47 protein-coding genes and 2 pseudogenes are annotated in these 57,078 nt (G+C 59.0%); 23 read left to right on the top strand and 26 right to left on the bottom strand.

Annotated features, from left to right (window positions below; genetic code table 11):
- Together PTE30175_RS28890 and PTE30175_RS25580 are read left to right on the top strand one after the other, a co-directional pair.
- Positions 1-192 (top strand): hypothetical protein (locus PTE30175_RS28890; RefSeq protein WP_420819680.1); only part of this gene is annotated, 192 nt, incomplete at its 5' end.
- A 556-nt stretch (positions 193-748) separates the two neighbouring features.
- On the top strand, positions 749-1,714 hold the full coding sequence (locus PTE30175_RS25580; protein ID WP_150699882.1) for a LysR family transcriptional regulator: 966 nt from the start codon (positions 749-751) through the stop codon (positions 1,712-1,714).
- 49 nt (positions 1,715-1,763) lie between these two features.
- Here PTE30175_RS25580 and PTE30175_RS25575 read toward each other — a convergent pair whose 3' ends face one another.
- The 5 genes from PTE30175_RS25575 to PTE30175_RS25555 form a co-directional block, all read right to left on the bottom strand.
- Positions 1,764-2,615: a 3-hydroxybutyryl-CoA dehydrogenase gene (locus PTE30175_RS25575; protein WP_150699881.1), complete on the bottom strand. Its 852-nt coding sequence runs from the start codon at positions 2,613-2,615 to the stop codon at positions 1,764-1,766.
- Between the two features lie 5 nt (positions 2,616-2,620).
- Complete coding sequence (locus tag PTE30175_RS25570; RefSeq protein WP_150699880.1) at positions 2,621-3,799, bottom strand: acetyl-CoA C-acyltransferase family protein; 1,179 nt, start codon at positions 3,797-3,799, stop codon at positions 2,621-2,623.
- A gap of 199 nt (positions 3,800-3,998) precedes the next feature.
- Positions 3,999-5,264, bottom strand: coding sequence for a Zn-dependent hydrolase (locus PTE30175_RS25565; protein WP_150699879.1), 1,266 nt, complete (start codon positions 5,262-5,264; stop codon positions 3,999-4,001).
- A 14-nt stretch (positions 5,265-5,278) separates the two neighbouring features.
- Positions 5,279-6,829: a class I adenylate-forming enzyme family protein gene (locus PTE30175_RS25560; protein ID WP_150699878.1), complete on the bottom strand. Its 1,551-nt coding sequence runs from the start codon at positions 6,827-6,829 to the stop codon at positions 5,279-5,281.
- Between the two features lie 11 nt (positions 6,830-6,840).
- Positions 6,841-7,644, bottom strand: a complete 804-nt coding sequence (locus tag PTE30175_RS25555) for an enoyl-CoA hydratase/isomerase family protein (RefSeq protein WP_150699877.1) — start codon at positions 7,642-7,644, stop codon at positions 6,841-6,843.
- Between the two features lie 490 nt (positions 7,645-8,134).
- On the opposite strand from PTE30175_RS25555, the gene PTE30175_RS25550 reads away from it, so the two are divergent.
- Together PTE30175_RS25550 and PTE30175_RS25545 are read left to right on the top strand one after the other, a co-directional pair.
- Positions 8,135-9,406: an aspartate aminotransferase family protein gene (locus PTE30175_RS25550; protein ID WP_224788972.1), complete on the top strand. Its 1,272-nt coding sequence runs from the start codon at positions 8,135-8,137 to the stop codon at positions 9,404-9,406.
- 233 nt (positions 9,407-9,639) lie between these two features.
- Positions 9,640-11,430 carry an acyl-CoA dehydrogenase gene (locus PTE30175_RS25545; protein ID WP_150699876.1) on the top strand — a complete coding sequence of 597 codons (1,791 nt, stop codon included), beginning with the start codon at positions 9,640-9,642 and terminating at the stop codon, positions 11,428-11,430.
- A 126-nt stretch (positions 11,431-11,556) separates the two neighbouring features.
- Here the strand turns inward: PTE30175_RS25545 and PTE30175_RS25540 are convergent, their stop codons facing one another.
- Together PTE30175_RS25540 and PTE30175_RS25535 are read right to left on the bottom strand one after the other, a co-directional pair.
- Complete coding sequence (locus PTE30175_RS25540) at positions 11,557-12,366, bottom strand: enoyl-CoA hydratase-related protein (protein ID WP_191629218.1); 810 nt, start codon at positions 12,364-12,366, stop codon at positions 11,557-11,559.
- Positions 12,367-13,545: 1,179 nt separating this feature from the next.
- Complete coding sequence (locus PTE30175_RS25535) at positions 13,546-14,511, bottom strand: agmatinase (RefSeq protein WP_150699874.1); 966 nt, start codon at positions 14,509-14,511, stop codon at positions 13,546-13,548.
- Between the two features lie 871 nt (positions 14,512-15,382).
- Here PTE30175_RS25535 and PTE30175_RS25525 point away from each other — a divergent pair.
- Positions 15,383-16,306, top strand: coding sequence for a DMT family transporter (locus tag PTE30175_RS25525; RefSeq protein WP_150699872.1), 924 nt, complete (start codon positions 15,383-15,385; stop codon positions 16,304-16,306).
- Between the two features lie 304 nt (positions 16,307-16,610).
- Here PTE30175_RS25525 and PTE30175_RS25520 read toward each other — a convergent pair whose 3' ends face one another.
- The 5 genes and pseudogenes from PTE30175_RS25520 to PTE30175_RS25485 all read right to left on the bottom strand — a co-directional run bounded on the left by PTE30175_RS25520 (position 16,611) and on the right by PTE30175_RS25485 (position 22,556).
- The gene (locus PTE30175_RS25520; RefSeq protein WP_150699871.1) at positions 16,611-17,438 is read right to left on the bottom strand and encodes an IclR family transcriptional regulator; all 828 of its coding nucleotides are present in this window, start codon (positions 17,436-17,438) and stop codon (positions 16,611-16,613) included.
- 589 nt (positions 17,439-18,027) lie between these two features.
- Positions 18,028-18,906: a PhzF family phenazine biosynthesis protein gene (locus PTE30175_RS25510; protein ID WP_150699870.1), complete on the bottom strand. Its 879-nt coding sequence runs from the start codon at positions 18,904-18,906 to the stop codon at positions 18,028-18,030.
- Positions 18,907-19,296: 390 nt separating this feature from the next.
- A complete protein-coding gene (locus PTE30175_RS25505) occupies positions 19,297-20,442 on the bottom strand; it encodes a branched-chain amino acid ABC transporter substrate-binding protein (RefSeq protein ID WP_150699869.1) in 1,146 nt (381 codons plus the stop codon).
- 643 nt (positions 20,443-21,085) lie between these two features.
- Positions 21,086-21,299: pseudogene (locus PTE30175_RS25500) on the bottom strand (IS6 family transposase); the annotation flags it as partial.
- Between the two features lie 783 nt (positions 21,300-22,082).
- The gene (locus tag PTE30175_RS25485; protein WP_150699868.1) at positions 22,083-22,556 is read right to left on the bottom strand and encodes an Lrp/AsnC family transcriptional regulator; all 474 of its coding nucleotides are present in this window, start codon (positions 22,554-22,556) and stop codon (positions 22,083-22,085) included.
- 129 nt (positions 22,557-22,685) lie between these two features.
- Between PTE30175_RS25485 and PTE30175_RS25480 the strand changes: the two genes are divergently transcribed.
- The 5 genes and pseudogenes from PTE30175_RS25480 to PTE30175_RS25460 all read left to right on the top strand — a co-directional run bounded on the left by PTE30175_RS25480 (position 22,686) and on the right by PTE30175_RS25460 (position 29,973).
- On the top strand, positions 22,686-24,080 hold the full coding sequence (locus PTE30175_RS25480; protein WP_150699867.1) for an amino acid permease: 1,395 nt from the start codon (positions 22,686-22,688) through the stop codon (positions 24,078-24,080).
- 50 nt (positions 24,081-24,130) lie between these two features.
- Positions 24,131-25,336: an amino acid aminotransferase gene (locus tag PTE30175_RS25475; protein ID WP_150699866.1), complete on the top strand. Its 1,206-nt coding sequence runs from the start codon at positions 24,131-24,133 to the stop codon at positions 25,334-25,336.
- A 61-nt stretch (positions 25,337-25,397) separates the two neighbouring features.
- Positions 25,398-26,162, top strand: a complete 765-nt coding sequence (locus PTE30175_RS25470; RefSeq protein ID WP_150699865.1) for an HpcH/HpaI aldolase family protein — start codon at positions 25,398-25,400, stop codon at positions 26,160-26,162.
- A pseudogene (locus PTE30175_RS25465) lies at positions 26,138-26,530 on the top strand (IS4 family transposase); the annotation flags it as partial. The gene PTE30175_RS25470 and the pseudogene PTE30175_RS25465, both read left to right, overlap by 25 nt.
- Positions 26,531-26,574: 44 nt before the next feature.
- Positions 26,575-29,973 carry an SIR2 family protein gene (locus PTE30175_RS25460; RefSeq protein ID WP_191629217.1) on the top strand — a complete coding sequence of 1,133 codons (3,399 nt, stop codon included), beginning with the start codon at positions 26,575-26,577 and terminating at the stop codon, positions 29,971-29,973.
- Positions 29,974-30,425: 452 nt separating this feature from the next.
- Here the strand turns inward: PTE30175_RS25460 and PTE30175_RS25455 are convergent, their stop codons facing one another.
- The 3 genes from PTE30175_RS25455 to PTE30175_RS25445 are packed head-to-tail and all read right to left on the bottom strand — an operon-like array spanning position 30,426 to position 32,175.
- On the bottom strand, positions 30,426-31,091 hold the full coding sequence (locus tag PTE30175_RS25455; protein ID WP_150699863.1) for a DUF799 domain-containing protein: 666 nt from the start codon (positions 31,089-31,091) through the stop codon (positions 30,426-30,428).
- On the bottom strand, positions 31,091-31,459 hold the full coding sequence (locus PTE30175_RS25450) for a DUF4810 domain-containing protein (protein WP_150699862.1): 369 nt from the start codon (positions 31,457-31,459) through the stop codon (positions 31,091-31,093). The genes PTE30175_RS25455 and PTE30175_RS25450 overlap by 1 nt, the downstream gene beginning before the upstream one ends.
- Before the next feature lie 32 nt (positions 31,460-31,491).
- Positions 31,492-32,175 (bottom strand): CsgG/HfaB family protein, encoded by a 684-nt coding sequence (locus tag PTE30175_RS25445; RefSeq protein ID WP_150699861.1) that lies wholly within the window; start codon positions 32,173-32,175, stop codon positions 31,492-31,494.
- A 673-nt stretch (positions 32,176-32,848) separates the two neighbouring features.
- Between PTE30175_RS25445 and PTE30175_RS28370 the strand changes: the two genes are divergently transcribed.
- Entirely contained in the window at positions 32,849-33,022 is a 174-nt protein-coding gene (locus PTE30175_RS28370) for a hypothetical protein (RefSeq protein WP_191629216.1), read from the top strand.
- A 78-nt stretch (positions 33,023-33,100) separates the two neighbouring features.
- On the opposite strand, the gene PTE30175_RS25440 is transcribed toward PTE30175_RS28370, so the two are convergent.
- The 3 genes from PTE30175_RS25440 to PTE30175_RS25430 form a co-directional block, all read right to left on the bottom strand.
- Positions 33,101-33,736: a flagellar biosynthesis sigma factor gene (locus PTE30175_RS25440; protein WP_224788971.1), complete on the bottom strand. Its 636-nt coding sequence runs from the start codon at positions 33,734-33,736 to the stop codon at positions 33,101-33,103.
- Positions 33,733-34,731, bottom strand: a complete 999-nt coding sequence (locus PTE30175_RS25435) for a DUF2515 family protein (protein ID WP_150699860.1) — start codon at positions 34,729-34,731, stop codon at positions 33,733-33,735. Before PTE30175_RS25435 ends, PTE30175_RS25440 begins: the two co-directional genes overlap by 4 nt.
- Before the next feature lie 130 nt (positions 34,732-34,861).
- Positions 34,862-35,521, bottom strand: coding sequence for a DUF1345 domain-containing protein (locus tag PTE30175_RS25430; RefSeq protein ID WP_150699883.1), 660 nt, complete (start codon positions 35,519-35,521; stop codon positions 34,862-34,864).
- Between the two features lie 192 nt (positions 35,522-35,713).
- Here PTE30175_RS25430 and PTE30175_RS25425 point away from each other — a divergent pair, with 192 nt between their 5' ends.
- From PTE30175_RS25425 to pepE, 6 genes are all read left to right on the top strand, one after another.
- A complete protein-coding gene (locus tag PTE30175_RS25425; protein WP_150699859.1) occupies positions 35,714-36,535 on the top strand; it encodes a tetratricopeptide repeat protein in 822 nt (273 codons plus the stop codon).
- A gap of 265 nt (positions 36,536-36,800) precedes the next feature.
- A complete protein-coding gene (locus PTE30175_RS25420) occupies positions 36,801-37,577 on the top strand; it encodes an IclR family transcriptional regulator (RefSeq protein WP_150699858.1) in 777 nt (258 codons plus the stop codon).
- A 25-nt stretch (positions 37,578-37,602) separates the two neighbouring features.
- A complete protein-coding gene (locus tag PTE30175_RS25415) occupies positions 37,603-39,243 on the top strand; it encodes an OPT/YSL family transporter (RefSeq protein WP_150699857.1) in 1,641 nt (546 codons plus the stop codon).
- Between the two features lie 44 nt (positions 39,244-39,287).
- Positions 39,288-40,229: a DUF1177 domain-containing protein gene (locus PTE30175_RS25410; RefSeq protein WP_150699856.1), complete on the top strand. Its 942-nt coding sequence runs from the start codon at positions 39,288-39,290 to the stop codon at positions 40,227-40,229.
- 16 nt (positions 40,230-40,245) lie between these two features.
- A complete protein-coding gene (locus tag PTE30175_RS25405; protein ID WP_150699855.1) occupies positions 40,246-40,920 on the top strand; it encodes an AroM family protein in 675 nt (224 codons plus the stop codon).
- 58 nt (positions 40,921-40,978) lie between these two features.
- Positions 40,979-41,677, top strand: coding sequence for a dipeptidase PepE (pepE, locus tag PTE30175_RS25400; RefSeq protein WP_150699854.1), 699 nt, complete (start codon positions 40,979-40,981; stop codon positions 41,675-41,677).
- 30 nt (positions 41,678-41,707) lie between these two features.
- Here pepE and PTE30175_RS25395 read toward each other — a convergent pair whose 3' ends face one another.
- The 6 genes from PTE30175_RS25395 to PTE30175_RS25370 form a co-directional block, all read right to left on the bottom strand.
- Positions 41,708-42,730, bottom strand: coding sequence for a D-cysteine desulfhydrase (locus PTE30175_RS25395; protein ID WP_150699853.1), 1,023 nt, complete (start codon positions 42,728-42,730; stop codon positions 41,708-41,710).
- A 26-nt stretch (positions 42,731-42,756) separates the two neighbouring features.
- Entirely contained in the window at positions 42,757-43,482 is a 726-nt protein-coding gene (locus PTE30175_RS25390; protein ID WP_150699852.1) for an amino acid ABC transporter ATP-binding protein, read from the bottom strand.
- Positions 43,483-43,533: 51 nt separating this feature from the next.
- Positions 43,534-44,193 carry an amino acid ABC transporter permease gene (locus PTE30175_RS25385; RefSeq protein ID WP_150699851.1) on the bottom strand — a complete coding sequence of 220 codons (660 nt, stop codon included), beginning with the start codon at positions 44,191-44,193 and terminating at the stop codon, positions 43,534-43,536.
- A 67-nt stretch (positions 44,194-44,260) separates the two neighbouring features.
- The gene (locus tag PTE30175_RS25380; protein WP_150699850.1) at positions 44,261-45,061 is read right to left on the bottom strand and encodes a transporter substrate-binding domain-containing protein; all 801 of its coding nucleotides are present in this window, start codon (positions 45,059-45,061) and stop codon (positions 44,261-44,263) included.
- 42 nt (positions 45,062-45,103) lie between these two features.
- Entirely contained in the window at positions 45,104-46,282 is a 1,179-nt protein-coding gene (gene metC / locus PTE30175_RS25375) for a cystathionine beta-lyase (protein ID WP_150699849.1), read from the bottom strand.
- Positions 46,283-46,319: 37 nt separating this feature from the next.
- Positions 46,320-46,553, bottom strand: coding sequence for a DUF6356 family protein (locus tag PTE30175_RS25370; protein WP_150699848.1), 234 nt, complete (start codon positions 46,551-46,553; stop codon positions 46,320-46,322).
- A gap of 164 nt (positions 46,554-46,717) precedes the next feature.
- Between PTE30175_RS25370 and PTE30175_RS25365 the strand changes: the two genes are divergently transcribed.
- Positions 46,718-47,185, top strand: coding sequence for an Lrp/AsnC family transcriptional regulator (locus PTE30175_RS25365; protein ID WP_150699847.1), 468 nt, complete (start codon positions 46,718-46,720; stop codon positions 47,183-47,185).
- Positions 47,186-47,266: 81 nt separating this feature from the next.
- Here PTE30175_RS25365 and PTE30175_RS25360 read toward each other — a convergent pair whose 3' ends face one another.
- The gene (locus tag PTE30175_RS25360; protein ID WP_150699846.1) at positions 47,267-48,568 is read right to left on the bottom strand and encodes a cystathionine gamma-synthase family protein; all 1,302 of its coding nucleotides are present in this window, start codon (positions 48,566-48,568) and stop codon (positions 47,267-47,269) included.
- A 553-nt stretch (positions 48,569-49,121) separates the two neighbouring features.
- On the opposite strand from PTE30175_RS25360, the gene PTE30175_RS25355 reads away from it, so the two are divergent.
- From PTE30175_RS25355 to PTE30175_RS25340, 4 genes are all read left to right on the top strand, one after another.
- Positions 49,122-51,149: a hypothetical protein gene (locus PTE30175_RS25355; RefSeq protein WP_150699845.1), complete on the top strand. Its 2,028-nt coding sequence runs from the start codon at positions 49,122-49,124 to the stop codon at positions 51,147-51,149.
- Between the two features lie 294 nt (positions 51,150-51,443).
- Positions 51,444-51,845 (top strand): YgiW/YdeI family stress tolerance OB fold protein, encoded by a 402-nt coding sequence (locus PTE30175_RS25350; RefSeq protein WP_191629214.1) that lies wholly within the window; start codon positions 51,444-51,446, stop codon positions 51,843-51,845.
- 154 nt (positions 51,846-51,999) lie between these two features.
- On the top strand, positions 52,000-52,995 hold the full coding sequence (locus PTE30175_RS25345; protein WP_191629213.1) for a winged helix-turn-helix domain-containing protein: 996 nt from the start codon (positions 52,000-52,002) through the stop codon (positions 52,993-52,995).
- Positions 52,992-53,492, top strand: coding sequence for a hypothetical protein (locus PTE30175_RS25340; protein WP_150699842.1), 501 nt, complete (start codon positions 52,992-52,994; stop codon positions 53,490-53,492). The genes PTE30175_RS25345 and PTE30175_RS25340 overlap by 4 nt, the downstream gene beginning before the upstream one ends.
- A 91-nt stretch (positions 53,493-53,583) precedes the next feature.
- On the opposite strand, the gene PTE30175_RS25335 is transcribed toward PTE30175_RS25340, so the two are convergent.
- Positions 53,584-55,881: an autotransporter outer membrane beta-barrel domain-containing protein gene (locus PTE30175_RS25335; protein ID WP_191629212.1), complete on the bottom strand. Its 2,298-nt coding sequence runs from the start codon at positions 55,879-55,881 to the stop codon at positions 53,584-53,586.
- An 803-nt stretch (positions 55,882-56,684) separates the two neighbouring features.
- On the opposite strand from PTE30175_RS25335, the gene PTE30175_RS25330 reads away from it, so the two are divergent.
- On the top strand, positions 56,685-57,078 hold a 394-nt coding region (locus tag PTE30175_RS25330), incomplete at its 3' end, for a hypothetical protein (RefSeq protein WP_150699840.1).

Genomic DNA, 57,078 nt, shown 5'->3' with positions numbered 1-57,078 from the left:
ACCAAGTACCGGCACCTGCCTGATCTAGCCACAGCCCACCGGCCAACTCTCTGCGGTGTGCGTAAATTCGCGCTTACACTTGTTCTCCTCTCCATAATCTTGATGGCTTTGGTTTTCGGGATCGTTTACGCGTCAATTCTGAAGAAGCGCAAGCCGACCGTATTCGCCGCGATCGGGAGGAAGGTGGTCTAACTCATCTCCAGCGCGCAGAGACGGCCTGAGAATGAGGCGTGGCGTCGCCGCACGGCGAAGTGCAAATACAAGCGACGCCTTGCGAGCAGGCGTCGCTTGCCCGCTTGGATCCTGCACCAATCTGATCTTTTCCCGACGCCAATAGTGAGCGCGATCGATGCGATGTGCACCAAGGCCACAACTGCTCGGACATTCGGATTCCCCCGAGGATTGGAGAACTTGACTCTACAGCAAGGTGATTACACAATAAATATGCATCTTTGCGGTAGCTGTCACTGTCCGGGATCAGGGGCGCCGTGTATAGGTATGACAAGGCATATGTTTCCATTGGAACCGGGGATGACTATCTCCTCGTCCACTGTGTAGCCGGCGTTTCCATATTTGTCGAATCTGCTCATGCACCGGCACCGTCCCGCCCTCTGATTCTCCCGGGTCAGGAGGGCTTACCCTCTCGACCGCATCCGGTTGAGACGCCACATTTTTTGCAAAATTTGTTGGTCGCCAGGCGTGCATCGTCAAAGCAACCGCGTATCCACTTCCACAAAATGGCTCGACCATGTCCAAGCTCAATCAGGTCACGGACCTTGATCTGCGATTGCTGCGCAGCTTCTCAGAGATCGTTGATCGCGGCGGATTCGCTGCAGCCCAGGCTACGCTCAACATCTCCCAATCGGTTCTGAGTGAACATCTCAAAACACTCGAGATCCGACTAGGCTATGTCCTCTGCAAACGTGGGCCCGGCGGATTCAAATTGATGCCGGAAGGGGAACAGGTCTACAAGGCGGCCAAGCAGCTCTTTTCAGCCATTGATGAATTCAAGGCTGACATCGGGGGGATCGGTGACGAGATGACTGGCGAGCTGGTCATCGTTGTCGAGGACGAGATCATCACCAATCCGGCCTGCCATTTGCCCGAGGGCTTGAAAATGTTCAGCGCGCGCGTGGGCCGCAGGGTGCGCCTACGGGTCGAGACGATGGTGGGCTACAAGGCGATTAGCTATGTAGCGGACGGCTCGGCCCATCTTGGGATATGCGTATCCGACGCTAAGGCGCGGGATGTCCAGGAGCAGCATGTCTTCGACGAAGTGGACGAGTTATATTGCAGCAAGGGACATCCGCTGTTTGATCGCCCGGACCACGAAATCACGGAAAGTGATTTGATTGCTCACCCTTACTCCAGCCGCGGCCACCTGGAATTCAAAGACGTATCGTTCCTGTCGCGTACATTCACGGGCAGCGACACAGGCCTTGGCGCTCAAGCGCAACTGGCGCTCATACTTTCCGGTCGGGACATGGGCTACGTTCCGTTACACGTCGCGACGCCCTTTGTCGCCCAAGGCAAGTTGCGCGCCGTGCGACCGGATCTCACGCGACGGACCATGCCGGTCCGCGTTGTTTCTCGCGACACAGGACCACGCGCAAAGCTTGTGGCGATGCTGCGCTCCTGCGTCATCATGGCGCATTCGTCCGATCAGGTATTCCTCACGACTGCGGTGAGCCAAGCAACGCTGCCCACCAGGTAGGCAGCGCGGATGGAGCGCGGGCATTACCCTCGCTCCGATACGGCCGTGGTCAACTGTACTGGTAAAAGCCGCGGCCGCTCTTGCGCCCAAGTCGCCCCGCCGCCACCATCTCCACCAGCAAAGGTGCGGGGCGATATTTCGGATCCTTGAATCCGTCGTAGAACACCTGAATGACGGACAGGAGTGTGTCGAGTCCGATCATATCGGCCAGTGCCAGCGGCCCGATCGGATGATTGCACCCCATCATCATCCCTTCATCAATATCCTCGGGGGTGGCCAGTCCTTCGTGCAGCGCAAAAATCGCTTCATTGAGCATCGGCACGAGAATTCGGTTCACCGCGAAGCCCGGACTGTTACGGACATCAATCGCTGTTTTGCCAATCCTGTCAACCAACGCCTTGGCTCGCGAAAACGATTCTTCCGACGTTTGCATGCCGCGGATGAGTTCCACCAGCGCCATCACGGGAACCGGATTGAAAAAGTGCATGCCAATACACCGATCCGGTCTCTCCAGCACCGCGGCCAGTTGGGTAATCGAGATCGACGAGGTGTTGGTGGCGATCAACGCACCGTGCCCCACAATTTGTTCGATTTGCCGGAGGATACGCAGTTTCAGTTCAAGATTTTCGGTTGCGGCCTCGATGACTACATCGACGGACTTCAACGCCTCGTAGTGCGTCGTGCCATGCACGCGGGCTACGATTGCGTCGAGTTCGTCCGCGCCAATGGTGCCCCTTTTGACTTGGCGGCCGAGATTTGCCGCGATCATCGCCAGACCACGTTCGACAGCATTGCCTGAAACATCGACCATCGTGACTTGAAGTCCGGCGGCTGCACAGACCTGAGCGATTCCATTACCCATCGTTCCGGCGCCAACGACGCCTACGCTTTGAATGTCCATGTCTTTTACACCCGTTCGAAGATCGCAGCGATCCCCTGACCGCCGCCAATACACATCGTTGCAAGCGCGTAACGGCCGCCAGTTCGGTGCAACTCGTAGATCGCCTTGGTGGCGATGATGGCGCCGGTGGCGCCGACCGGGTGGCCAAGCGAAATCCCCGAGCCGTTCGGATTCACCTTCGCCGGATCGAGACCCAGCGCCTTGGTAACGGCACACGCCTGTGCCGCGAAGGCCTCATTCGACTCGATGACATCCAGGTCGCCTGCCTTGAGGCCTGCGCGTTCCAAGGCAATGGTGGACGCCGGTACGGGACCGAGGCCCATCACAAGGGGATCGACACCCGCATGGCCGTAACTCACGAGCCGCGCGAGCGGTTTCAGGCCATAGCTACGAACTGCGTCGCCCGATGCAAGCACCAAAGCGCCGGCACCATCGTTGATGCCGGATGAGTTCCCGGCCGTCACGGTGCCATCCTTCTTGAATACCGGGCGCATGTCGGCAAGTTGCGCCAGGCTCAGATCGGCACGCACGTTTTCATCCGTGTCGAAAACGACAGTCTTCTTGTGCATCTTGACTTCCAACGGCACGATTTGAGACGCAAATCGTCCCTCGGCGATCGCCTGCGCCGCACGTCGTTGGCTCTCGAGAGCGAATGCGTCCTGCATCTCGCGAGTAATACCCTCACGGTCCGCGACGTTCTCTGCAGTGACCCCCATGTGTATGCGGTGGAACGGGTCGTGCAAAATGCCCAGCATGTAATCGACTGCGGCTGCATCCCCCATACGTGTTCCCCAACGAGCCCCTCCGAGGAAATAGGGGCTGCGGCTCATCGATTCGGCGCCACCGCCGATCGCGATCTCGGCGTCCCCGGCCACCACCGACTGTGCCGCCAAAAGCACTGCCTGCAGTCCGGAGCCGCATTGCCGGTTGACGTTGAAGGACGCTGCCTCCTGGGGGACTCCCGCGTCGATTGCCGAGACGCGAGCGATATATGCGTCTCGTGGCTCAGTCGGAATGACGTTGCCCATCACCACTTGCCCGACGCGTTCGGGATCGATTCCCGCGCGCTCGATGGCCGCACGCACTACAGCGGCGCCAAGCTGGGTTGGAGGAAGGTCCTTCAGGGTGCCGCCGAACGCCCCGATTGCGGTGCGCACCGCGGAAACAATGTAAATATCTTGCATCGCAGCCTCTAAGAAACGTTGAAAATTTCTGGCCCAAACGCCAACGCAGTGAAACGCGGTAGCCAGTATCGGAAGTTGTCCAGTTTGCCAAGCAACGTGTTTCAGCAAATCATTTGAATCGCGCCGATTGGTTCATCGCGGACAGCCCATGTAAAGCCGGACGTGACCCAATGGGCCTGCTGAACAAAACGGTTCGCGATCACCGCTCCCGCACTGCGGCATCGGTCACCGCGTGAAGAAGTACGTTGGCGCCGGCTTCCGCCCACTCCGGCAGGATGTCCTCTGCCTCGTTATGCGAGATCCCGTCTACGCAAGGACACATGACCATCGCGGTCGGGGCCACTCTGGATATCCAATAGGCGTCGTGGCCTGCACCCGAAATAATGTCGCGGTGTGAGTAGCCGAGTGCCTTGGCGAAGTCCCGGACGCTATTGACACAGTGCTCGTCAAAGGCCACGGGGGCCGCATGTTGTAGAAGCGTTGTCTCCGCGCTCAGCCCCAATTCGGTTGCAATGGTCTTGACGCCCGATCGAATGCTGGCTTCCATCGCGATCAAAATCGCCGCGTCCGGCGACCGAATGTCGATGGCAAGTTCGGCAGCCCCCGGAACACTGTTGGTCGCATTCGGGCGGATGTCCACGCGCCCCACGGTCCCCACCGCATTCGGTTGGTGCGTCATCGTGACTTGGTGTACCAGCTCGATGACACGCGCGGCGCCCAGTCCCGCATTGCGACGCCTGTCCATCGGGGTGGTCCCTGCATGCGCCGACCGGCCTTGCAGGTTCACCTGCAACCAGGTCAGCCCTTGACCGCCCTTGACGACACCAATGTCGACGCGTTCGGCCTCGAGAATCGGCCCCTGCTCGATATGCAACTCCAGGTAGGCTTTCATCTTCAGCGCGCCCATCGGCAGCGTACCCTTCCAGCCGATGCGCTCGAGCTCCTCGCCAAAGCTCACGCCAGATCTGTCTTGGCGTGCATAGGCCCACTCCAGCGAATGAACGCCGGCGAAGACACCGGACGCCATCATGACGGGGGAAAAGCGACATCCCTCCTCATTGGTCCAGTTGGCGACTACCACCGGATGCCGAGTTTCGATGGCCGCATCGTTCATCGCCCGGACGATCTCCACCCCCCCGAGCACGCCCAGAATGCCGTCGAAGCGCCCGCCCGCCGGCTGCGTATCGAGGTGACTGCCGACACACACCGCGGGGGCTGTCGGGTCGGTTCCCGCCCGTGTCGCGAAAATGTTTCCCATCTGGTCGACAGAAACTTGCATGCCGGCGTCCTCACACCAACGCCGGAAAAGCGCCCGTGCCTGCCCATCTTCATCGGTGAGAGCCTGCCGGTTATTTCCGCCGGCCACACCCGGACCGACCTTGGCCATCTCCCGCAGTGATTCCCAGAGTCGGCTTCCATTGACCCGCAGATTTGCGTCGAGCGGCGGACTTTTGTCGTCATTCATCGTCTGTTCTCCCCCTAAATTGTCCGACTCATCCCTTGCCAATACCGAGCCTTGATGTCCTTCTTCAGAACCTTGCCGTACGCGTTCTTGGGCAGCTCCGTCACGAAATCAACCGACTTCGGCTTCTTGTACGTGGCCAACCGGGTGCGGCAGAACTCGATGACTTCATCCTCCGTCAAAGAGACGCCCGGACGCAGCACAACCACGGCTTTGACGGACTCTCCCCACACCACGTCAGGAACGCCAACCGCACACGCTTCGGCAATCGCTTCGTGCTGCAGCAGTACCTCTTCCACTTCGCGAGGATAGATGTTCGATCCTCCGGAAATGATCATGTCCTTCACGCGATCCGTAATGAAGATGTAACCATCCTCATCTCGGTAGCCCACGTCTCCCGTATGCAGCCATCCGCCTTTGAGCACTTCATTCGTTGCTTCCGGACGGTTCCAGTATCCCGGCGTCACCACATCACCTCTGACCGTGATCTCTCCAGCGGTATTGCAATCGACTTCATTACCTTCCTCATCAATGATGCGAAGGTAGGCGCCAGGGACCTCGTGCCCAACGGACGAGACTCGTTTGATGCCTTTTTCCGTAGTCAGGTCGTACATGCTCTTGTGCATGGCGGCCTGCGCCGGGGCTTCGCTTTGCCCAAAGCCCTGACTGAAGACGGGGCCGAACACGTCGATGGCCTGCCGCAGTACTTCGGCGTACATCGGTGCGCCACCACAGACGATGTTTTTGACACTCCTCAGGTCATATCGCGCGATCTCGGGGTACTGCAGAAGCATCTGCACCATCGTCGGCGCCATGAACGATCCAGTCGCGCCAAAGCGCTGAATGGCATCGAAAACCTGCGGCGGATCGAAGCGGGTCAACCCCGGGAAAACCTGAGCAGCGCCTACAGAGATGTAGGCCAATCCAATGCTCGTAGTGGCGTGCGCGATCGGCGCAAAATGAATCATGCGATCGAACTCGTTGATGTCCCTGAGCAAACCCAGTCGATGTGACTGCACCATCGCAATCAGATTGCGGTGCGTCTCCATCACACCTTTGGGTTTACCCGTAGTGCCAGAGGTGTAAAACAGCCAAGCCACATCGTCGGGCTCGATCTGCGGCGTCGGGACGGAGTCGCCAGCATTCGTCAGGAAGTCGCCGTAGTAGCTGAACTCCGGCAACGGCTCCATGCAGATCCACTGTCCGACGGTCGGGTGCCGTCGGCGAAGCTCGCTCGCCACGTCGGCGAACTCAGGCGAAAACACAAAGAACGAGGCGCCGGAATCAGCAATCATGAAGCTGATTTCGTCGATATGGAGCTTGGGGTTGAGCGGCGTTGCAGCCATTCCGGCGGTGAGTGCGGCGAAATAGCACTCAAGCGCTTCGAACCGGTTCGACGAAACAATCGCGACGCGATCACGCTGCTTCCCGTGCTGCAGGAAACTGCTTGCCAGTCGATTGATCCGCTGCGCCCCTTCCCGATATGAAATCGAGAGATTGGGGGCGAGCCACAATGGGCGGTCCGGATAATTTCTTGCCGATCGATGTAGAAAATGAGCGAGATGCATTTGATTTGATATCAACTATCCAAAGTACTGGGGAATACGGGCGGGCGCTTTTCCAGGAAGGCGTCGAGGCCTTCTTTGGCATCGGGCTCCATGAAATTCAGCCCTTCGTACGCGACAGAAAGGTCAAAAATCGGCGCTGCCTGGCGTACCCAGTGATTCAAGCAGCGTTTTGTCCATCGAAGCGCTCGCTGTGGTTTGCGCCCCAATGCATCGGCCATTTGCAGCGCGGATTTCAAGACTTCGTCAGCGGGCTTGCACATCGAGACGAGGCCGATGCGTTCAGCCTCCCGGCCATCAATCAAATCGGCCGTCAGCAAATAGAGCTTGGCTTTTGGCACACCGCAGTACAGCGGCCAAAGCAACGCGGCGTGATCCCCTGAAGCTACGCCGATGTTCATGTGCGCGTCGGTGAGCTTCGCTGTCTCTGAGATGATCGAGACGTCTGCGGTGAGCGCGACTGCAAGGCCCGCTCCAGCGGCCGGGCCATTGATCGCGGAGACGATCGGCTTATCGAGGTGGACCATGTTGTAGACAATTTGCAGGGCAACTTCGCCAGACCGAATAGCCGGTTCGATCTTCCCCAACGTCTGGACACCTTCAGCAAGATCTCCGCCAACGGAAAAAGCTCGCCCCGCACCGGTGATGACGGGAACACGCACGTTGGGGTCGTTTTTCACCGTTAGCCACACCTCAGCCAGTTCTTCGTGGAGTCTGGCATTCGCGGCGTTCAGGTGTTCGGGGCGATTAATAACGATGAGCAAAACACCGTTCGGCAAGTGCTCAAACGTCAAGTGGCGATAGTCTGTGTAATTCATCACATCTCCTGTAAACCTAACTACTTAGCCACGTAAAGCTCGAAAGAACGCACGCTGCGCCCCTACTTTGGGGCGCAACCCGTAGCTAGCCCAAGCTGGACGCGAGCTCAGGATTGACGCTGGAGCGTCGCCCAGGTCTGGTCGCCGTCACCAAGCGCATCCGGCCAGTATCGGGCGCTCTCCAGACTCAACAACTGGCCCAGATCGTCGGCGGCATCTTTTGGCAAATGCGCCCTGTAAGGTGCCCCACCTTTTCTCGTGGTTTCTCGAAACAACCTGTGATGTCTTGCTCGAACCTGTCATCATTGTGGCGTCACCCGAATTTCATCCACCATCACCATTTGGCGAACCTAGGATTGGAAAACGACTGGGGCAGATTGCGAAGGCTCCGGAAATACCGAAGCAAAGCTTCGGCATTCCGTGTTGTTACAAGAGGTGGCGCGTGACAGAGTAGACATCGATATCCCTAACTGCCACGAAAATGATCGATATGAAATCACTGATCGCTACCGCTCGCCGGGTGATGCCGGGCGGCGCATTTACCACGTATGTTCTTGATGAGTCTGTCGATGTGGTTATCAAAACCGGAAAGGGTTCAAAAGTATATGACGTCGACGGTCGCGAATATATCGATTGCGTCGCGGGGTCCGGGCCGATGCTTCTCGGTCACGCTCACCCGGAAGTTGTGAGTGCGTTACGCGAAGCAGTCGAGTGCCCATCCAATTTCTACGTGCTGAATGAGAAGGGAATCGAGCTCGCCGAACTTCTCGTCGAATCCATTCCGTGCGCGCAACAGGTGAAGTACGGGGTCACCGGATCCGATGCCACCCTGTATGCCATGCGATTGGCCAGGGCGTTTACGGGGCGCTCGAAGATTCTAAAATTCGAAGGTGGCTTCCTCGGCGGCAACGACTACGCGCTCATGAGCATGGGCCCCTCGAGCCCAATGCCGGACTTCCCGACGCCGAGGCCGGACAGCGCCGGAATTCCACGCGTGCTGGAAAGCGAGGTGTTGATCGCGCCCTTCAACGATCTCGAAACTGTCCAGCGCATCGTTGAGGCGGCACGGAACGACATCGCCGCCATCATCGTCGAGCCGCAGCAGCGATGTATTGATCCGCTGCCGGGATTCCTGGAAGGGCTGCGCGCGCTGTGCGACGCGAACGGAATTCTTCTCATTTTTGACGAAATGGTAACCGGCTACCGATTGGCGTGGGGTGGCGCACAGGAGCGTTACGGCGTCATTCCAGACCTGGGAACGTATGGCAAGGTGATTGGCGGCGGATTGCCGTTGTCAGTGGTCGGCGGCCGTGAAGACGTGATGCGTCTTGCCAACCCTCGCAGCGGACCGGATCCCCGCAAATGCTTCACCGGAAGCACGACCTGCGGGAATTCGGTAGCGGCTACGGCCGGTCTCGCGACCCTGCGAGTATTGCAGCGTCCCGGGACCTACGAGCGGCTCAATGAGATCGGCGAACATTTCCGCAAAGGTGCCAGCGAGATATTCTCGCGACATGGCGTTCCCGGGAAAACGCTCGGCTCGGGCGCCCTCACGCAAATCGCAATTACAAAAAGCGATGTCCTGGACTACAGAACGAGCGTCTCCGGTGACCTCGCACTCCAGCGCAAGCTGAGCACCGAGATGGTTCGTCGCGGCGTGCTGACGGTTGGGAAGTTTTACTTCACGCTCGCGCTGTCCAACGAAGATGTGGACACAATTCTCTCCGTTCTGGACGACTCGCTGGCTGCGGTCCTCAACTGAGCTGCCGTTATTCCAAAGCAGTCGACCGACGATCAGACCGTGCGCCCCAGTCGCCCCGACAGGGATTGCTCATGCCTGCGCTCGGTCGACAGATTTCCGACTACGCCCCTTCAAATCGAATCCAGCCGGGATACCGGATGATGGCGCCAACCGTCATCGGAGCCCGGTGGCCTCTCTGGCGAAATTCTCATCGCGCCGCCACTTTTAAGACACGCGCTCTGGACAAGTAAATCATGAACCAATACGTTGCCCCCCTGCAGGAAATGCGCTTCGTACTGCGCGAACTGGCCGACCTGAAGTCGCTGCTCGAGGGTCATCCTCTTGGCATTACAACGGACGTGGTGGATGCCGTTCTGGACGAGGCAGCAAAGTTCGCCTCCGGGGTACTCTCCGATACCGATCAGGCCGGCCATCGGGAAGGTTCACGCCTCACGCCGCAAGGCGTCGTAACACCGACCGGCTATCGCGACGCATACAGCAAATTCGTGGCTGCTGGATGGCATGCGCTTCCCTGCCCTCCCGACCACGGTGGTCAAGGATTTCCTCGAACCGTATCATCGCTCGTTGATGAGATGTGGCGCGCATCCAGCCTGACGTTGACGGGCTGCGTAGCACTCACTCGTGGCGCCATTGAGGCGCTCTCACTGCGTGCGTCGCCGGAAATTCGCGACAAATACTTGCCAGCACTTGTCGAAGGGCGATGGACAGGGACAATGAACCTGACCGAGCCGCAAGCGGGCTCCGATCTCTCCGGGATCCGCACGAAGGCGGTCCCAGCGGGCGATAGCACCTGGCGCGTTTTCGGGCAGAAGATCTTCATCAGTTGGGGCGAACACGACATGTCCGAGAACATCGTACACCTCGTTCTCGCACGAACGCCGGATGCACCGCCCGGAATCAAGGGCATATCGATGTTCCTGGTACCGAAATTCCTCGTCGGCGCCGATGGCAGTCTGGCTGAACGCAACCGAGTTACCTGCCTGGCGATCGAGTCTAAGGCCGGTCAGCACGGAAGTCCCACAGCGACACTCCTGTATGGCGGCGACGATCCGGACACCGGTGCTATCGGCTATCTCGTAGGCGACCTTCACCGCGGGCTCGATACGATGTTCGTGATGATGAACGAGGCGCGATTTGCCGTTGGCCTCGAGGGATTGGCTATCTCCGAACGGGCCTATCAGACAGCAACGGACTACGCGCGGGAGCGTATTCAGGGCGCCGACCCAAGCGGTCGCTCACAAGAACGCGTTCCCATCATTCGCCATCCGGATGTCCGACGCATGCTTATGCGTATGCGCGCATACACCGAAGCGATGAGAGCATTGACCGTCAGGGTCGCCACACAGATCGACGTAGTCCACCATTGCGACGAGCGAGACTCGGCGGCTCGAGCCCGTCTGGATCTATTGACCCCGATCATGAAAGGCTGGAATACGGAAGCCGCACAGGTCGTTACCTCGCTCGGCGTGCAAATACACGGGGGGCTCGGCTTCATGGACGAGTGCCGAGCGAGCCAGCACTGGCGCGACGCGCGCCTCCTGCCGATCTACGAAGGCACGACTGGAATACAAGCCAATGATCTGGTGACTCGAAAAATCGCGCGCGACAAGGGGGACGCCTGCCTGAGCTTGCTCAACGATATCCAGACCACCGGGCAACAACTCCTCGACTCCGAGGTCGCGGATCTCAAATCGATTGGCGAGGCCATCCTGCGCGCTCAGGATTCAGTTCAGCGTTGCGTCGCATACATTGTCTCGAACTTCGACGTGAATTCGCAATCCGTGCTGGCAGGCGCTGTACCGTTGCTCCAGCTCATGGGCTTGACGGTAGCGGGTTGGCAGCTTGGACGTTCGGCGCTGGCAGCTCAACGCACCGTCGGGAAAGGAGACGACCGCTTCGAGTCGGCGAAAATAGCGACCGCGCTCTTCTTTGCCGAGCACGAAATGTCCGCAATTCCATCGTTGGAGAAGATTGTTACGACTGGAGGTGACTCCGTGTTGCGGCTGCCGGTCGACCAATTCTAAGGGCGCTGCTGAAAAGCAAGCCCCGCTCAGATGGTATCGACCAGAGTCGGGATGCCGCGGGTGAAGCCCGCGGCAGTCGTCATGTGAGCCGAAACCGCTTCCGTATGGATCCGGTGGCTCCAAGTGTTACGTCAAGGTCTTTCTGAATCGCGGCGCCCGTTTTTCTTGAAACGCAGAAAGCCCTTCGCAAAAAGCTTCGTTATCCAGCAGTTCGCGCTGACGCAACCGCTCGTACTCCATTTGCGCTGCCAGGTCATTTTGCTGTGCCACCTCGTAGGCGCGGCGCAATTCCCGACATACGCCACTCGGCGATTCCGCCAAGCGAGCGGCTAACGTCAGCGCCGTCGAGTTCAGATCGGCATCGGGGACGACGCGCCAGACCATCCCCCACTGCGCCGCCTCCTCCGCGCTGATTCGTTCGCCCAACATCGTGACTGCCAACGCGCGTCCCCAGCCGATTAGACGGGGCACCTTCCAGCTCGCGCCCAGGTCCGGTACAAGACCGAGTTTCGGGGCAAATGTCAGCACAAAAGAAGCCGATTCGGCCGCGACAACAATGTCAGCGGCCAGTGCGATGCTTACGCCCGCGCCAGCACTTACACCATTGACTGCCGCGATCGTCGGGACAGGAAGATCGTGTAGGACTTGAATAACCGGATTGAAGTATTCAGCCATCAGATGAGCCTGGCGCACGCCAAGCGATTCATCCGGCAGGCCGGGCACGCCGTTCTCGTCCAGCTGCCATCCCGCGCAGAAGCCCCGACCGCTCCCGGAGATTACCAGGGCACGCAACTCATCCTGTGTGCTCAACGCGCGCAGCCGATCCAGCAACGCCTTAATAGTATCGAGACTGAGGCTATTGAGCGATTCGGGCCTATTCAGCGTTAGAAAGCCAACGCCATTCACAAGCTCAAACAGAATCTGATTCTCAACCATTTTTTTCTCCATGTTTCGCGATTTGGTTAATCCGAAAGTAACCTTAGGACGCAAATTTTTCTCACAAATTAGAAGCCGCGTATTTCTTGTGGCTTGACACCAGCAAGCTGAAGCCCTTCATCCTCGATATACTGAGCGCGGCGCAGGTCCCCAGAATCAATGAACAGACGGTGACAACACATCAGTGAAACTCCTGACGATCACCGGAACAATAAGCATGCGACGCGTCATTCTCAGCTTGCGCCTGTGCACGCGAACGAATCCCGGCATCGTGACCGAAGCTGGGGTTGAAGTCATACCGACCTGGCTCATAGTGGATTTCTACGCTTGGCACACGGCACAGCAGAAACTCATAAACTTGATTACTTGGATTGCCAGGCCACGAAACGTTGATTCACAGCGGAGAAATTCTTCGCCCACCAGCCCATATCCTGGTCAATTGCCGTTGCTTTTACATCCTGCGCAGTTGGCAGGAAGTTGGAAAGGAGCGCATCAACTTTCGGATGCGATTTGTCGTCAGGTGTTGTCCTTTCAGATCGGGGGCCTGTTGAGCCATCGCAGACACACTGCACGTTGCGAGAACGGCGGCAATTTGGCAGAGTCGCAATGCTTTGTTATTCAACATCTCGTTTCCCATTAGATGATCGAAGCACGAATCCTTGGCCAGTTCTCGCCACGCTTGCTTGCTGCGACGATCAGATGGATCCGAATCTGATCCTGACAATTGATCGTATAGGGGCATATTTTTTTGCTCTATCGACACTTGTAGAACCTAGGTTTGGCGCGACCCATTTGCGCATCTACAGATGCCCCGGCGCGTCGTATTTGGCGCCATAGCCAGGGTTTGCACCGTCAGTGGCTCATGGGAGGGACGGAAAGCGGACGAGGCGTGGTTGGAAGCCGGTCGTCGCGATGGATTCCTGGCAAGCAGCAAGGCGTAGACACTCACCCCGGCCAGCGTGGAATCGGTGGCGACAGCTCGAACAGAAACACAGATGCGCGCAGCCAGTTGCTACTGCATCGGTGTCGGTAATCGCCGCTCGAAAAGCCAGCCAGGGGTACAACGCTTGCCCATAGCGCACCGACATGACGCTTGCGCTATGGGTTTCAGCTGAAGAAAATCGCGGACACACAGGGAGAACTGCGGCCGATACGGCCTGAGCTCGTACAGCCGTTCTCTTAATTGCCTGCTTTTGCTTTGCCCTTTGCAACAGCATCTGCGACCAGGCACAGGATTTCGAATGCCAGGTTGGCGCCGTTCAGTGCCGTGTGGTTGGTAATATCCAAGGGGGGGGAAATCTCACAAACGTCCCCGGCGACAATATTCAGGCCGCGGAACCCACGAATGATCATCTGCGCGTCGCGCATGCTCAGTCCGCCCGGCTCCGGCGCCCCTGTCCCCACACAGTATGCGGGATCAAGAACATCGATATCAAACGTCAGATACGTGGGCTCATTTCCGATCACTTCCCTGATGATCTCGATCGTACGGGCGCGTCCGATCTCTTCGAATTCATCATAGGAAATCAACCGCATCCCCGTCTCGCGGTGATAATCTCGGTCATCCAGGCAGAAACGCGTGCCACGGATGCCTACAGACACACTGCGTTTGGGATCGATCAGACCCTCTTCAACGAGACGACGAAGCAACGTCCCATGGTTGTAGCGGTCCCCCCAGGCGTCTGGATAAGTGTCGGGATGCGCATCGAAATGGACGATCCCCAACGGTTGTTTCCACCCCAACCCTTTGATGACTGGATACGTCACGCCGTGGTCACCGCCAACACACACTGTCGTGGCACCCGACGCGGCAATCCGTTCGATATGTTTGACGATGCTCGCCACGCTGCGCGTAATATCGACCGGAATCACAGGCACATCGCCGAGATCCGCGATCCGACATTGATCAAATGGTGAAGCGCCACCGTCCGAGTTGAATCGCCTGATCAGCCGAGACATCTCGCGTACTTCGGCTGGTCCGTGGCGTGTGCCTGCACGGTTGCTGGAAAAATCAAACGGCACCCCCAAAAGCGCGATATCAAAGGCGCTTCCGTCACGAAGCCACGGCGTTCTAAAGAAGGTTGCCGGGTCCGAAAAACGGGGGGATACAAGCGAGTCGATTGGGTCGAGCGAGGATTCTGACATATTCACCTCTCATGTTGAGAAGCCCATCATAGACGTGTAAGTGCGAAGACAGGATCAGGAAGGCACGAACCTTGGTTCATACATTTCGATTTGCGGGAGGTCTAGAGTTAGTCACGCTAATGCATGCCGCGAGGGACCTTCCCACGGTAACGCCGGAGCATTCGCATGCCCGAACCAGAATCCGCGGTCACGCGGGCGACCGTCACATATTGACGCTGCGTGCAGCAGTGCTGCGGTGGACTCACAGCGTGATGCAAGGGGGGCCGGCGGGGAGCGAGCGCCGTATCGGGCGCCCCCTGCTGCGTTTAGATGCGGGCATGACAACAGGGCCCACAGTCTCTCGACTCATTGAAACGGGAGATGCTTCAGTGCTGGTCGATATGCGCACGGCCCGAATGTCATGCGATACAACGAACGGATGTCCCATCCTGGCCGTTCTGTGCCCTCGAGATCAACGATCAATCCACGCGGCGACTGCTGGTCCGCACAAGCAGAAACCAACAACAGAATCCGAATACCAGAAAAATCTCAACTTGGACCTCGAGTTCCGAGAACGGGTCGAGCAGTACTTCGCTGCACAACTGGTGCAGGCGCAGCTCATGGCGCAACGCCTTGAGCGGATGTTCGTAAGCGCGAATTTATCAGCACGTATCCTCGGGCCTGAGGGCGTGGCAAGATGTGTCCACTGATTAATGAATAGCACACGCCGCGCTGTACCGAGCAACGGGCCGAGCCTGCTGCCAGTCAGCATCACGTGCTTGCCCCAACGCCGAAACTTGGTTTTAGATCTGACGATGGATTACTCCCCCTTCACTTCATACACTGAGGACTCTCTTTCCAACACCTCTCATCAATCTAGGAATCTTCTCAGGTGAAGAACCCGTCAACGAAGACGTTGGGGGCAAACGGGAGCCTTGTGATCGGACAATCGAGCGAGTTGCTGTTTGTTATGGCAATCTGGGGATTGACGAGTCCCGCATTGAAGTTCTTAACCGGCGACTTCGATGCAGTGATTCTTTCCGCTCTGCGCCTCGCCTCGGGCTTCGCGGTAATCTTTTTCTGCTTATACGCGCGGGTTCAACTCCGCATGATTACCGGTCAAACAATAGCGCTCATTTGTCTCTCCGCGACTTTCACGGTCTACCTATTTCAGATCCTAACCACGCAAGGTATCCATATGAGCACCGCGACAAACGGTGCCTTAATCACCGCTTTTCAACCATTGCTAGCGTCGGTTACAGCGATGGCCTTCTTGGGAGAGAGAATAGATCGACAACGTTGGGTGGGACTGTCGATGGGACTCTGCGGGGCCTTCGCAATTTTCCTTGCCACCTTTGTGGACGCGGCAAAAGCAACGGGAACGGGTGACACACTGATCTTTGGTGGGGTGCTCGCTTACTGCGTCGGAACGTCCATCGCCCAATACGCCCTCCGCCGAATCGATGCAATTACGCTGACTGTCTGTACACAAGCCCTCGGTTCATGCATGCTCTTTTTTCATGCGGCTGGAGCGGCTTGGTGGAAGCACGAGCCGCCTCGTTTAAGCTGCTCTTTTTGGCTTTGGGTCCTAGTTTTTCTATCTGGAGCGTTGTCGACTGGGTTAGGCGGAATGCTATGGTATCGAGCGATCGCAAAGGTCGGCGCTGCGCGCGCATCGCTCTGGCTATATTGGGTTCCCGTTTTTGGTGTAGCCGGCTCAGTTGTCTTCCTGAAGGAAACGTTGAGCCCTTGGCACATCGTAGGCCTCGTGCTAGTGCTGACTGGAACCTACATATCGACGCGGAGAAAATTTTAGACCGATCGGTGTTAATTCAATACGTGTTGCGGGTGCCACTGCGCCATCTGATCGCTTTCATTTAGCGTCTTCCTCGCCTTGAATCTCGGGTAACGCTCGAGCAACAGAAAGGCGACGCTCGCGTTACGCGGACCTGCACGCCCACAAGTTTTACGTTGCCCAAAGGAGCTGGCACATGGCCGCCCAAAGCATTAGATGCTGCGTTTTCGCTCGTTCTACAACCCCATTCGCCGGCACGGTTTCGCTGGCGACCTATCACCTGTAGAGTTTGAGCGGCGTTACGCGCCAAACGGCTCGTGAGTGTCTATGAAACTCTGGCCGGTCCATCCTTCTCTGACGACCAACCCATTCTTTTCTCAATTCTTCTCGCAGCGTTTTTAACAGCGCGAATGTAACCTTGCATGTCCTCAACAGCTTTAGATTCCGGAAGGACGATCGAAATAGTTATCACGCATTCCCCGATCTCATTTAGAACAGGTGCCGCAATGCACGCAACTGAAGAGAACGTCTCACCGATCTGTATCGAAAACCCTTCCGCCCATGCTCTTGCCGACGACTGCGAAAGAATTCGTGCATCTGTCTCAGCTCTTCCTGTCGGCGACGGCCTGGAATGCAGTGCGAAGTATGCCTCTCGGTCCTTCGCAGAAAAATGTCCGACAAGGAGGCGGCCTGACGCAGTCCAGTTGATGGGAATGCGTGCACCAATTCGCGATGACACACGGAAAAAACCATCTCCCTCAGCCATCTGCAAAACGACCAATTCCCCTCCGTCTCTTCCACAAACCTGAACAGTCTCACCTACATCGCCGGACAGGATCTTTGCTTCCTCTGCCGACACGTCGAGGTATTCCAATCGATTTGCGTATGACAACCCATAGGTGAACAGCCGCTTTCCCAGCCAGACTCGCCCACCCTCGCTACGCTCCAAGACACTCCTTTCCAACAGATCTTCAATAATGGAATAGGTGGTGGAGACGGGCGCGCCGGTTACGCGCGCAATTTCGTTGGGAGTACGCGGAGTGCCTACTGTCTGCAAGCAGTCGAGCACTTGCAGCGCGCGATCCAGCGCCCCTACTCGGCCCTTTACTACAACACTCAAGGCCTCGTCTTTACTGTCGTATATCGTGGTCATGACCTCTCCTCTACTGGCAGCCACTCCCAAGCTCCCACATCAACATTCGAAGCGTAGCACATGATAAATTTCCACAAAAAACATTGCTTACACAGCTATGTAATTTATATCTTCCCATTCTTGTTGAAGAGCGTCGCGATCGTCGACGACTCGACCGCTTACGATCAGGATCTCGCCAACGAATTCGAAAAGACTGCGAGGTAGCCGGGGCTCTGTCGCGCTCGGGCGATCATATGGGATACGGCAACCGAAATTGAGACGATCATGATGGGCCTGACGGGGAAGACAGCGCGCTGGCCGACATTCTTGAATCGTGGTTCGTCGCAATCCGGAATCAGCCACGAGCCTCGCGAGCCGATGAGTTGCGTCGGCAGGCGGGCCTCGTGTTTGTGACCGACGTGCAGACGTGGCTTTACAAGAGCCGGATTTCAGAGGATCGCCGGCGAACCATCGAGGCGCGGCTGCACAGGCTTCCGACCTTGTATCGCCGGGATTCTTGTCCCAAAGCACCGCCGAACCTAATCAAACGTGTGTATATTGGAGCGTTCTGCACACACTTGTTGAGACCGCGTTCAGATCGGGATACCTGTCATGGCTTAATCAGTACACCGTCAATACATGTGATGGACTGGCCTCCTATGCGAATTTCGCCATTCGATCCGAACTCGACTTGGATGCGCCCCTGCCGACCGACACACGTTCCTTGTCCGGATTGAAAATTCGATCCGAGAGTCTCGACTTGCCCTGATTCGCGAACGTACACAGCGACTGCGCCATTACCGCTACCGCAAACCGGATCCTCCGAAACCCCAACCGAGGGCGCGAAAGTCCGCACCTCTAACGCCACAGCATGGCCGATTGGATGTTTGCCAAAAACGGTGACGCCTGTAGACCCAACGTGCTGGTCCAACTCCGTCATACGCTGCAGGTCAGGCCTCAACGCTAGGACAGATGCAGCGTCAGGTAGCTGCGCAACGATCCACTTTGGACCGACGTCGATCAATCGAGCCGGCGGATCTCGCAAAATATTTCCTCCCAGCAAACTTTCCAAAGCGTCGGTTTGATCGTCACTCAGCACGGTGACTTTCGGCTGCGGGAGCTCGAAGGCAATGTGTTGCCCTTGTTCGATTTGCTTCACTCTCAATCGCACTAGCCCCGCGCCGCATTCTTGGACGAGCTCTCCGTTTTTAGCCTTCACCAGACCGGATTCTAGCAAGGCATGCGCTGTACCAAGCGTCGGATGTCCTGCGAATGGCAGCTCGTTACGTTGCGTGAAAATGCGAACGCGGTAATCAGCGTCATGGGTAGTTGCCGGAAGCACGAACGTCGTTTCCGACAAATTCGTCCAGTTCGCGATCTGCTGCATCTGTTCCGTGTCCAGACCTGTTCCGTCAAGAATTACTGCGACAGGGTTGCCGCCATAGCGACGATCGGTAAAAACATCAACCTGTTTAAATTTAATATCCATGATTTTCCCTAGCTAAACGATGTTGACACAACCGCATTGATTGCATTCACCGCTCGCTTTATTAATAACAATCCGAATTATTTACCATATCCAATGAATGCGCGATGACGAATACGAGTCCCCTCTAGGGTTGCAACTTGGTTGCAATTTTGCCATCTCATCCTACGTCAGAAGCCAACAGTTGACGACGATCATGCTGATGAGCTGGCGAGCACCAGCGACAGTGGCCCCGTCCTATTAAAGAAAGGAATATAGTGTCGCCCGCAAGATTCAATTGACAGGGAAGACGACACTGCTTCCCGAAAATTCAACCTTGCCAGAGATCTTTACCCCCGACGAGGACCAAATCCGGTTTAGGCTCGTTCACGCTTCACCGCCCATGTCGATGCGCTACATCGTTACCTGATCAAGAAATTTTCGCTTTCCGCCTACGTAATCGTAGAGCGAGATTGTGCCATGGAGCAGATCACCCCTCGAATCAAAAGAAATTGCCCCTGTTACGCCTGAGTACTGCGTGCCAGGCATGGCTGCGAGTATATTTGCTGGATCTGTCGATCCTGCGCGCTTCATCGCATCGACAATCACCATCACGCTGTCGTACGCGTAATGCGCGTAACTTTGTACCGGGTGCCCGAACCGTGCCTTGAATGCGGTATCGAAGGCTTGGCCGCCTGGCATTTTCTCCAATGCTGCACTAGCTTCAGAGCACACTACGTTCTCAACAGCTGGCCCCGCCAATTCCACCATTTTTTCAGTGCAAAGGCCATCTCCTCCAAGGATCTTCGCCCGCAGACCCAATTGCCGGGCTTGCTTCGCCAGAGTACCGCCCCCTGCATCGGCGCCGCCATACATGATGGCGTCAGGGTTCTCACCCTTGATTTTTGTCAGGACCGCGCGGAAGTCAATCGTTTTGTCGTTAGCCGCCTCGTGCGAAACGACGCGGATACCTGCACTCTTCGCGCTACGTTCGAATTCCTGCGCGAGGCCTTGTCCGTAAGCAGTCGAGTCGTCGATGATCGCGACACTCTTCAGCTTCAACTTCTTGGCGGCGTAACTTGCCAGCACCGGACCTTGCGTAGCATCGGTCGCCACGACGCGATAGGTTGTCTTCAGACCTTGTTGCGTATATGCGGGGTTCGTTGCAGATGGCGAAATCTGCACGATCCCCGCATCACTATAGACTTTAGACGCTGGGATCGATGTACCTGAGTTCGTGTGGCCAACAACGGCGACAACCTTGTCATCAACCAACTTTTGTGCAACCTGCGTCGCAGTACGAGGATCACCAGCGTCGTCTTGCGACTCGAGGCGCAGCGTGATCTTTTGGCCACCGATAGTCAATCCGGCGGCATTGACTCTCTCAACGGCAAGAAGTGCACCGTTCTCCGAGTCTTTGCCATAACCAGCGTAAGCGCCCGTTAGTGGCCCCACAGTGCCTATCGACACGGTCTGGTCGGCCCAAGCCAGAGAAACCAAGCCGCACAAAGCGGTAGTTCCCGCGAGAATTTGTCCAACCGCACAAGCTCGAATCTTCATCACTGTCTCCCACGCCATCATTGAGTTGAAAATAGCGGTCAAAACTCCGTGTCAACATAATTGAGCATTGCGACACTTCTATTGCTCAGGATGTCTACCTTACCTCCACGCTCCCACTCGACTACACGATCTGCTACAAAAATTCGCCCCTCCCCGCGGTCGCCAACCCTCTCCTACCAAAATTGCTGCAATATCACGTCGTCGTACCCCGCTGTGCCTCAAATCACTACAAGCTTTTCGCCCCCCCCCCCCCGCATTGGAAAAGCGATTGTCGTTCGCGTAGCAACCGTTGACGCCCAGCGTGCCATCCATCGACGCGAGCAATTGGCCCAAACAAATATCCACAATAATGGAATTATTCTTGCCGAATACATGCATCCTTCATGGCCATCTGCCTTCAAGTTCTCCATAAATAGGGCAATCATGGCGACAACATCAAGATCCAAAACACGCAAGATACTTAACTACCGGCCTCATTTTTCCATTACTGTGGAATTGATTCTTTATTTTGTTCCCATCATAGCGGATATTTGGACCGGTCAAAAAAATACGGCTGCGACGTCAACAAGATGTCGCCCCCAAGAAGTACGGTAGTGTCGCGATAAGGTTGACAGCGCCAAAATTCCTTATATAGTTCGTATTACTACATTATTAGAAAGTGGAATTTTTCGGCGGCTGTTCGCGAGTTGCCGCCGTCCTTCATCTGACCTTTGCGGATCATGTGCATCGTCTCAATGCGTGAGAGGATGATGCGAGCACACCGGAAATCCTTGAATCCCATCATGGGCCTGGAGGGCGGCCCGATTGACCCCGCTTTTGTCCGTTGTCACGGTCTCAGGCGCGCCGCTGCGATCGATGACCGGATTCACTTTTACAACTATCGACGCCCGCATCAAGCGTTGAAGATGACGCCCCCGGCTGAGGTATTCGCTTTAGCCGCTTAACTTGACCAGGTTCTGCTGGGCCATTGCACTTGACGGTACGTGCCACTCGACGCACCTCGCCACTGTCGCCCCGAACCGAAGCGAGGAAGTCGGTGTCCTGTGCAATGTTGCGATTAATGTCCTGCTGGGTCTTGAAGCATCGCCATCGCATCGCACTCCTTAAAACCGTCGAAAGGCGGCAGTATGGCGAGGGCGCGCGCAATGTCAGCCACCGGATCGGGCACGACACGTGGCGCTATCCGTGCGAAGCGCGTACGTCGATTGGCTCAGTTCCTGGAAGACTATCGTGGCAGAGCACTACCGACACGGGCTGGACCTGTCCGCAACGGGCGCAAGCCACAGTACATGCAACCTGTGTCGAGGTACAGGATTTGTGCGGTGTCGTTCCTGCGGGGGATACGGGAATGTGAAAGCGCCGCGCGTTTGCACTGCCGCATCGAACCGCGCCGCCGTGGACGCTACAGCGCCGACCGCGCCCGATGAGCGGCAAGCGGGCGGCGACAGACAGCCCATTACGATATGAATTATGGTTTCCGACACATCGGTACGCTACTCGTAGTCGCATACCAGACAGCGACGGAGAACCATCCATCCAAAGATGCGCTCGACCACCCAGCGGCGGGCCAATACGGCAAAGGGCTTCCGGCAACCGCGACAATGGCGTTGGTCATTTCCATAGCTTGCGCTCGCCGCGAGTCACAACTCAATGGGGATTTCAGCCACCCTGCCTTTGATTTCCCGTAGCGAGAAGTACGTCTGCAATCGGGCAAGGCCCGGCAATCGATGCAGTTTGTCGTGCAGCAAGTCAGAGAATGCCTCCAAATCCTTCGCGAGCACGACCAGGATGAAGTCCTCCGAACCTGAAATCGAATGGAACATCACCACCTCCGGAATCTTCACGACTGCGTCCTGAAACTCCTGTAGCCGGTCCGCCGACTGGTAGTCAATCGATATCATCACGAAGACCATCGCGCCCAAGCCAACCACCCGGCGATTCACCTCGGCATGGTACCCGCGTATCACCCCCTCCGACTCCAGTTTGTTGACGCGCCGCCAGCAAGGCGATTGTGAGAGATTCACGCGCTGCGCCAGCTCAGCTGTCGTCAACCTCCCGTTTGCCTGCAGTTCATTCAATATCGCGAGGTCCGTCGAATCCAGCCCTTCTGACATAAATATACCTCCATAAGATAATTATAAGGTTGAAATATGCAATTTTTTGCTGTGTAGGGTATATACCATCCCGCGCGACCTTTGTCGACTATAGAATCCGCCATCATCATCAGCAGAAGGAGGCGACATATGAACGACGAGATTTCAAAACGCGAAGCGGGGTTGCAACGGGGGCTGACAGCCGGCCAGATGGGCATGATTGCCATTGGTGGCGCGATTGGGACGGGCCTGTTTCTCGGCAGCGGCTACGCCACCAATATTGCTGGGCCGAGCGTACTCGTCAGCTTTGCAATCGGCGCTGTCATTTCGATTTTGCTGATTGGCTGCCTTGCCGAAATGACAGTCGCGCATCCGACGGCGGGTTCGTTCGGCGCAAGCGCTGAGCGGTATATCGGTCCTTGGGCGGGCTTCCTCGTTCGTTACACCTATTGGGCTGGCATGGTGCTCGCAATCGGGCCCGAAATCAGTGCCGTGGACGTCTACATGCGCTACTGGATGCCGAACTCGCATCCAGGCCTCTGGGCCGGAATCATCGCCGTCGCCCTCATCATCGCAAATGCCCTTAACGTGAAGGTGTTTGGCGCAATCGAATATATCTTCTCGTCCTTCAAGGTTGCTGCCATCATCGCGTTCATCCTGATTGCCAGCTATGTCTTGTTCTTCATGAACCATCCGGGCATTGGATTCGGCAACTATCTTTCGAATGGCGGCTTCATGCCGCACGGGTTCGTCGGCACGTGGAACGCCACACTTATCGCGGTGTTCAGCTACACAAGTATCGAGATGATTGCGGTTGCGGCTGGTGAGGCCAGCGACCCGCGCCGAGCCATCGTCACTGCGTTTCGCGGCACCGTGCTCCGCCTTGTTCTCTTCTATCTTCTTTCCATCGCCCTGATGCTTGCGATTGTCCCCTGGAAACAGGCCGGCGCCGGAGGAAGCCCGTTTGTGAAGGTCATGGAGATTATCAATATCCCAGGGGCCGCTGGCATCCTGAACTTCGTCGTCCTGATTGCTGCACTCTCGGCAATGAACAGTCTGCTCTACACCACCACGCGCATGATGTTCAGCCTCTCGCGCGCAGGTCACGCTCCTGCGGCGTTCAGCAAGCTCACGCGTCGAGGCGCACCAGTCAAGGCGCTCATGCTGTCGAGCCTCGGCGGAGTATTCGGTGTCGTTCTGACCATCTTTTGGCCGAAACAAGCTTTCATCTGGATGATTGCGATTGTGATGTTCGCGCTGATGTTCGTCTGGATGATGATTTTCGTAACGCACTTCTTCTTTCGCCGCAGCTGGAGGAAGCACAACCAAACGCTGCCTTTCCGCATCAAGGGCTATCCGTACTGCACCATTACCGGTTTGCTCCTCATGTTGAGTCTCATGATCAGCACGGCATTCTTCGACGACTTCAAGCTGACGCTCGCGACAGGCATCCCGTTCCTGACTGCCCTGAGCGCGCTGTATTTCGTGAAATACCGCCGAAACGGCTCAAGCATTGCCGGCCAGACCGCAAGCGCCGAGCTTTGACGTCCAAATGACGTTTCCAACAGAATCTTCACCCAGTTAGGCAGAAACATATGTTTTCCAATGTTCCCTTTTACCGCGGCGACCCCATCTACAGCCTGTTCGAAGAGTACGAAAAGGACCCGAGAAAGAACAAGGTCAGTCTAAGCATTGGCGTTTATTGCGACGAGGATGGAAAGGTTCCCTACATGCGGGCCGTGAAGGCCGCCGAGGACGAGATCACATTGAACCTCGGCGCACGCCCTTATTTGCCCATGGAGGGAATGCAATCCTTTCGCACGGCAGCCCAGCGCCTGCTCTTCGGCGAGGCGCACGAGGCAGTCAAGAGCGGGCGCATCGCAACGATTCAATCGGTAGGCGCCACTGGGGCGGTACGTGTCGGTGCTGAGTTCCTGCGCGTCAACCTGAACAGCAACAGTGTGTGGATTAGCGACTTCACGTGGGAAACGCACCTCGATATCTTCCAGGCATGCGGATACAAGGTCTCACGCTACCCATACTATGACGCGGGTACCGGCGGCGTGGACTTCGGCGCATTCCATGCCTTCCTTGACGGACTCCCTGAGGGAAGCGTCGTGGTGCTGCATGCATGCGCGCACAACCCGACCGGCGCCGAACTGTCGAACGACGAGTGGACGAAGGTAGCCGAACTCATGGTCCGGCGCCGCCTCATAGCGTTCCTCGACATGGCGTACCAAGGCTTCTCGAAGTCGCTCGAAGACGATGCCTTCGCAATCCGCGCGCTGAGCGACGCCGGTGCGTCATTCCTGGTGGCAAACTCGTTCTCGAAGAACTTTGCGCTGTATGGGGAACGCGTGGGCGCATTGAGTGTTGTATGCCCTGATGCAACCCAAGCCGAAAATGTCCTCGGTCAGCTAAAGGCCACTGCACGCCGAACCTACTCCAGTCCGCCGACGCACGGCGCACGCATCATCGAGAAGGTGCTCACAACGCCGACGCTCAACGCCGCTTGGCACGCCGAGCTTGACGCGATGCGTGCCCGCATACAGGCGATGCGCCACGCGCTGCACGATGCGCTCTCGTCGAAGGTGGGCGCTGAACGCGTGAACTATCTACTCGTGCAGAGCGGCATGTTCAGCTTCACCGGACTGACACCCGCGCAAATCGACGTGCTTCGCGAAGAGTTCGGTGTATATCTCGTCAGCACCGGCCGAATTTGCCTGGCCGGGCTCACCACCTCAAACGTGGAATACGTGGCCAACGCGATGGCTCACGCAATCGAGCACGCCAATCGTTGACCCACTCTTCATTCGCAGGGAAGGCCACGCCGTCCCTGCGAGCGACAACTGATACCCCGTAATGAAGAACTTGAAAGAAGCAGTAACTAATCGGGCCCCTCTCGTTGGTTGCTTCGTATCGATTCCGCACCCTGCCTCGGTGGAGGCATGCGCGATAGACTGTGTCGACTTCGTCTGCTTTGATGCCGAACACGCGTCAATCGGCCGGGAAACGATGGAGCATATGCTCCGCGCCGCCGATTGCCGACAGTTGCCCGCGTTGGTTCGCGTTCCCGATGCTACGACCGGGTGGATTGGCTGGGCACTGGACGCCGGAGCGCAAGGTGTTGTGGTTCCGCGCGTGGAAACCGAGGACGATGCAAGGCAGGTGGTTAGGGCCGCCTATTTTGCGCCCAGAGGCCAACGTGGCGTCGGCATCGCCCGCGGCTCGTCTTACGGCGCCCAGTTGCGAACTATCGCGCAGAGCGCGCACGAGCGTACCTGCGTGATTGTGCAAATAGAAACATTCACTGGAGTGAGGAATGCGGCATGCATTGCGAACGTGCCTGGTATCGATGCGGTCTTCATCGGCCCGTTCGACCTCGCGCAGAGCCTGCTCGCGGTTCCGGAGTCGGAACGGCCCAGCCTGGACGACGCCATCGCGGCTATAAAGAAGGCTTGTGACGTCGCGGGGCGTTGCCTCGGGATTTTTCGCCCTGACGATTCGGACAGACATAAGTGGAGCGGCTTCCCGCTGCTCATCATCGGAACTGATGTCACATTCTTGCAAATGGGCATCCGATCGTCGCGGTCCAGTCAGCGATCGAAATGTTCTTCCACGTGCTGAAAAATGCCTGCAAGATGGAAGCATTGCAGCTATCGCACATGGACCGTGTCGAACGGACGCTCGTGCTGTACATGGTGGTTTCGTGGCGTATCGCGCGGCTGATGCGCTTGGGCAGAACCTGCCCTGAGCTGGATGCGTCGCTGTTCTTTGACGCCGACGAGATACGAAGTGCTTATCTGCTGTCGAAGAAGCCGCGCCCCCAAACGCCGCCCACGCTCAATCAAATGATTCGCTTAATTGCATCGCTGGGAGGCTTCTTGGGCCGCAAGAGCGATGGCGAACCGGGCGCCAAGACGCTCTGGATCGGACTACAGCGAACCCTGGATGCTGCCGCTACGATTCAGGCTCTCCGCAACGAGGGAGCATGACCTCTGTATAACGAGATGATTTTACGTACCGACCGAGAGTGTCCGTGCCCCGCGTCGTCACCACCAATTTCGATCTTCTCTTTGAGGAATGTGAGCAAGGACTTGATTCTTTCAATCCTCCTCACCTACCAGACCTAGGAAGAAACAACGACTTTCGCGGGGTGATTCACCTTCATGGTCGCGTCGACGTAGATTACCGTCGAGCGTGCGATGACGAATTTGTCCTATCGAGCGCTGACTTTGGGCACGCGTACCTGTCCGATGGCTGGGCGACTCGCTACATTCAAGCGCTTCTGCAGCGGTTCCGTATCGTGTTTGTCGGATACTCGGCTGACGATCCGCCGGTCCAGTACCTGCTTGAGGCGCTAAATCGCTTTGCGCGACCAGCGAATGCACTGTATGCCTTCCAATCCGGCGATACAAGGCAGGCGGCAGAACAATGGGCACACAAAGGTGTCGAGCCGATCTCCTATGACAGCGCCGATCATCACGCGGTGCTATGGAAGACGCTCTCTGCGTGGGCCGAACGCGCGCGAGATGTTGGTGGCTGGCACAACCACCTAATAGAAAAGGCCAGTCGAGGACCAGAGTCCATGGCACCTTATGAACGCGGGATGATCGCTCATCTGGCGTCGACATCAGTCGGCTCAAAGTACCTGGCTACGTCCGAGACAATTCTGCCGGCCGACTGGCTGTTCGTCATTGACCGCAATGCAAGGTACGGGCGCCCGGGGAGGGTCGGCGATGACGAGATGCTGCCCCCCTTCGACCCATTTGACGCGTTCGGGTTGGACAGCGATATATTGCCCGCCCCGACCGATCCTAAGGATGTCATTGCCAAACGTGAGGTGCCAGCAACCGCATGGGACGGCATGGAACTTACTTCGGCTGATACCGAAAAGTTGCCCGCGGCGGCTGCGGCGCAGATACGGAGTGGCGCCGGTCGCGAGGCCGCTCTTACCGCCCGCCTTGCTGATCTCGGATGGTGGTTTGTCAAAGTCACACACCAGCCCGCAGCATTGTGGTGGGCTGCTGCGCAACCCCCACTCCACCCCCGAATTTGCGACGATATCGAGCGGTCGTTGCGGCACGACGCGACGCGATTTACCGCTGCCATGCGCAAGGGCTGGGGCTTACTACTCGCCAGTTGGCGGCGTACGACACGACAGCCGGATATCGACAAGTACCCTGTCGAAGAAGCCGCGAAACGCGACGGATGGTCATTGCCCTTGGTTCGTGAAGCGATTGAACTCTACCAACCCTATCTGTCAGTCGCGCCTTCCTATGGCGTAAGAGCACCTGCGCCCGCGCCGGAACTTGCGCTGGAAGCTATTCTAAGACTCGACATCGAATATCCCCGACCGTATGAGCCGTTCGCTATTCCTGACGATGCACTGGGATATGCGATAACCATATTCCGCCGGCAACTGGAGGATACGGTTCGCCTCGAATCGGAAATCAGAGAACATGACCACATCTACCTTGACTCTATCAGGGCGGATGACGGCGAGACACCGGATGAAAATGCCTACGGGCTGACCGGCCACCTGATTACCTTAACCAATATGGTTGCACGATTGGCCAAATTCGACCGGGATGCTGCACGCCAAGCGGTCTGGAAATGGACATCACCCGATGCGGTATTTTCTCGCCTCCGCATCTGGTCCTTTGGACTCGCCGAACTGACCACGGCGGACGAAGCAGGCAACGGGTTTCTGGCGTTGAGTGATGACGCGTTCTGGGACTCCGATCACGAGCGCGATCTGCTGTTTGCTTTACGAGACCGATGGCACGAACTCCCGTCCGTGAAGATTGCTGAACTCGGAGAACGGTTGCGAAACGGAAATTTTCCTTGGGCCCAAGGACACGAGCACAGAGACGAGCTGATCGCTCACTATCGGTTGAATCGACTACATTGGCTGGCAACGCATGGCGTCATTTTTTCGTTTGACCTGGATGCGGAGATTGCTTTGCTTCGCTCGGCAGCGCCCGATTGGACGGAAGAAGCCACCAAATACACGGCCCAGCCGCACGTTTCGAAAGTCAGGACAGTTGAGACCGATGCCAGCGCGGCCACGCTCGAGCACGTGCCGCTCGGCGATATCCTGGAGGCCGCACAAAATCTTGCAAAGCACGGGATGCTGGCACCAGTCTTACGCCAGCCTTTTCACGGCCTCGCTGCGGCACATCCCGCACGGGCGCTGAGTGCGATCACAGACGCCTCCAGAAAGGGCAACTACCCGGCGTGGGCATGGCGCACCTTGCTGAGTTCAACTACCATCCGGGCTGAATCGCCTCGCATGCTTTCTGTCATAGGACGCCGTCTCGCACGACTTGAACCGTCTCAACTGGGAGAAATTGTCCATCCGGCGACCGAATGGTTGCGTGAAAGGTGTGGCACGCTTTATTCACAGTGTCCGGAGGTTTTCGATCTCGTGTGGGAAGCGCTCCGAGCATCATTGCCAGCCAGTTCCGGACTGCATAAATTCCCAAGCTCAGATAGAAGATGGGTCGATGAGAGCCTGAACAGTGCGGCAGGCCGCATGCTCGACACACTGCTTAAATATCCTGGCCTGGATGACATCAAGCCGGATGCGGGACTTCCCATCGCGTGGTCACTCAAGCTGGATGAAATGCTTGCGCTGCATGCCGACGATCGGCGCTACGCCATCGTAATGGTCGCGTCACGACTGACATGGTTGTATCGCACTGACCGAAAGTGGGTCGACACGCGGATGCTACCGCTTTCGACTCGCAACGATGCAGACACTGAAGCCTTTTGGGCAGGCTTTTTCTGGGCCGCACGTGCACCGCAACCCCCGCTCTATCTGAAGCTAAAGCAACCATTGATTGCGCTTGCCAGCCAACAGAACCTACGTAAGGCACACGCGAACAATCTAGCGGGAATCCTGCTTCTAGGTTGGGCACGACAGAAGGACTCGAACGAGCCCGAACAGATCATCTCCGATATCGAATTGCGGGAGATACTTATTCACGCGGCGGATGAATTGCGTTCCTCGGTCCTCTGGTACCTCCAACAGTGGGCCAAGAAACCCGATTCGCCACTGGGCGAGAACCTGTTACCGTTTCTTGAACAGGTTTGGCCTCGCCAGCGAACAGTCCGAACATCTCAGATGTCCGGGAAGCTCATTGACCTCGCGTTGGCTGCCCCCGACCGTTTTCCAGAGATTGTTACGGCAATACTTCCAAGACTGGTCCCGATTAACGGGCACTCAGTAGTGCTCGCGCGCGCCAATGTCAACGACAAGATTCTCACCCAACATCCGCGAACGCTCCTGGACTTGCTTTCGGCTGTTCTCAGTCCAGCCCCGGGCGTGTGGCCTTATGGCGTTGGAGAGATCCTCGCTCAATTGGCGGAGCAACCCACGACCCGAAACGACCCGCGGCTTGAAATTTTGCTACGGTACGAACAACGGGCATAGCTGACTTACGCTAACAACGTAAGCGCATAAGTTGGCCTTACCCTGCTGTTACGCATCTCCGTGTTGGAGTGACGGCTTTGCGAAGTGGAACTGCCACCCGAATGTCATGCGATACAACGAACGGATGTCCCATCCTGGCCGTTCTGTGCCATCGAGATCAACGATCGCTCCACGCGGCGACTGCTGCGCCGCACAAGCAGAATCCAACCACAGAATCCGAATACCAGAAAAATCTCAACTTGGACTGCGGAAAACTGTAAGAATCTCAATTTGAGCTGCCAAAATCACCAGATAGTAGTTTGCGAGATTTTTCGTAACTCATTGAAAAATATGAATTCTACGGTCTCAAGTTGAATTGCGAACGACACCTAGGCCTGATTTTCGGGCCGGACGGAGGGAGGAATGCGGGGGCGTTCAGCGCGCATCAGGCGATACGCGCTTATTGCGACAGGTCAGTCGGTACCGTATTTCGGTGAACGGGGGCCGTACAGCAGCCCGCCAGGATGTCCAGCCGACAACAATCGCGCACTCGTGGTACCGGCAACCTTGTAGCCGGCGTCGGTAGCGTTATTGATGATCTGCTTGAGCGCCGCAGTGATCAGCATGCCAATCAGGCCGCCGCCACTATTATTGCCACCTTCGTTGTTGGATGCTGCGGCACTTCCCGACCAAAGCGTGGCCCCGGTCTTCATATCCACGAGCTTGGCGTTTGCCGCCACGATTGTCGCGCTGTCGACAACCATGTACTTGGTGCCGTATTGCGTCACAGTGATATACAGCGCGGCGTCAGCCCCGAAAATCTCGCGCAGCTTGGGCACAGGCACTTGATGGATGTCACCCGCGACTGTCAGGCCATTTTGACGAAACGTCTCGTCAGCCAGCGAAACAGGAATCACGTAGTACCCCGCCTCCGCAAGCGGCATGGTCACTTGCGACAGCACGCTGTACGTTGCGCCGATATCAGGGGAACTGTTAAGCGGCGGCAGTACCAGGATCGAATGCGGCTTGCTCGCCTTGAATGCCGTGTAATCGACATTCTTTGGTGGCTTCACCGCACAACCCGCCATCAGGGCGCCTGCGCAAATTGCGGCGCTCAGCTTCATCAAACGAGCGATCATCAGTTCGCCCCCTTTTTCTTGTTACTCAACAAAAAGTCGATATAGGCAGCCGACTCGGGAAACAGTTGCTTCTCGGTCGTAAATTCCCGAATCATCATGTCGTCCTTACCCGTCGCGGCGTAGAGCAATCCGAGATGGGCGTGGAATCCTGGCGGCACCGAGTTGTTGGCCGCTTTGATCCTCTCCAGATCGCGCTCAAGTGAGATCACTTGAGCTTCCCTGGATTCGCCCTTGAAATACTCGTACACCTGCGGCTGATAGCCTTCCCACTGGTAGAGCGGTTTAGGAGACGTGGCGCAACCGCACAGCAATGCGCCGCCCATGGCGGCCGCGGTTGCGGCGCGCCACATCGTGAATTTCTGACTCATGAAAGGACTACCCCGTTGACGCGTTTTTAGTTTTACTGTTTGCTCGGCTTCCACGCACCGCTTTCGATCGCGTTGACCAGATTGTCAACGGCCTCGCGCATGGCCAGGTCCAGCACCTTGCCGTTCAGCGTCGAGTCATAGCCGGCCGTGCCGCCAAATCCGATGATCTCGCGGTTCGACAGCGCGAACTCGCCTGCGCCACTGCTCGAGACAACGACCTCGGATGTCGATGTATTCACGACATTCAGATTGACCTTGGCATAGGCGATCTGCTCCTTGCCACGGCCAAGAATGCCGAACAACTGGTGATCACCGACTTCCTTGCGTCCGAATTCCGTAACGTCGCCGGTAATGACGTAGTCAGCGCCTTTGAGCTTTTGTTCGCTCTTCTTAATGGAGGCTTCCTGCTTGATCTCCGTCATATTGTCCCGATCCAGCACATTGAATCGGTTGCTCTGCTGAAGGTGCGTAATCAGGATCGTCTTGGCCTGACCGCCCAGGCGATCGACACCGTCCGAGAATACGCCACGCATGTAGGTAGAACGATTGTCGAACTTTCCGACAGAGATCGGCGTGCGCTCCCCCGAGTATGGACGGCTCGCGCTTCCCACCTTCTGCACCTGCAAAGTACGCGATGTCTCTGTCGCGCAGCCTCCGATAAGACTTAACGACAGCAATGCCGCGCCGGCGAGTGCCACTCGTGACTTGATTTGCATCCGATATTTCCCCGAAATCGAAATATTGATCTTCTGTTATTTGTTGAAACAACAATTCACGTATCAACCGCATGGAAAGAAAGCGTCCGCCCGTGCGGTGATGTCTTCTTAACCCCCGTTTGCGTAGGACTACTTATCTTATCACGCGAATCGAGGCTTACTTCCGTCGACAAATGATTGCCTCAGACTTCTCCCAATCCCCCGACTCGGACGATTCCGAAAAGCATGTAAAACCGTAGAATTCGGGTTGTGCAAGGCGTGCGATGCTCGTAAGCTTTTCCTGTCGCGGCAGACAACCGCGACTCGGGTGTGAGAACCCGAAACCATAACGCGTCGGCACACGGCCGCGAAGTTTGCGGCCGAGCGTGCCCCGGGCATGAGCACGTCTTTCATCATTGGGCGGGTTCAAGCCGGGTGGCCTTCGGGCCAACCGTCAATGACGCTATTGGTGCGGTTTCTCACCCCGGTTTGTAGCCCGCCCCCCCGTCGTTATCGAGGTCTCCTCTTCGCTGGCAGCGCCAGGGCGGGCGCTTTTTTTCTGCGCAGCAAGGAGCCTGACTATGTCTGAAGTCCAGCGTCAACTCCCCCCCCCGAAGAAGACGAAGCAATCACCGAAGCACTGAAGTACGGAGACGCGGAATCACTGCGACTCAATGAGTTGACGAGCCGAATCGTGGCGCTATCCGCCATCGGCAGCCAAGGCACGATCTCATCACTCGACGAGAATTTCATCAGCGCGTTCTTTGAGCAGATGGAAGAGCTCGCGACGGAAGCCTACGCACTCGCCGAGAAGATCGGTCGGCAACGCAGTGCAGCCAAGATGGGTGTCACACAGCCATCGGCATAAAATTAAACAACACTAAGCGCATTGGGGGTCGCCCGCGCGAGCGCGGGCGACCCCTCGTCCAAGCAGGAAATCAGTGGCTCAGTGCATGTCTTTCATGCAGCATCCGGCATCAGAGGATTTGTAAAGGCGTAACGTAATTTGGAAGCGCTCGTCATTCGGACGGCTATCGCGATGCATACGGAATACGTCAATGCTGGCTTTTAGCTTGTCTCCCCCTTGCCAATAGCTGGTCGGCCCCGGTAGAGAGCGCATTTTCTCGCGCATGGCCGGTGTGTCCTCGATCGCTGGAAACTTGGCGGCATTTTCAAGGCACCAGCCTCCCTGGCGAAACTGCCTCTGCAGATCGGTGACGACTTTCAACGTCTCGTCGAGGGGCAAAAGCTTCGTTTGCGGCCACATCGTCACCGAATCAACATTTCCATGCTTGTCGTAACCGACAAAGAGGCGCTTTGCAGCCGGCGTGACGAAGCCGAATTGGGGATCCGTGAAGCGCAATATCGAGGGTCTTTCGACATAGCCTCCCGCGTAGTGACCGAGATGCCCAGGTGGCAACGTTGTACGTGTTCGCTGCCTCACTTGCTCATACGGTTCGCCGATGGTCAGCGCCACAATGTCCGCCGGACGAACAAGCGTGTAGAGTCCCCACAGGAGTGCGGCGCTTATGACCAACACGGATTTGGGGCGCCGACGAAGCAACTTCCTGAAGAACGTCACTTGCGACCCCGGGCGACCCCGCTCAGCGCGTTACCGACGTCATAACGACCTAGCGGATCCCGCAGCAACCAATCGAACTGGTCGGCTGCGCGTAAAACGAACTTCATCCGCTCCTTGCCGTCCGCGAGGTTGGCAAACCGGGATTTGCTGAAACCTACATGACGGGGATCGTCAACCCGCTCGCTCTTGCATTCGTTGGACAGCGTCAACTGGATTTCCTGGGAGAATCCGGTTGGAAAGTTCGTTACCCAGAAAAATTGATTCGATCGCATCAAGGCAGCGAAGCGTACGTTATCGTACATCGCAGGCTGAAGGATGTTCAGTTGCTCGTGACGAGCAAGAGCTCTGACGCCGTCGTGAAGATTTCCCGCATCGATTGCCTCGAACCCTTGCGCGATTTCCGGGGTAGGTTTGCCGAATGTAACCTCCTCCTCAAGCGGCCAAACCACCTTGCCTGCCAATTGCTCACGCTCTCCCAAACAACTTTTGAACCGTTGAAGTCCGTATTTCTTATAGAACATGTGCAAGGGCCAAATATCGAGGAACAGCGCCGTATTGCCTTTGGTAAGCGTTTCATATGCAAAAGCCGAAGCGCCGCCGGCCCCTTGGTCATGCATGGGCATCCTGGGCGAGGCAAAGGGTGACATCCGCTCCAACGCTGAACTTTGCCGCATCCACGCTTGATGCGCGTCGCGCTGCCGATTTGAGTTCGCAACCATGCCTGCGGCGTGGATCAGGCCGCACCCCACCTGCTTCGATGCGAACGCCGCCAGCCCGGCCCATTGGAAGCGTTGGTCTTCCAGCCAGAGTTGCGCGTAAGCGGCATTAATGCGCCGATTGCGCGCAATCGGGTCATGCTCGGCGACAATGGCTTCCGCCTTCTTTTGATAGAAGTGCCACGCTTGCACGCAGTCGAAAGGTACTTCCTTCTTTTCAGGCTCTTGTGCGCCTTTGGGATAGCAGAGGCCGCATTCTTTGTTCGCGCATTTCGACATGGTTATATCGTGACGGTTCGGGGGATTTCCGCCGATATTTTGGGGCCTTTCCCGCACGATTTGACGCGTGATTTATCCCATTTATCTATTGGGAAAAATCTCGGCTGTCAGCCCGGTATAAAGCTTCTGATCACCCAAGCAAACTCGCGGCGATATTGATGGACAGACCGAGCACGGCCAGGTTGAAGAAGAACGACAGTACCGCCTGTGCGAGCGCAGTACGCCGCATCCGCCGGGAGGCGAGCGAGATGTCCGCGGTTTGCGAGGCGACGGCGATCGTGAACGAGAAGTACAAGAAGTCCCAATAATCGGGTTCGCAATTGGCATCGGGAAACTGCAGGGCGCGCGGCGCTTCCGTGTCCGTGAAGTACAGCCGCGCATAGTGCAGCGTGTAAATCGTCGGCACCAGAAGCCAACCGGCAATGAGCGTTGCCGCCGCAAAGATCACGTGCTCGGTAGTCTGATGCGGGGCTCCGCCTTTCGCGGTTGCCAGCACATGGACGATCGCCACGACACTGGCGATGGCCGACAGGCTGATCACACTCAGCACCACTACCGCACTCTCGTCCTCCTGCTCGGCAATGCCCTGGACGCGCCAGTGCGGTGCGGTGATCATCATGAACCAGAGCATCGCCAGATAGAGCCACACAGCGGCGTTCCAGCCGACGAGCGTACGAGAGATGCCGGACATCGGCATGGGCATCGGCACAAGCACGGCAGCAAGCGCCCCCACCGCAATGGCAATAAGCAGGCGGGGATGGAAACGCAGCAGATGCGGGATCAGTTTCAGCTTCATTGGCGACTCGAATTGTGAGGGCAAACGCACCAGGCGCGTCACCTTACACCGAATGGGGTGTTGTCGCGAAATAATCCCGCGTAATATTTCCACGCGTGACTGAGGTAACAACTTGTTTCCGGGCCTTGATTCGCGCACGCCTGATCCTTATCTTAGGCGTGGGATAAGCCCGACCAGGAAGTTACCATGTTACGAAAAATGCTCGTTGGTCTCGCCATTGCCGGCACAGTCGCGTTTGGCGCTTCGCAGGCCTTCGCCGCGGACCCTACGCTCCACGAGGTCTATCAAGCCGCACAAGCAGGCAACCTGGGACAAGCCCAGCAAATGATGGGGCAGGTGCTGCATGACCACCCGAATAGCGGCAAAGCCCATTTCGTCGAGGCGGAACTGCTGGCAAAACAGGGACGACTCGACACCGCCCGCACCGAACTGGCCACAGCCCAGCGACTGGCGCCGGGCTTGCCGTTCGCCACCCCTGAATCTGTGCGCGCCTTGAATACGGTACTCGCTGCCCCCGTGCGCGCCACCGCCCCCGCCGCCGGGTTCATTGCGCCCGCACCGGTACACACCGGCTTTCCGTGGGGCATGTTGTTGCTGGGACTGGGCGTGTTTGCGCTGATCGCGTTCATCATCAACGCCCGGCGACAAACGCAGACCATCATCCAGCCCGTGCAGTCGGGGCCTTACGGCGGCTATGCGGGCCCCATGTACGGCAGCGGCGGGCCGGTCGCACCGTCGGGGGGCGGACTGGGCGGCGGGATGGGTAGCGGGATCCTGGGCGGGTTGGCCACCGGCGCGGCGGTTGGCGCAGGCGTCGTCGCCGGCGAAGCGTTGATGCACCGGGTGCTCGATGGCGATCACGCGTCGCATGCCGGCATGCTGCCGCAGGCGGATAGCTGGAACGACACGCGGCAATCGTCGTACGACATGGGCGGCAACGATTTCGGCGTCACCGAAACGTCATCGTGGGACGATGGGTCCGCCGGCGGAAGCGACGACTGGAACTGAGACTCACACGTCACTCGCAGGGCTCCGGACGCCGGAGCCCTCTCCTCCCGGAATGACTCCCGCGTCGTTCCAATAGCTACCGGCCGCGATAGCCCGGCACGTCAGCCCATTCCCCGCTTCCGTCCTGAAGTACCCCCTCCACGCTCCCCACACTCGCGCCCTAGGGTAAATCTCTAGACAAAAGGCCTTCCGGCCTTTTTGATCCTGCCGTAGACTTCGAATCATTAAATGGAACTTGGTTCCATTTTACGGAACCGGAGACACGATGAGCATTCTCGAAACGGCCACCGCGGTGCTGCGCCTGATGGCAGCCCGGCAGTCGGAAGTCACCATGAGCGATCTGGTCGAGCGGCTGAACATGCCCAAGAGCACGGCGTCGCGCGTACTCAAGCAAATGGCGGAGGAAGGGCTGTTGACGCGCAATCCGACAACGCTCGCCTATCGGCCGTCGCTGCTGTTGCTCGAACTTTCGCATCTGGTGCGCTCGTCGACGCCGCTCATCGAAATGTGCGCCCAAGCGCTGGACGCGCTCGGCCAGGAGTACGGCCATACCGGCTATGTGTCGGTGCTCGAAGGCAATGACGTGGTGGTACTGCGCGTGCGCCCGGGTTCGCAAGCGTTGCGGGCCATGACGAATCCCGGCCATCGCTCGCCGTCGTGGGCAACTTCGACCGGCCGTTCGCTGCTGGCGCGGGAGAGCGAAGCGGAGATTCGGGGCCGTTTTCCTGAAGGCCTGCCCCACCTGACGCTCAACGGCGCGCCCATCGGCGGTCCCGCCACGCTCGATGCGCTGATCACGGAACTCGATGCAACGCGCCAGCGCCGTTACGCCGTCGCGGAAAACGAAGCCCTGTCCGGCGTGTGCTCGGTCGGGTGCGCCGTGGCCGATCCGGACAGCGGCGAGTCGCTCTCGTTCTGCATGACCTTCCCTTCGGCAACCTTGCCGCGTGCGGAGATCGATGCGATCGCGCGCAGTGTCGCCTCTCACGCCGAACTCATCGGCCGCTCCGTCGGCGACGCCTTCTGGACCTCCCCTCGTTAATCGTTTTTTGGAACGCCCCCGAATCATGCCGACACCCACGCCCGCCTATCAGCCGCCTTCGCCCGCGCAGCCCGCGGAAATACAGCCCCCGCGTCATCCGTCGGTGCTTTCGCCCGCCAATCTGCTCCTGCTGAGCGTGCTCAGCGTCTTCGGCGCGGTTATCGGCATCGAACTGCTGGTGAAGCTCGGCGTCACGCCGAACACGGCGATCATCGGCGCGCTCGTCGCCATGATCTGCGCGCGCGTGCCGCTGCAGTTCTTCCGCCAGTATCGTTCCATTCACGTGCAGAACCTCGCGCAGAGCGCGATCTCGGCAGCGACGTTCGGCGCGGCCAACAGCCTGTTGCTGCCCATCGGCATCCCCTACCTGATGGGACGCCCCGACCTCGTCATGCCGATGTTCGTCGGCGTGTCGCTCGCGATGCTGCTCGACGGCTACATGTTGTATCGCATGTTCGGCACGAAGATCTTTCCGGAAACGGGCACCTGGCCGCAAGGCGTGGCCGCCGCCGAGGCGATCAAGGCCGGCGACAAGGGCGGCAAGCAAGCGCGCCTGCTCGGCGCCGGCCTCGGTGTCGGGGTGATCGGCTCCTATTTCGGGATCCCGATGTCGGCATTCGGCACGGCCTTCATCGGCAATATCTGGGCACTCACGATGCTGGGCCTCGGCTTCCTGCTGCGCGGCTATTCCATGCCGTTGTTCGGCGTCGCCGTCGAAAAGGCTTATATCCCCCACGGCATGATGATCGGCGCGGGGCTTGTCGCACTCCTGCAAATCGTGCGAATGGTGTGGCGCGATCGCCCGGCGAAATCCACAGGTGCAGCGCAGGCATCGGCGGCCCAAGCGGCCAGCGCACCGAGCATCCGCAGTTCGCTGCGTTTCGGTGGCATCGCATACATCGGCCTGGCCACGCTCGTGGCGCTCGGCAGTGGACTGTACGCCGGCATGTCGCCCGGCATGCTGATCCTGTTCGTGATCTACGCTGCGTTCGCGGCCTTCGTGCATGAGTTGATCGTCGGCATCGCCGCGATGCATTCGGGCTGGTTTCCCGCGTTCGCCGTTGCGCTCATCACGCTCTTGATCGGCATGCTGATCGGCTTCCCGCCGGTGGCGCTGGTGATCCTGTGCGGGTTCTCCGCCGCGACCGGCCCGGCGTTCGCCGACATGGGCTACGACCTGCGCGCCGGCTTCATCCTGCGCGGTCACGGCGCCGATCCGGCATTCGAACTCGCCGGCCGCCGCCAGCAGTTGATGGCCGCCATGCTCGCCTTCCTGATCGCGATTCCCGTGGTGTACATCGCGCATTCGGGATTCTTCGCGAACGGCCAGATCCCGCCGGTGGCCAAGGTGTATGTGTCGACCATCAAGGCCGGTGTGGCGCCGGGCGTCATGCATTCGCTGATGCTGTGGGCTATCGCGGGCGCCGCACTGCAACTGATCGGCGGACCGAAGCGCCAGCTGGGCGTGTTGTTCTCGACCGGCCTGCTGATCGCCAACCCGGCGGCCGGCTGGGCTGTCATGGTCGGTATCGCACTGCGCGTCGCGATCGAGCGATTCGGCGGCACCAGCGTTCGCAATGCCATGGAAGTCTTCGCCGCCGGCGTCATCGCAGGCGACGCCATTTACAGCTTCTGCAGTTCGTTGATCCGTACGCGCGCGCATTGAGCGGCACCGCCCCCGTATCAACAGCATTTATTCAGGAAACCTTCATGAGCCTTACTCAAACCCTCCAAGTATTCGAGGCCTTCGACAGCCGTTTCGCATCGGGCCAGACCGTCGTTGACATGCTCACACCGTACCGCGCGCAGGGCGTGAGCGTCGAGGTCCTGAAGATCGAAGGCCCGAAAGGATCGACCGATTTCGTGAAGATCTGCATTCCCGGCGAGTCAGGCAAACGCGCCGGCGGCACCGCTCCGAGCCTGGGCATCGTCGGCCGCCTTGGCGGCATCGGCGCCCGGCCGTCGCGTATCGGGTTGGTCTCGGATGCCGACGGCGCCATCGCCGCCGTCGCCGCGGCGCTTAAGCTCGCGCATATGCGTGCACAGGGCGACAGGCTGCTGGGCGACGTGTTCATCACTACGCACATCTGTCCCGACGCGCCGACGCGTCCGCACGAGCCGGTCGATTTCATGGATTCGCCGATCGACACGGAAGACGTCAATGCCCACGAAGTCTGGGACGAGATGGACGCCGTCCTGTCACTCGACACCACCAAAGGCAACCGGATCATCAATCACAAGGGCTACGCGATTTCGCCCACCGTCAAGGAAGGCTACATCCTGCGGGTGTCGGAAGACCTGCTGCGCATCATGGAAATGACGAGCGGCCAACCGGCGGTCACGTTCCCCGTGACGACGCAGGACATCACGCCTTACGGCAACGGTGTTTATCACCTGAACAGCATCATGCAACCGTGCATCGCGACGCGTGCGCCGGTCGTCGGCGTGGCAATCACCGCGCAAAGCGTAGTTCCGGGCTGCGGCACCGGGGCCAGCCACGAAACCGATATCGCGATGGTCGTGAAGTTCGTCGTGGAAGTGGCCAAGGAATTCGGCCGCGGCACGTGCCGGTTCTTCGATTCGGCCGACTACGAGCGCCTGCTCGCGCTGTATGGCTCACTCGCGCACCTGTCCAAACGTCAACCGAAGTAAGTCCGCGATCATGACCATGAACAAACTGGGAACCCTGACCATCGGCCAGGCGCCGCGCAGCGACATCGTGCCGATCCTGGAGGCGCATCTGCCGCCGGGCTTGCCCGTGGTGCATGCCGGCGTGCTCGATGGTCTCGATCGCGCAGGTATCGAGGCCGCGTTCGCCCCGCAACCGGGCAACGCCACGCTGATCTCCCGCATGCTGACCGGCGATTCGGTCGTGCTCGACAAGCCCGCCGTGCGCCGCGTCATGCAAGCGAAGCTCGATGCACTCGAAGCGCAAGGGTGCAGCGTGATTCTCGTGCTGTGCACCGGCGAGTTCCATGGTCTGGCATGCCAGCGGGCGTGGCTCGTGGAGCCTGACCGCATCGTGCCGCCTGCGGCCGCAGCGCTTGCCGGCGAGCGTCAAGTCGGTATCGTCGTGCCGTTGGCCGAACAGATCGAAAGCGAATTCCGGAAGTGGTCCGCGCTCCAGCGGCCGCCCATCTGTGCAGCAGCCTCGCCGTACTCGCAGGACGAGGCCGCTCTGGCCCATGCCGCGCGCGAACTGCGCGATCGTGGCGCGGACATGCTGATCCTCGACTGCATGGGGTTCGTCGAACGTCATCGCGATATCGCGCGCGACGCATCGGGCCTGCCCGTGGTGTTATCGAATGCATTGATTGCGCGGCTGACCGCTGCGCTGGTGTAAGACGCCGGGTGCGTCGTAATTCACTTTTTTGGAGCGGGCCGACGGCCCACACATTGCCATGGAACTGCTTCTTCTCAGTAATTCACGCGGCCCGGACGGTCGCTATCTCGTCCACGCATTACCGGCAATCACCGCGCTCGCGCAGGGCTGCCGAAACGCGGTTTTCATCCCCTTTGCCGGCGTGACGATGACGTTCGCCGACTACACCGCCACCGTGCGCGAAGCGCTCGCGCCGGCGGGCATCGATGTCGTATCTGTCGAGGATGCCGGCGACACCCGCGCGCAGTGCGCCGCCGTCGCGGCTGCCGACATGGTCATTGTCGGTGGCGGCAACACCTTCCAGTTGCTCAAGATGTGCCGGGAACGCGGGCTGCACGAGGCCATCGCCGGCGCAGTGCGCGGGGGCACGAAATACCTCGGGTGGAGCGCGGGCGCGAATCTCGCGTGCCCCACCATCTGTACGACCAACGACATGCCGATCGTCGACCCCAAGGGCTTCGACGCGCTGAACCTCGTCGACTGGCAAATCAACCCGCACTACACGAATGCCCTGCCCGAGGGCCATCGTGGCGAGACGCGAAATCAGCGTATCGCCGAGTATCTGGTGGCCAATCCCGAGCGCACGGTCATTGGTCTGCCCGAAGGCGACTGGCTGCACGTCGAGGGTCAGCGCACCACGTTGCACGGGCCGTTCGACGCCGTGTGCTTTCGCGCCGGCGCGCAAATCGAACCGCTCGCCCCGGGCGCCACGTTTTGACGCGACGCGTCTAGCCCCGGGGATCCATGGCTAATTGGCGTTGGACGATCCCGCGTCCATCGCCTTGCGATAGGCAAACAGCGCCGGCGCGCCGCCCGTATGCAGGAATAGCAGCGGACCGTCGCCGGCGAAGCGGCGGCGCGCAACGCCGTCGAGCAAACCCGCCATCGCCTTGCCGGTGTATACGGGATCGAGCAGCACACCTTCGGTAGCGGCCAACAATCGGATGGCCGTCAGTCCGGCCGGATTGGGTTCGCCGTAGCGGGGTGCGAAGTATTCGTCCCAAAGCGCAACGTCCAGCGCTGCCGGCACCTCGACACCGAGCAGCGCCGCCGTGCCCTCTATCAGCCCTTTCACTTTCGGCGCCTGGGCGGCCACGCTGCGTGAAACGGTGACGCCGACGATAGGCGTTCCCGGCATGGCGTGCGCGAGCGCCAACGCAAGCCCGCCATGAGTGCCTGCACTGCCGGAAGCCAGCACGACAGCCGAGAACGTGAGCCCCATCGCCTCGGTTTGTTGCGCCAGCTCCAGGCCCGCGCGCACATAGCCCAACGCACCCAGTGGATTGGACCCGCCAATCGGAATGACATAGGGCTTATGGCCCTCACCGCGCAGCCGTTGCGCAAGCGCTTCCAGTTGTGCGTCGGCATTGTCAAGATTGGCGACCTGCTCGGCCTGTGCCTCGAACAGATCGAGCAATTGACGGTTGCCGCCATGCAAGTAGTCGGGGTCCGTGGTACCGGTCGGGTTTTCCAGCAGCGCCCGGCAACGCAGTCCCAAACGGGCCGCGACGGCGGCGGTCTGCCGAACGTGATTCGACTGAATCGCGCCGGCCGTCACCAGCGTATCAGCACCTTGGCGCAGCGCCTCGGCGGCCAAAAACTCCAGCTTGCGCAGCTTGTTTCCGCCAAACGCGAGTGGCGTGATGTCGTCGCGCTTGATATAGATGTCACGCCCGAGCAACCGGGACAAGCGATCGAGCTTCTGCACGGGCGTCGCCGCGCCAACCAGATCGAGACGGGCGAACGAGGCAAGACTATCTGATATTTTCATAGATTCGACTCATGCACGGACGTGCTTCAATGCAGGATGTTCGCGAGGAATGCCTTCGCGCGCGCTGAACGCGGAGCGCCGAAGAAAGCGTCCTTGCTGGTGTCTTCAACGATGGCGCCGCCATCCATGAAAATCACCCGATTCGCGACTTTCCTGGCGAACCCCATTTCATGCGTGACGCAAATCATCGTCATGCCTTCGCGCGCCAGTTCGACCATGACGTCCAGGACCTCATTGATCATCTCGGGATCGAGCGCCGATGTCGGTTCGTCGAACAACATGGCGATCGGATCCATCGACAACGCGCGCGCAATCGCAACGCGTTGCTGTTGACCGCCGGAAAGTTGCCCGGGGTATTTCAGGGCGTGCGCCTTAAGACCGACGCGGTCAAGCAGCCTCATGCCGTTCTCACGCGCTTCTTCCTTGCGTCGCTTCAACACCTTGGTCTGCGCGAGCGTCAGGTTATCGATAATCGACAGATGCGGGAACAGTTCAAAATGTTGAAACACCATGCCCACCCGCGCGCGCAAATTGGCAAGCTTGGTTTTCGGATCGCCGACCAGCACGCCATCGACGCTGATCTGCCCCTGCTGAAACGGCTCAAGCCCGTTCACCGTTTTGATCAGCGTGGACTTGCCCGATCCGGACGGTCCGCAAATCACCACCACCTCACCTTTTTCCACGCCGGTCGTGCAGGCATCCAGCACTTTGAATTGACCGTACCACTTCGACACGCTTTCGAGCGCAATCATTGTTTGTCTCCTGCTGCAAATCGTTGTTCTGCGGACTTCCCGTCCGTTCGGTCAACGCGTCACTGGCAACGTCAGGCGTGCCTCGACGCGACGCTGCACCCACGCCAATCCGGTGCTCAGCAGCCAGTAGATCGCGGCTGCCGACAAATACAGGGGAAGCGGCTGGAATGTGGAGGCGATGATCTCCTGCGACGACCTGAGCAGCTCCGTCACCGTGATCACGGAGACCAGCGAGGTATCCTTGATCAGGCTGATCAGCGTGTTGCCGAGACTTGGCACGGCGAGCCGCAAGGCCTGCGGACAGACGACATAGCGCAGCGTCTGCAGGTGGCTGAGTCCCAGGCTGTGCGAGGCGCTCCACTGGCCCCTGCCGATGCCGAGAATCGCACCGCGCATGCTTTCCGACAGGTACGCGCCGGCGTTGGCCGTCAGGGTAAGAATGCCTGCTGTGGTAGGGTCAAGGGAAATGCCGATGTCCGGAAGGCCGTAGTAGACGACGAACATCTGGACCAGCAGCGGCGTGCCGCGCATGACACTGACGTAGGCCCGCGCGATGCCCCCGAGGATGGGGCTGGCGCTGATGCCCATGATGGCGACGACAATGCCGACCAGCAAGCCGAATACCATCGACGCCACGGCAAATTTCACGGTGATCGCCGCACCTTGCAGGAGGACCGGCAAGACATGAATGACAAGATCAAGAGGATTCATGATTCGTTCCGTAGCATTGGCCAGGCACGCCCGGGTCTGCAGCGACGGGCGTGCCGGCCGGCAGCGATTATTGCGCGATGGGTTTGCTGGTGTCGGTCCCGAACCACTGGATCGACAGGTTCCGCAACGTTCCATCCTGCTTCAATGCGCTCACCGCATCGTCGATGGCTTTGGCGAACTTGGGATTCCCCTTGCGAAACGGAATGCCCATCTCGAGCTTCGTGCCTTGCAGCAGTGCACCGGTACGCAACGGCAGGTGCGAGTTCTTGATCAGGTAAGGCAGCATCAGGCGGTCGTTGATGCCCGCATCGACGCGGCCGGCCGCAAGGTCACGCAGATTTTCCGGCGTGCCCGGATAGGTCTGCACCACGACACCCGGCGTCGCTTTCGCCAGTTCGGCGAAGTTGCTGCCGAGCGTGACGCCCACCGATTTCCCCTTCAGGTCATCAAGCGATTTGAATTCGCGCTTGTCGTTATCCCGTTGAATCACCTGGGCGGCGGAATACACATAGGGTTGGGTGAAATCCAGCGCCTGTTGACGCTGCGGCGTGATGCTGACCTGGTTGACGATGACGTCGAACTTGCCGGCTTGCAGACCGGCGATGATGCCGCTCCACTCGGTGGCGACAAACTGAACCTTGAGGCCCATCTTGTTGGCTACGGCCTTGGCCACGGCCACATCGAAACCGTCGAGTTGACCATCGCTGTTGCGATAGCCGAATGGGGGGTAGGTACCCTCCAGGGCCACTTTCAGGACACCGCTGGCTTTCACGGTATCGAGCAAGTCTTCCGCGTGCACGGCAGGCGCCGTGAGATTCAGGACGGTCGCGACCAATGCGCTTTGCAACAGCAATTTCAGGGGGGGCATGCTATGTCTCCAACGGAATATAGTTATCTTTTGCGGCCAACACTACTGCACTGCAAGCTTGCGGAACGCCGTTTCCAGATCGGCGATCAAGTCCTCCTTCGCTTCAAGGCCCACGTGTAATCGGAAGGCATGGCCGGCATACGGCCACGCGGTGCCGGGGCGGTCCGCTCTCGGGTCGAACGGCATCACCAGACTCTCGAATCCTCCCCAGGAAAAGCCGAGGCGGAACAGTTTCAAGTCATTGATAAACGCGCGGAATACCTCCCGGTCATAGCCGGGCTGGAGCACCACGCTGAACAAGCCGGAAGCGCCCTTGAAATCCCGTTGCCAGAGCGCATGCCCCGGCGCACCGGGCAGTCCCGGATGCAACACCCGGGCGACTTCCGGACGGCTCGCCAGCCATTCGGCGACAGCCAACCCACTGCGCTGGTGGCGTTCGAGCCGCACGGCCATTGTTCGCAAACCGCGTTGCGCGAGATAGACGTCGTCCGGCGCTGCGTGCTGACCAATCGCGAAAACGTAGTCGCGTACCGCGTTCCAAGACGTCCGGTTGGTCGTGATCACGCCCATCATGGCGTCCGAGTGCCCGACGATGTATTTCGTCGCCGCATGGACGGACACGTCCACGCCATGCTCGAACGGTTTGAAAAACAAGGGTGTGGCCCACGTGTTGTCGATGACCACGATCGCCCCGTGCCGATGCGCCGCATTGGCGATGGCAGGAATGTCCTGCACTTCGAACGTCTGTGATCCCGGCGATTCGGCGAACACGAGCGTCGTATCGGGGCGGAACAGCGCGGCGATGTCGGCGCCGAGCGTGGCGTCGTAAAACGTTACCGACACATTGCAGCGCGCCAGGACGGTTTCCGCGTAGTGGCGTGTCGGGCCGTAGACGCTGTCGCTGACCAGAATATGGTCGCCGGCTTTGACGAATGCCATGATCGCGCTCGTGCACGCCGCGAGTCCGGACGACACCAGCAACGAGCGGTGCCCGCCTTCGAGCTGTGCCAGCGCGTTTTGCAATGCGAAGGTCGTGGGTGTGCCCTTACGGCCGTACCACATCACATCCGCGTCGGCGGAAGACATTGCCCGGCCGCGCGCTTCCATGTCATCGAGGTCACGGAACGTTACGGTCGACGCGTGGTAGACCGGCGGATTGACGACTCCGCCAAAATCGTCCGGATTGAAGGCGCCGTGCGACAAATAGGTGTCAGGAGACATCTGCATAGTTCTTCTGTTTTGAGGGGGAGATTCGTATTTATTCGTGATGCGCCGCCGTGCGGCTGCGGTTCGTGACCATCCGGTCATGCAGCCGGCAGATCGTGTTGCTGCCGGTCTTCACGAACAGGAAAGGCAGAATGCCGTGCACGAGCGCCGCGAATGCAGCAAAAAGCATCGACGCGCCAAACGAGAACGACACCGACATATGTTGCAGATAACTCTCGCCAACCGATGCGGGATGCGCTTTGAATAGCCGGAATATTGTTCTCATGATTGGATAAGGTGCCCTGTGGTTGCACGTCATTCGGCCCTGGGTCGCCCAAGCGACAACGCGCTGTTCATGAGTGAAATCATAGTGGCGCACCCACGAAAAAGGCTTCCAAAAATCACCATCTCCCGCCATATAATTAGAAAAATTTTCTACACGGTGCCCGCATGGACAAGAAAGATGCTCAAATATTGACGCTGTTGCAGGAAGATGCTTCCCTCGGGCTGAACGAACTCGCCAAGGCCGTCAACCTTTCTCCCACCCCTTGTTGGCGACGGGTGCAAAAGCTGCGCGGGGACGGCGTTATCCGGCAGCAAGTCGTGTTGTGCGACCCGGCAATGCTCAACCTGGGACTGACCGCCTTCGTCACGATTCGCGCCAATCAGCACAACGACGTCTGGACCGAGCGCTTCATCAAGGGCGTGAAAACCATCCCGGAGATTGTCGAGATCTATCGGATGTCGGGAGATGTCGATTACCTTCTCAAGGTCGTGGTGCCCGACATCGCCGGCTACGATGACGTCTACAAGCGCCTGATCAAGGTGGCGGAACTGCAGGACGTGAGCGCCAGCTTCGCGATGGAAGTCGTCAAACACACGACGGCGCTGCCGGTGGACCATGTGGCCGGCGACTAGCCACCGCAGTGCGCTCGACATGCCGAGTCCAGATCCGCGCGCGCAACGCACGCGGAACCGGCGCGTCATGACGGGTCGCCCTTACACGCCGGTGCCCTGCGCGCACTGACGGAACGCGTTATCAAGATCGGCAATCAGGTCTTCTTCATGCTCAAGGCCGATCGAGATACGAATCAGTCCCTCGGACACGCCGGCTGCGGCGCGCAAATCGGCGGGAACCCCCGAGTGCGTAGTCGATGCCGGATGGCACACCAGCGACTCGGTGCCGCCCAGACTGACGGCAGACCTGAAAAGATGCAGCGCGTTAATGAAGCGGAACGCTTGTGCGCGGCCGCCGTTCAGGACAAACGAGAACGTCGAGCCGGCGCTGCGGCATTGCCGTGCGTACACGGCTTGATACGCCCCGTCCGAAATGTGTTCGGGATGGAAGAGCGCGATCTTTTGGTGGGGGTTGGTCGCCAGCCATTTGGCAACCCGGCTGGCCGAGCGGGCGGCCTGCGTCATTCGCAAGACAACCGTTTCCATCGAGCGGATCAACATCCACGACGAGTGCGGATCCAGTTGCGAACCGAAGGCGCTGCGAATCGAGCGGACTTTGGTAACAAGATCTCGTCTGCCCGTTACGCCGCCTGCCACCAGGTCGCTGTGCCCGCCCACGTACTTCGTCAGCGAATAGACGCACATATCGATGCCGTGCTCGACCGGCTTCTGGAAAATCGGGCCCAGCAAGGTGTTATCGCAAACCGAAACCGGGCGATAACCGTGGCGCGACTCGAATGCGTCGAGTTCTTTGCGCAAACCTTGGAAATCAAATAACGCATTGGTCGGATTGGCCGGCGTCTCGATGAAACAAATGCGTACGGGGCCCTTCGCCGCAGCCGCTTCAAGCGCGTTGCGAATCGACTCGGGCGACAAGCCGTCCTGAATCGGATGACCGGTCACTCCCCACTCGGGGAAGAACTTCGCCAGCAGCGTCTCCGTGCCGCCGTAAAGGGGAACGGACTGCACCAATTGGTCGCCCGGGCGCAGGAATGCCAGAAACACCGCGCTGATCGCCGCCATGCCGCTCGACGTTACCGCTGCCGCTTCGGAACCATCGAGCAGCGCCAAACGATCCTCGACCATTTCCAGATTGGGGTGATTGAAGCGGCTATACACCAGGCCGGCCGCCTCATCTGCCGGCAGCGCCTTGCGGCCAGATACGACATCAAAAAACGCGGCCCCGTCTTCCGCCGAGCGAAAGGCGAATGTCGATGTCAGATACACCGGCGGCTTCACCGCGCCTTCGGAGAGGAACGGATCAAAGCCATACGACATCATTTGGGTTTCGGGATGCAGCAGGTGCTCACCAATGGTTTTCTTGTGGTAGCTCGAGTAAGACATGCAAGGCTCCTCTGATCGGTTCGTTGGCCCGGGACGCCCTGTCTTGCACGCGGACGCCGAGCGCCGGCGACTCGCCGGATGAATCAGAGTGTAGGCCAACGCCGCGAGAATATGCTTTCCATTTCGCCCGCCATCTCACCAAAATTTGGAAGAATATTTCTCCATGAAAAAAATTCATGAAAAAACATGCTGCAGAAGTTGCCCTGGACGCAACACTCCCTCGCCCCACGCACCCACACGGACCGCCTGTCAACATTGACAGGTGCGCAGTAATGCATTCGCGCGCTACGATCATCACGCATCGTCGACCCGTTCTGTCTCTGCCGGTAACGCCGTCTCGCCGCTCACGCATGTTGTCAGCCTTGCGATGGAGGCAGGTCCGGCAAGTCGTGTCGGCGCTGTCGCGAGTTCACCGCACCCGTCAAGCCAATCAAGATCCGACTTCGGTCCAGCGTAACGGCTGCTGTCGCTCTACCGGCCATGCAAGCGCCACCCGCCTCGGCCGCCGGGCCACGACGGACCCGCCGTTTCTTACCTCTTCAAGGAGATGAGGATGAAACCGAATATCTACGCAATTCCCAGAGCCACCCGTGTACCGCGCCGCGGCAAGAAAAGCGCCGCGCGGCGTCGCACCACCCGCGAGGACACGTTGGATGCCGCCACCGTCGACGAAGCCGCGCTTGCACCGTTGCCGACCGGCAGCACAACTTACGACGGCTTGCTGCTGGCGAATGTCAAGGATTTGCCGTTAACGATTTCGTTTCCCACGCCCCCCAACGCAGCGCCGGGGTTCGGTGACACCGTGCAATTGAGAATCGACGGCATCGACTATGGAGACCCGATACCGATCACCGTCGACGATGAGGGCGGCATCATGACGGTCGAAATCGCGCCCGAGGCTCGCGAGGAAGAGAGAAAGTACGTGGTCACCTATATCGCGCGCTACATCAGTGGCGGCGGCTCTGATACCAGCTTTCCGGTCCAGTTTATCGTCGATCTCACCCCGCCCGGGAATCCGTTCCTCGGCGAGCTCGAATTCCCGACCGATATCGAGGAGAACGGCCTGGACGGCCCGACGCTCGACGGTCCGCCGTATAACGGCACGCTGACAGCAATGGTGCCGAGCTACCAAGGTATGGCAGAGGGCGATATCGTCGTGCCAATGATCGGGAGCACCGAACTCGATGGCGTCGAAGTCCCGGTGGGTGGGGTCGGCGTGGAGATCGAACTGCCGTACCCCCGTGCAGACCTGGAAAACGCCGGCGACGGAAGGCTCGCCTTTGCGTATCGCGTCACCGACCGCGCCGGCAATGCGTCCCCCGCTTCCGCACCAAATTATATCGACGTATTCCTCTCCGGCGGCATCGACGACCTCCTGGCGCCGACGGTGGCTGAGGTCGAAGAAGGCGGCCTGATCGACGAGCAACTCGCGCGCGCCCAAGTCACCGTTGTCATTCCTGGCCATGACAGCATCGAGGAAGGCGATGGGATTGTCATTCATTGGGGCGGTCGCCCACAGGCGGCGATACCGGTACGGGCGGAGGACGTCGGCCAGGATCCGCTGATGGAAGTCAAGATGCCGTACAGTGAGTTGCACGCCGAGTTCTTCGGGGAACCGCCGACCGACCCTGACGAGACCCCCAAGCAGGCCGACGTGTTGTATCAGGTCAAGCGCGACAATTTCACTCGCGGCACTTCCCCCGCGCTCCCCGTTGACGTCGATCTGACAACCGCCGGTGGACCCGACCCCGATCCGGGAACACCGGAACATGAGAATCTTGCGAAACCGATCGTCCGCTCCGCGAGCTGGACCGGCGGCGCCCCCGAAAACGAAATCCCGATCGAAGATTCCAACAGCGATGCGACTGCCATCATCGCGTGGTATGACGTGTCCGAGCCCGAACCGGGGGAAGTGTTCCAGGCGGGGGACGAAATCACCTTGTACTGGAAGGACAAAATCATCGGCAATCGAGTCGTCAGCGGGACCGACGTCACCGACAAGCTCGATCTCAATATCACCGTGCCGGCGGCCGAAATCATCGAAGGCGGAAGCGGCATCATTCCCGTCCACTACACCATCACACGGGCGCTGTCGCTCCCCGGGCAGAACAACGTCGCTCTGTCGCCAACCCAGGACGTCACCGTGGTGAGCGCCGGCGACCTGCCCGGCGGCGGAGATCCGCTCGAGCCTGCCCGGTGGATGGGCGTCAATGAGCACAACACCATCAACCAGGCCGAGGCCATCGACGGCACAACCATCGGCATCCGAAAATATGCCAATATCGATATCGGCGACCGCATCGAGTTGCACTACGAAGCCCTCGACTGGGTGGACAACTCCCCCATCCCTGGTGCGGAGGCCGATATTTCCAAAACGGTCGGACAAGACGACGTGGCTGATCCGGACGAGGAGTACGTTTACCTGTTGATCCCGGAGGCACCGCTGATGGCCGTCCTGGCGGCGCAAAAGAAACTTGCTGACGCCACGGTGACCTACAAAGTCACCAATGCGTCAGGCTCAGTGGAAGAAAACGAGGGCAAGCACGCCTACATCGATCTGCGCGGCTCGAAGGCAATGTAAGGTCGCTAAGCCCGGCGGGCGATCGTTCGCGATCGCGTGGCCGGTCGACAGACACGCTTTGCGAGGCCCTGGATGCAGTACCATCCGGGGCCTCGCCATTTCATCGTGCTGCGTACGGCATTGCCCCGCCTCTTCATGAGGCACCGTTGAATTCATGTGAATTTCAGTGAATTCAACGGAAATGCATTGTCCGCCAGAGATCGCAGAGACCGAGGCAGTTACCATGACTTTCCGCGATCGGCCTGCTTCGCCGACCTCGCTTCGGTTGACTTCCAAAGAATAATGATGCATCTCATGAAATTCCGCTCGCTTGCGATCGCCGTCCTCGCCAGTCTCGCTTTTTCCGCCCACGCCCGATACATGGGCCCTGGCGCCGTCGCCATCCCGGCGTCGGCGGCCACGGCGGACACGCGAATGCTCGGCAAGGTCGTCCAAGCGATCGTCGCGCCAGACGATTCGCTGGTCATGCTCGAAGGTCACATCATCCAACAGCAGCGATTGCGTTCGGGCAACGCCCCCGACAAGTTCTACACGTTCAAGGACGACACCGGCAGCGTCACCGTCGAAATCAAGCCGAAGGCCATGCCGGCGCAGAAATTCGACCACAAGACCCCGGTTCGCCTGTTCGGCGAAGTCGATCATGGCCGTTACGGCGCGAAGATCGACGTCAAGCGTATTGAAATCGTGAAGTCGTAAGCGCAATCGCGCCACCGGCCCCAGCAGGGGGCCCGGCGCTCGAAAATGATTCGCCGTTCCCCTTTTGGGCCCTGCCGGGCCCTTTTTTTGTTGTGTCCGCCCGGATTTGTCAGCTATGTTACGTGTTGATCAAAGAGGAATACAGGAACACTCCGTGGCCAAATACCTGATCGGCGGCGCAGCCTATTTCGACGATGAGCGGTACGAACTGACCGCCGCGCAGCAGGCTGATCGCACAGTCAGCCTGGGCCCGACCGCCAGCCGCTGTCTGCAGGTACTGCTGGAAGCAAATGGCGAGATCGTCACGAAAAGAAAGCTGCTCGCCGAAGGTTGGGAGCAATATGGCAGCGTGGTGTCCGACAACAACATCAGCCAGACCATCGCGCAAATCCGCAAGGCGCTCCAGCAGCTCGACATGGACCCCGGGCTGGTGGCGACGGTACCGCGCATCGGCTATCGGCTCTCGGACGCGACACTGGTGACGCGCTTCGTCGACCCCGCCTCGCCACTGCCGGCCGCGCTCGGTACTGACAATGTGGCCGAGCTGCCTGCGCCGTCGCCGTTCATGTCCGAGTCACCCGACAGGGATGCCGTCTCCATCAACACAGATACGGGTACCGGGAGCGAAGCGCGCGCCCCACGCGACACTGACGCGACGCCTCAACGCCAAATGCAACCGGCGCCCGTCGAGCTTATACAACCGCCTCCGCCTTTCCTGGACCACTCCGCCATCGCGGCCTCGGCGCCGAACCGTGCTCACTTGCGACACAGCCGGCCGCTGGCGGTGGCGATCTGGTGCGGGCTGGCGCTGGCGAGTTTGCTCGCGGCCCGCCATTTCGTGCCGGTCATGCGCGCAGACCTGCGCGCCAGCGCTCCGACCGTCAGCTATCTGCCCGTGGCTGGCAACGGCCCCTCGACGCGCTATTTCGTTCTCCGCGACAAAATCGACGATCCGGCCTTTGTGCAGAACGCCCTTGATACGCTAAAACGGCGCCCCCCTGTGTCGGTGCCCGACATCGATACGCGCCGCATTTATATCAACAGTACGTTGCGCAGCGACGTCTTCAGTTATTTCCTGTGCCGTGAAGCGATTACTGACGAGCAACCCGATTGCATCTCGTACCTCCTTCTTAATGAGGCAGCCAAATGAAGCGTAGCCTCTGGTGGCTGTGCACAGGCGCAGCGGTAACGGCGCCCTGGCTCGGCATATGGCTCACGACAAAACCGACCCGGATCGACTGGACCTGCCGCGCACCCATTGAAATCAGCACCCGGGTGAGCGGCGACACGGTCATTCGCGGTTATGGCGTCATGGTGACCGATTACCATGCCGACGGCACCGGTCTGACGCGCTTCGCGGGCGACTTGCAGCGCGAGAACGGGACGACGCCGCCCGAGCGCACACAGGTGCATCGCGGCACGGCGTTTCACTATCACGCGCTCGGCGCTGCAGTGCGCGTTGTCACCGACAGCACCTCGCGCATGATGAACGACACGTCCGACACGGCCCTTGCCACCCGGTATCTCTATCCCGGCTTCGAGGTCGGCCACGCCGACTACTTCCAGTTGAGCCAGCTCAGTCCGAGCGCCGTCGCCCTCACGCTCAATGGCATGCCACGCGTGTACTGCGCGCGAGCGGCCAACTAGCGCCGCAACCCTTCACACGCAAAAAAGGCGGCCGAGGCCGCCTTTGCAATCCCGTGCCGGCGCGCGACATCCGCGCGCCGGTCAGCCGCGCTTAAAAGACATAACGCGCGCCCACGTTGAAACCCCACGGCTGCTCGATATTCCTGCCCTTGCCATACTCGAGTTCCGCATGCAGCTGCAGTTGCTTTGTCAACTGCGCGGCAACGCCTGCGCCGACCTCAACCCGGGTGCCCGACAGATCATTGTTCAGGGTCACGTTGTTGACACGCACCGCGTTGTTCTTGACGAACTCCTGCACCAGCGAGGCCTTGACGTAAGGCTGGATCAGGCCGCCCTCGCGATTCTCGAAGGTCTTGCCGAGCGCCACGCTGACCCCGGCCTGCAACGAGCTGGTATGGCTGTTGTTGGCTTGCAAGCCGTTGCTGAGCGAAACGTCGCTGCCCTTGACCCACAATCCCGAGAGGTGCACCGACGGCTCGACGAACCAGCGGTCGCCGAACGGCAAGTGACGCCCGAATTCGGCCGAAGCGCCCACGCCATTGTCGTTGTAGCTGCCCTTGGCCGGCGCACCGTTGCTCATGACGACGTCGGCATCGTTGCGGAAATGGTTGTACTTGAGCACACCGTCGAAGTAATAGCCCTGCGAGCTGAGCCAGGTCGCATAGGCGCCGAGCGAATAGCTGTCGACCGTACCGGTGGAGCCGCCCACGAAATCGAGCTTGCTCTCGCTGTAACCGGCCATGATACCCGCGAGCCACGTACCGCCGCCCCATTGACCCACCACGCGATCGACACCCCCCAATACCCCGTATTGATTCTGGGCATAGCTGACGCCGTCGTCCTGACTCACGCGGTAGCGCTTGCCGTAGGTGCGCGCCCATGCCCCGCCATTGCTCTGATCCGTCATGCGCAGATCGCCCATGCGCGTGCGCAGCAGCGACAGTTCGCCGTACCACACCGTCGGCGTGACGCCGAACAGCCCGACAACCGTATCGGTCGATGGCGTGATCTCCGTGGTCGGATTGAGGACCCAGTCGTTGCCCTGCTGGCTGAGCGTATATTTGTACACGCCGGCATCAACCGCACCGCCGACCAGGCTGAATTGCCCGCTGCCTCCGCCCGTCTGAACAACTGTCAGCCCCGCGTTGGTCGTCGGCTCGACCCCGGTGTTCGTGATGTTGAGTTGATGGTTGCCAATCGCGTCGCCCGTCACCTTCAGCAAATCGCCAGTCTGGCTGGCAATGTCGGTGTTCATGAAGAACGTGCCGTTGCCGGACAGCGTGCCGAGGGTGAGCGTGCGGTGCGGCCCCGTGCCGCTGTTGAAATCGATGGCGCCGCCATCCATGCTCACGTTCGCGACATTGCCGTCGCCGACCATCTTCCAGGTCGCGTTGCTGTTGACCGCAAGACTGTTCAGGCCGGTGAGTTGCCCCGTCAGCACGGCATGGTTTTGCAGCGTCAGGTCCGCCACGCCGCCCGCCTCGACCACGACGTTCCCATTGAGCCGGCTGTTATCGACCGTGATGTCAGCGGTGGTGAAATTGGCCACCTCGATGAGATTGCCGTTTCCGCCGCTCAGTTGCGCGTTGTTCTCGATCAGGATCGTCGCATTCAGGGGAAATGTCGCATTGGTGCCATAAAGCCGGATGGCCGCACCGCTGACACCCTCGACCCTCGAGCCGCTGATCAACACGTTGGATTGATCTTTCGTGGTGATGCGATCCGCAATGATGCCGATGCCGTTCAGATCGCCCTTCACGTAACTGTTGTCTGTAATGGCAACGTCGGCATCCTGAACAAAAACGCCCAGACCGTCAAAGGGCCCCGCAATGGGGTTACCCGCCTTACCGTAGACGGTGGTGTTTGATATCCCCACAGTACTGGCGTTCGCCGCCAGGATACCGCTCCCGACGCCGGTGACGGTACTCCCCGTCACTTGCACCTGCGCTGCCGCGGTTGGCGTTGGGCTCGCCGTATCGGTGAAAATCCGGATGCCGTGACCAAAATCGTTGCTGATCGTAGAGCCGGTAACGTTAGCTGTCGCGCCATTGCCTATCGACAGAGCGCCCTCTATACCACCTCCCGACGCTGATCCGATGCCGGTGACCGTGGCACCGGTAAGCGTGACCGTGGCGGTGGCGCCAACGCCTTTGATATTGTAGGCAGCCCCCCCTTGGGTTACCGTCAATGCCGCAGGCCTGGGGTCGTTATTGGGATCTGTTCCTGTGACGGTCCACGTCTCGGGCGCGTCCCCGCTATTGACCGTCTTGGACCCTCCCGGGCCCACCGTCCCCGCCAAGGCCGACGAGCCGATGGTAAGCAGCGCTAACGCAACGGCGGCGAATATGACGCGCAGCGGCGTCGGGGTGATTTGATTGGGTCTCATCATGGAAGTCGCCTCAATATACATGCTATGAATGGTTGTTGGGTTCACGTTCAATCACACGCAGCATAGACAAGCAACACCCCGACCACCGGAAAAAGCCATTTAAAATCAAACGCTTTCACAATTTTTCATGGCATTTCAGGGAAACCGCCCAACAAAAATCGCCGCCAAGGGCAGGCGCACGGCACGTGACACGTTGAATCGTCTTCCGATGAAATATAAAAATAGGCATATTTATTCTCGTTTTATGTAATTCCCATTTTCCCCGACGTCGCCTGCGGCAGTTGCACAAATGAGCGCCCGCCGCAAAAAGCTTGTCCCCGGTATTTCGCGTTTCGAGAATTCAGATATTCGAGCTTATTGCCCGCATGGGCGATGACGTCCGAAAAACGGAATCGACATTGCTTTATCTGCCCCCCTTCGACGCCTCGGCGTCGCCCCATCGTATTGGAATACATTGGGATTGGCATTAAATTGTTTCTGAATCCTATGCAACACGCTGCGGGAAGGCAACTATTTCTCGCTGTGGCACGACAATCGTAGTAATTCCGTCACAGCAACTTCCGTCGGCATCCGTTGCAAATAGCCTCCATTGGCCTTGGTCCGACGCAGCGCCGTGCCCGGCATCACATCGCGAGCTGCGTCGCAGGCGCCCGAGGTCCCACCAGGCAAGCCACGCCGCCGGACCTGTCAACTCTGTCAGTTGCCGTAATCACCGCCGCGTGGCTTGATGGATTCCTGCTCGCCGTTCCCGCCGGGCGGCGTTTCGCTTCGCGCCGTCCCGATCGTAATCAGTGGAGACTGTCATGACTTCGCCAAACGCCATCGCACCGAGCGCCCCTTCGTCCACCAACGCCAAGCTGGCCCGGCCCGAAGTCGATGAGGCGGATGGCAACGACGTGCTCGACCCGAGCATCGTGCCCGGCGGCGCCACGATCCGCATCGCGCCATACGACGGCATCGTGCCCGGCGACTGGGTGTACGTTGAATGGGGGCTGGGCACCGGCGACGGCGAGTTCCTCACGGATAAATCCGTGTCGGGCAACGACAGCGTCAACGGCATGACATTCACCGTCCCGTACGCCAACATCGCCCCGCATATCGGTGGTGAAGTGATCGTGACGTATCGCGTCGATCGCGCGGACGGCTCGCAGGCCGAATCGGAAGCGCTTGTGCTCACCGTCGGCGTCGACGAAGGCG

The organism is Pandoraea terrae (assembly GCF_902459695.1).
Taxonomy (GTDB): Bacteria; Pseudomonadota; Gammaproteobacteria; order Burkholderiales; family Burkholderiaceae; genus Pandoraea; species Pandoraea terrae.
This window is presented reverse-complemented; position numbering and strand designations above follow the sequence as displayed.

What these genes read in the sequence shown, in the direction of transcription:
- PTE30175_RS25580 (WP_150699882.1), top strand. Translation starts at nt 749, where the DNA reads ATGTCCAAGCTCAATCAGGTCACGGACCTTGATCTGCGATTGCTGCGC.
- PTE30175_RS25575 (WP_150699881.1), bottom strand. Translation starts at nt 2,615, where the DNA reads ATGGACATTCAAAGCGTAGGCGTCGTTGGCGCCGGAACGATGGGTAAT.
- PTE30175_RS25570 (WP_150699880.1), bottom strand. Translation starts at nt 3,799, where the DNA reads ATGCAAGATATTTACATTGTTTCCGCGGTGCGCACCGCAATCGGGGCG.
- PTE30175_RS25565 (WP_150699879.1), bottom strand. Translation starts at nt 5,264, where the DNA reads ATGAATGACGACAAAAGTCCGCCGCTCGACGCAAATCTGCGGGTCAAT.
- PTE30175_RS25560 (WP_150699878.1), bottom strand. Translation starts at nt 6,829, where the DNA reads ATGCATCTCGCTCATTTTCTACATCGATCGGCAAGAAATTATCCGGAC.
- PTE30175_RS25555 (WP_150699877.1), bottom strand. Translation starts at nt 7,644, where the DNA reads ATGAATTACACAGACTATCGCCACTTGACGTTTGAGCACTTGCCGAAC.
- PTE30175_RS25550 (WP_224788972.1), top strand. Translation starts at nt 8,135, where the DNA reads ATGAAATCACTGATCGCTACCGCTCGCCGGGTGATGCCGGGCGGCGCA.
- PTE30175_RS25545 (WP_150699876.1), top strand. Translation starts at nt 9,640, where the DNA reads ATGAACCAATACGTTGCCCCCCTGCAGGAAATGCGCTTCGTACTGCGC.
- PTE30175_RS25540 (WP_191629218.1), bottom strand. Translation starts at nt 12,366, where the DNA reads ATGGTTGAGAATCAGATTCTGTTTGAGCTTGTGAATGGCGTTGGCTTT.
- PTE30175_RS25535 (WP_150699874.1), bottom strand. Translation starts at nt 14,511, where the DNA reads ATGTCAGAATCCTCGCTCGACCCAATCGACTCGCTTGTATCCCCCCGT.
- PTE30175_RS25520 (WP_150699871.1), bottom strand. Translation starts at nt 17,438, where the DNA reads ATGACCACGATATACGACAGTAAAGACGAGGCCTTGAGTGTTGTAGTA.
- PTE30175_RS25510 (WP_150699870.1), bottom strand. Translation starts at nt 18,906, where the DNA reads ATGGATATTAAATTTAAACAGGTTGATGTTTTTACCGATCGTCGCTAT.
- PTE30175_RS25505 (WP_150699869.1), bottom strand. Translation starts at nt 20,442, where the DNA reads ATGAAGATTCGAGCTTGTGCGGTTGGACAAATTCTCGCGGGAACTACC.
- PTE30175_RS25485 (WP_150699868.1), bottom strand. Translation starts at nt 22,556, where the DNA reads ATGTCAGAAGGGCTGGATTCGACGGACCTCGCGATATTGAATGAACTG.
- PTE30175_RS25480 (WP_150699867.1), top strand. Translation starts at nt 22,686, where the DNA reads ATGAACGACGAGATTTCAAAACGCGAAGCGGGGTTGCAACGGGGGCTG.
- PTE30175_RS25475 (WP_150699866.1), top strand. Translation starts at nt 24,131, where the DNA reads ATGTTTTCCAATGTTCCCTTTTACCGCGGCGACCCCATCTACAGCCTG.
- PTE30175_RS25470 (WP_150699865.1), top strand. Translation starts at nt 25,398, where the DNA reads ATGAAGAACTTGAAAGAAGCAGTAACTAATCGGGCCCCTCTCGTTGGT.
- PTE30175_RS25455 (WP_150699863.1), bottom strand. Translation starts at nt 31,091, where the DNA reads ATGATCGCTCGTTTGATGAAGCTGAGCGCCGCAATTTGCGCAGGCGCC.
- PTE30175_RS25450 (WP_150699862.1), bottom strand. Translation starts at nt 31,459, where the DNA reads ATGAGTCAGAAATTCACGATGTGGCGCGCCGCAACCGCGGCCGCCATG.
- PTE30175_RS25445 (WP_150699861.1), bottom strand. Translation starts at nt 32,175, where the DNA reads ATGCAAATCAAGTCACGAGTGGCACTCGCCGGCGCGGCATTGCTGTCG.
- PTE30175_RS25435 (WP_150699860.1), bottom strand. Translation starts at nt 34,731, where the DNA reads ATGTCGAAATGCGCGAACAAAGAATGCGGCCTCTGCTATCCCAAAGGC.
- PTE30175_RS25425 (WP_150699859.1), top strand. Translation starts at nt 35,714, where the DNA reads ATGTTACGAAAAATGCTCGTTGGTCTCGCCATTGCCGGCACAGTCGCG.
- PTE30175_RS25420 (WP_150699858.1), top strand. Translation starts at nt 36,801, where the DNA reads ATGAGCATTCTCGAAACGGCCACCGCGGTGCTGCGCCTGATGGCAGCC.
- PTE30175_RS25415 (WP_150699857.1), top strand. Translation starts at nt 37,603, where the DNA reads ATGCCGACACCCACGCCCGCCTATCAGCCGCCTTCGCCCGCGCAGCCC.
- PTE30175_RS25410 (WP_150699856.1), top strand. Translation starts at nt 39,288, where the DNA reads ATGAGCCTTACTCAAACCCTCCAAGTATTCGAGGCCTTCGACAGCCGT.
- PTE30175_RS25405 (WP_150699855.1), top strand. Translation starts at nt 40,246, where the DNA reads ATGAACAAACTGGGAACCCTGACCATCGGCCAGGCGCCGCGCAGCGAC.
- pepE (WP_150699854.1), top strand. Translation starts at nt 40,979, where the DNA reads ATGGAACTGCTTCTTCTCAGTAATTCACGCGGCCCGGACGGTCGCTAT.
- PTE30175_RS25395 (WP_150699853.1), bottom strand. Translation starts at nt 42,730, where the DNA reads ATGAAAATATCAGATAGTCTTGCCTCGTTCGCCCGTCTCGATCTGGTT.
- PTE30175_RS25390 (WP_150699852.1), bottom strand. Translation starts at nt 43,482, where the DNA reads ATGATTGCGCTCGAAAGCGTGTCGAAGTGGTACGGTCAATTCAAAGTG.
- PTE30175_RS25385 (WP_150699851.1), bottom strand. Translation starts at nt 44,193, where the DNA reads ATGAATCCTCTTGATCTTGTCATTCATGTCTTGCCGGTCCTCCTGCAA.
- PTE30175_RS25380 (WP_150699850.1), bottom strand. Translation starts at nt 45,061, where the DNA reads ATGCCCCCCCTGAAATTGCTGTTGCAAAGCGCATTGGTCGCGACCGTC.
- metC (WP_150699849.1), bottom strand. Translation starts at nt 46,282, where the DNA reads ATGTCTCCTGACACCTATTTGTCGCACGGCGCCTTCAATCCGGACGAT.
- PTE30175_RS25370 (WP_150699848.1), bottom strand. Translation starts at nt 46,553, where the DNA reads ATGAGAACAATATTCCGGCTATTCAAAGCGCATCCCGCATCGGTTGGC.
- PTE30175_RS25365 (WP_150699847.1), top strand. Translation starts at nt 46,718, where the DNA reads ATGGACAAGAAAGATGCTCAAATATTGACGCTGTTGCAGGAAGATGCT.
- PTE30175_RS25360 (WP_150699846.1), bottom strand. Translation starts at nt 48,568, where the DNA reads ATGTCTTACTCGAGCTACCACAAGAAAACCATTGGTGAGCACCTGCTG.
- PTE30175_RS25355 (WP_150699845.1), top strand. Translation starts at nt 49,122, where the DNA reads ATGAAACCGAATATCTACGCAATTCCCAGAGCCACCCGTGTACCGCGC.
- PTE30175_RS25350 (WP_191629214.1), top strand. Translation starts at nt 51,444, where the DNA reads ATGAAATTCCGCTCGCTTGCGATCGCCGTCCTCGCCAGTCTCGCTTTT.
- PTE30175_RS25340 (WP_150699842.1), top strand. Translation starts at nt 52,992, where the DNA reads ATGAAGCGTAGCCTCTGGTGGCTGTGCACAGGCGCAGCGGTAACGGCG.
- PTE30175_RS25335 (WP_191629212.1), bottom strand. Translation starts at nt 55,881, where the DNA reads ATGATGAGACCCAATCAAATCACCCCGACGCCGCTGCGCGTCATATTC.